We start from the raw sequence: 57,671 nt of genomic DNA on the forward strand, positions 1-57,671 counted from the left end.
GGTGGTGGTGGTGGTGGTGGTGGTGGTGGTGGTGGTGGTGGTGGTGGTGGTGGTGGTGGTGGTGGTGGTGGTGGTGGTGGCGGTGGCAGTCACGGCGGTGGCGTTGGCGGTGGCCACGGCAGCGGCGCAGGCGGCGGCCATAGCGGTTCAGGCCACTCCGGCAACGCTGACAGTAACGGTCGAGGCAACGGACTGAGCAGTGATCATGCGGGCAAGGCCGTTCGCGATCATGGTGAAAGCGGGAATCACTACGGCAGTGAACGCAACAGTGACCGCGGCCATGGCACAACGACTTCGGGCATCGCACACTCCAAAGATACTCGCGGCGTGAGCAAAGCCAGTGCTATTGCTGCCTCGACGCCAGGAGATCACAACTCCAAGGGGTTGAGCAAAGCCGGAACGCCAGTCTCTAAAAGTCGTACCAGCTATCCATAACAGCTGATGGCAAAGTACAAAAAACTGAACTCAGGCCTGACCTGGGCCTGAGTTCAGTTCGATCTTCTTCAGGTGCTTCGTAATCGGACCTCCCGAAGATCTGGTGCCTGTCTTGCCCAGCAGGTCAGGCACTACCGGAGAAAATCGGGCAAAGGTAGGGCGCCATTAGGGTGCAGAGCTCTTTTCATCTCCCGTCTTCTGATACTTGCGCACAAGTTGCAGCCGTCAGTTAGAGCACCCGGTTTGTAATCGCTTTCAGTCACTGTTCATATCCAGCATAAATTTCTCTCATGCCCAGAGTGGGAAGCGCAATCCTCGTCTAACCTTTGCCAGAGGGTTATGCACGGTCAGGGAAAAATGAACTTATTCATGTTTCCGCTAACGCAGCCGATTGCATGCTGTACATCCGACTTGCCACGACGACTAGCGGGAAATTATGCCGAACAGTTTCGCCTCTATCGACAACTCCCTCTCCAATCGCTCAAGTGTGTCGCTGGCAAGGGCCTCACTCTTCAAGTTTCTCGGGTTACTGGCTGGCGTGTTCGTGCTAGCCAGCGGCTCACTGGTTTATCTGGCCAATGACCTGGACCATACCGAACAGGTCGAAAGCTCCTTCTACACAAAAAAGGCTGTGCAATCGCTGGAAAAATCAGTGCGCGCGACCATCAAGGATTACGCGTTCTGGGGGGAAACCTACAAGCACCTGCATGTTCAGGTTAACCCTGACTGGGCCTATGTACGACAGAACCTGGGGCCTTCGCTCTATCCTGACTTTGGATTTCGGGGAGTGTTTGTCGTCAGCGATGACAATCGCACCGTCTACTCGGTGGTCGAGGGCAAGTTGAGCAGTGTTGCAGCCGCAGACTGGCTCAAACAGTCCATTGCACCGATTCTCGAGAAGGCTCGGGAAGGAGAGCAAGCAGAAACACCGATAACCGCCTTCATCGATATTGCAGGTGTACCCGCCCTGGTGGCGGCTGCAGCCATTACCCCCGGAACCGACCCGACAGTGGAGGCTGATGGCAGGCCAGCGTCGGTACTGATTTTTGTAGACTTTCTCGACAGCGCCAACCTCCAGGTGATGGGCCACGATTTCGGTGTAGAGGGCCTTCACGTAGGCATGCCTGAGGAAAGGGATGCGACGTATTTCCTGCCCCTGGGTGAGAACGGAGCAGCCGGCAGTCTGCGCTGGAGTCCTTCCCGCCCCGGGCTGCGGTTGCTGGGGGTAGGCTTGCCGTTGATTGGCATCGCCGCGCTGCTGGTGTGCCTGATGACCTGGGCCATCTTGCGCCGCACAACCGCCAGCGCGCTTGCCCTGGACGCCAGTTACACATCGCTGCATCGCAGTCAGGACGCCCTGGCCATCAGCGAAGCGCGCTTTCGAGACGTCGTTGAAGCCATCTCGGACTGGGTATGGGAAATAGATGCCCAGGGTCGTTTCACCTATTTATCCGATCGGTTTGACGATGTGACCGGGCTCTCCAGGATCGCCTGGATAGGGGCGCCAATCGATGATTTGCTAGGTACGGAACCTGGGTCATTAACTCAGTGGCTGAGCATTCCCAATCGCCGCCAGGATATCAGCCTGCAGTGCCGCTACATTGATAGCGCAGGCCGCGAACGAATCACGCGTATCTCGGCCAGGAATATGTCAGACACAGGCTTTCGAGGTACCGCAACGGATGTCACCGAGGAAGTCGAAGCCCGTCGGCGAATTGAATTTCTCTCCCAGCATGATGCCCTGACCGGACTGCCCAACAGAACACGTCTGCAGGAGTTTCTCGACGGTAAACTCAAGGCCTTGCCGACGCCGGAACAACCTCTGGTCATGCTCTGCCTGGACCTCGATCGTTTTAAACCGGTCAATGATTTGCTCGGACATGCCGCCGGGGATCTGGTACTCAATGAAGTATCGAGTCGCCTGGCCGAGTGCGTGCGTCACGGCGACCTTGTGGCCCGTGTTGGCGGGGACGAGTTTGTCCTGATACTCACAGACGTGAGTTCCCAGGATGAGGTCGAGGCACTGTGCCGTCGCCTGATCGAGTCGGTAGAACGGCCGATAGAGATTGATCAGCAGCAAGTGTTTGTCAGCGCAAGCATTGGCATCGCGATGGCGCCGAATGATGCTTGCGAGGCGGCGGAATTACTGCGCTATGCCGATATTGCACTGTACGAGGCCAAGTCGGCCGGCCGTAACACCTGGCGCTTCTATGCAGGCGATATGAACACCAGGATCATCGAGCGCCGCCGCCTAGAAAACGACCTGCGTTTCGCGATCAAGGACGGACAGCTGCGCCTGCACTTCCAGCCGCGCTACCGTATCGCTGACGGTCGCATGGTGGGTGCCGAAGCGCTGGTACGCTGGCAGCACCCTGAGCGGGGCCTGATACCTCCCGACACTTTTATCCCGATTGCCGAAGAATCCGGGCTGATACTTTCCTTGAGCAACTGGGTGATCAATACCGCCTGCGATTGCGCTTCGCGCTGGCCGCAAAACCTGTTCGTGTCGGTCAACCTGTCACCTACCGAATTCAAGCGCGGCGATCTGGTCGAGCGTATTCAAAAAGCACTGGTGGACTCGGCCATCGACCCCGCCCGGGTAGAGCTGGAAGTTACTGAAAGCGTGATGCTCGAAGACGCCACTGGCGCCCTGGAGCTGATGCGTACCCTCAAACGCCTCGGCGTACGCATCGCCATGGATGATTTCGGAACGGGATACTCCTCGTTGAGCTATCTGCGCGCTTTTCCTTTCGACGGCCTGAAAATAGACCGCAGCTTTTTGAGCCGGCTCGATCAAAGCGAGGACGACAGGGCCATCATCCAGGCTATCGTGGGCTTGGGGCGCGCCTTGGCGCTGACGGTGACGGCAGAAGGCATTGAAACGGCCGAACAACTGAGTTTGCTCAAAACGGTTTCCTGCGACGAAGGTCAGGGCTATTTCCTCAGCCGGCCGCTGGATAGCGATGCGTTCGACGCCTTGGCAGGCGTCGGCGAAATACAGAAGGCATAAACTGCGTACAACGTCAGTCAAGGGTACGAGGAAAGGTTGCCGTGAACGTTGTACCGGCTGCGAGAGAAGAGTCTACGACCACATCACCGTGGTGCGCTCTTGCGATCTCCCGAACAATGAACAGGCCCAACCCGACACTTCTGAGTTCTGCATTGTCATGACTGCCACGGATCATCGGCTCAAACAAATCCCTGAGTAATACCTTGGGTATCGGCGTGCCGAAATTGTGCACGGTGATAACCAGCGCTTGATCTTCAAAGGCAGTGGACACGGTGACTTCACTCTCGCTGGCGCCGTAGGCAAATGCGTTGGCGACCAGGTTGCCAATGAGCTGGTAAAGCCGATCACTGTCGGCAGTAAAGGCGCCTTGCCCATGGCGCAGATGGGTCAACTTATGCCCGGGAAAAGCCAGGCTCAACTCCTCCAGGCAGTCAGCCACCAATTCGTGTAAATCGACGGGTTTGGGTACGACGGCAATACCTCGGCCAACCTGCGTCAAGGTAAAATCCAGCAGGTCGGCAACCAGACGCTGAGCGCGATCGGCCGAATGGCTGATGTGCCCCAGTATTTGCACTTGCTTGGCATCCAGCTCCCGGCGACCCAACAGTTCCGTCGCCATTTTTATGGCCGACAAGGGGTTGCGCAGGTCATGGCTGACAATCCCGATGAGTTGCTCGGCGAACAGGGCTCTGTCCTCAGCCGCCGCATAGGTGATGCGCAATTTATCCTGGGTCAGATCCAGTACGCGCTGGTCCTTGAGGTGCTTGGCCAGATGTCTTTCGGCAAGCATTCGGGCATTGAGCAGCTCGCGTTCGTATCTTTGCCTGTCCGCGGCTTGAACAACGTCATCTCATGAAATATGCCTTGAGAATGCTCACACGCGATGGCGCTGAGCATCATCGCCATGGAATGTCCGTTGTAGTGGGTCAGATCGAACTTTACGTCAGCAACAACGCCCTGTATCTGCATCAGGGGCGCCCAGTACGTCTTATGAAATGTCCTTCCCTCCATGCTCATCAGGTCCTGAATGTGCCGGCCGAGCAACTCTTCTCGCCGGTAGCCTAACCAGCGGCAGAAAGTCAGGTTGACCTGGGCGATCTGGCCATTTTCTGCGGTAAGCAGCACGCCACATTCAGCTTCGTCGAAGAGAACGTCAGAACCGGGTTTCGACTCGTAATCTTCCGGCATAGGGATCACAGAACAATGGGAGGGCGATATTTCAAAATTATAGCCACCACCTGTACAAGCAGCCTTGATACTTGGCCATAACGTGCAATTGGCGTCCTTTATCCAGGCTTCACTGATGACAAATGACCTTCGGCTTTGCTACTTCCGTTGACGATTTCGCTGCTGTTTGACGTTATACATCTCGCGGTCTGCCAGCTTTGTGGCCTCGTCCACCGTCATGTTGCCCGGTATCACTGCCACGACCCCAACACTCGCGCCGGTATATTCAATATCACCAAGACCATGGCCCAGCTCATATCGCCCTATCGTCGCTTTGGACAGGCGCTCCTGTAGCAGTTCGGCGGCATGTCGCCGGTCACTTTCCAGTTCCGAGTGGTCAGCGGGTGTGCCCAGGGCGATCACGATGAATTCATCACCGCCAGTGCGTCCGATGACGTCGCTGGTTCTAAGGCCATGCTGCAGTTGGGCGGCCACACCGCGTAGTAGCTCGTCTCCTGCCAAGTGGCCGCGGGTGTCGTTGATTATCTTGAACCCATCCAGATCGATGACCCCCATCAGGATGTACTTGTTCTCCCGCTGGGCGAGGGCGAACATGCGCTCGGCATCGTTCAGAATGGCACGGCGGTTGGACAGGCCGGTGAGTGGATCTGTCAGGGCCAGCTTGGTCAACTCGGCGTTGGCCGCCTGAAGCCGCTCAACAAGCAGCCCACGTTCAAGGGAATATCCCAGCAACCCGGACAGCAGCATCAGCAAGGGTTCCACTTCAGCAGAGCGGGCCACCTGATTTGAACTGGCGGCACATACCGTCCCCAGCACTTGTCCATCCTGGGACCTGATGGGCGCGCTCACGTAAGTTCTGATGCCCAAGGCCGCGGCAGCTTCCGAGTCGCCCCAACATTCGGCAACGTTATCCGAATACATGCGATTCTCTTCCAGCGCCCGCTTGCACAGCGTATCTGTCCAGGGCACGACCAACCCTTCCGGAATCACCATGTCACCGACGTTGCGTGCGAACTCGATACGCTGCACACCCTCGTCGGTATCAATGGTCGTCAGGTACGTCGACTCCATGCCGGTGACCTGGCTGAGCAGGGTCAGCAGGGGACGCGTAAGTTGCTCCAGGGTCTGGGCTTTGGGAATGGTATCGGAGAGAAGAGAAAGAATCTGATCCATTTTGGCGTCCCCATGGGTAAGTGGTTTTTTGATTATCGTTTAATCGTTCGAATACTGAACAGGGCGAGGCTTCTCCAAGCCGAGGCGCGGCAAAGCCATTACTTGCGCACATTCTGGTACAGCATCAATCGAGAGGTTTCATGCATGGCGCGGGTCAGTTGTGACAGGCGCTTGAACTCCTCGGGGTGTTGCTCGGCGACGTTGTCCAGTGGCGTCTGGGAGGCCAGGTCATGGAGGCTTGGCGCACTGCCGTCGTGCTCCATCTGCACCATGTAGTGTTGAGTCACGCCGGCAATCAGCGGGAACGTGCCTTCACGCAACACCAATGGCACCACGCGTTCGCCTTCGGGCGCGGGCTGCTGGATATCACGGCCCATGCCGCTGTTGCGAAACTCAAGGCCGGCCATGCCTGCCACGGTCGGCAGCAAATCCACCAGGCCAACGGCTTGCTCGACCTTGCGCGTCCCGATCAGGCCGGGTGCGTGGATGATCATTGGCACCGCGTTGCTTTCCAGTCCCAATAACTCATAGGCCGGCGGCAGGAAAGGGATCTGGGCGATACGGGTGTTGTGGTCGCCAAACATCACGAAAATGGTGTTGTCGTACCAGCCGCCGGCCTTGGCGATTTCCATCAGGCGTCCGATGTTGAAGTCCAGCAGACGCACGGCATTGTATTGCTCGACACTGCGCGAGCCTGCCGCCTGGACTTGCTCCAGGGTAGGGTGCTTGACCTCGAATCCGTCATTGGTCGCTGGAATTGTGAAGGGGCGATGGTTGCCGGCTGTTTGTACATAGGCGAAAAACGGTTTGTCCTTGGGCAGCGCTTGCAGGATCTGGTCGGTTTCCTTGAACAGGTCCAGATCCGAGATCCCCCAGACGTCCACTACCGGGGATTTCCAGTCCCGCTCGTCGAACAGGCGAACGCCGTCGATGCTTTGCCGGATCAGGGCATTCATGTTGGCCCAACCGGAGTTGCCGCCAATGGTGTAGATCTTCTCGTAGCCGGTGAAGGCATTGACCAGCGTGTTTTGTCGGGTGATCAGCGGATTACGCGTCGCGGTTTCCTGTCGGGTAACGTCAGGCACTCCGCTAATGCTGGCCCAGACGGTTTTTGCGGTTCCCGTCACCGGTACGTAGAAGTGCTTGAAGAACCAGCTTTGGGTGGCCAGGCGATCGATATTGGGCGTTGGGTTGATCGGGTTGCCATAGGCGCCGACGGCGCTGGTGCCCAGCGACTCGAGCATGATGAACATCACGTTGGGTGGCCGCGATGCGGAAATTTTGTAGGGTTGCGGTCCCTGGTGGCGGACAAAGTTGAGGGTTTGCGGATCAGGCTGGTCGACACCCAGATAGTTGGCCATGACCGCGTAATGTTCGCGTACCAGTGCTTCGTCATAGCGCGACTGGCCGACCTTGACGGTGTCGTAGAGGAATATCACCGGGTTCAGGCCCAGTGCCGCGATCTGGTTATTGCCCGAGAAAAAGGCATCGCTCCAGCGCAGCGGTACCGGGTTTTCAAAGTTCAAGTGTTCGACTCGACCCAGAATACCCAGCAGCACCAGCACGACCATCAACGCACCACCCCAGGTCGCGGAGAGGGGGTGAATGGCTTTGCGGGGGCGATCCAGGGTGATGCGCTCCAGACGCACCAAGGCCAGTGTCACGATCGCGACAGTTGCCAGCCAGCCCAGGGAAATCCAGATGACCGGGTAGGTTTGCCAGACCATGTCACGGGATATTTGCGCATCCTCGATAAAGCGCAACACCGTGGCGTTGATCCTCACGCCGAGGTAGGCGTAATGGCCAAAGTCGATGATGTAGACAAGCAGCACGGCGCTGAGGATGGCGACCAGATACAGGCGGGCGACGCCGCGAAGGAGGCGGCTGCCAATCAGGTTCCAGCGGGGGATCCAGGCCAGCAACGCCACTGGCAGCATGACCAGAATGGCCAGGCGCAAGTCGAAACGAAAACCGATGCCCAGGGTTTGCAGGACGTTTTCGTCGCCCAGGGCTTTGGCGTCGAAACCGGAAAAGCCGAAAAAGAACACCACTCGCAGCAGTGCAAACAGAACAAACACGATCGCTGTTGCGCCCAGCCAGTAATGCAGACGTCTCGATTTCAGCCAACCCATCATCTTTCCCTATTAAACAGTTTCGGTGAGTTTCAAACGGATTTGGTTCTCATCGGCTCGCGCCGCGTGATCAACCTTTGATACGCCCGGCGCGCGGCCAGCATCAGCAGCGCCAGGCAGCAATACAGGCCCAGCAACGGGTCAACCAGGTAATCCCAATAGTTGTGGGAAGGTTTGACTCCGACGATGAAGGCCAGGGTCGCACAGGTCAACATCACGACGGCCAGGTAGTTGCGCAGGTAAAACAGGACAAATGTCAGCAGTGCGACGATAAACAACAGCGGGCGCGGGCTGTAACCACGCCGGTAAGGATCCAGGTCACTCAAGCCCAGGGTAGCGGGGTAGAGCACCAGGGCCATCGCCGCAAAGAGGATCAATACGCCAGTTCGATCACGCAGCACCGGTGGCAGCATCCCCAGACGACGCAAACAGCCCCATCCCATGAACACCATTGAGGTGATCGCAAGGTCATCAATGTGGCTGCGCAGGTAAGCGGCCAGCGACAACCCGCCCAGCGGTATGAAGCTGGCCGCCAGCAACGCAAGCAGCAGCGTGATGCGCCAGCCCCTGTTCAGCCCGAACGAGGGCAATAACAGGAAGATGATCATCGCGAAAGTGGCGTGGGCTTGCCATAGGTTGATCATTTGAGACGCTCGGACAGCCAGGCATCGTTAAAGGTAACGTGCTTGATGAAGGTGTTGTTCCAGGAGTAAACCAAGTGATACATCCCGTCGGGACTGCGGATGAAGTACGGGTATTCGTATTCGAATTCACACCCGTCGTTTTTACAGACTCGGTTATCGAGGTTGGCGAGGAATTGCGCCTCCAGGGGTTGGCGCAGCTTGCCGCTGGAACCGCGGAACTCAATCCCGATGATTTCCTTGTAGGCGAGGGGTGAAAACGGATCGCCCTCCGGATCGGGTGATTTGTCCAGATCGTGCAAGAAGTGCCAGTCGACCATTTTTTCGTCGGTTAGATACAGGCTCAGCTTGAAGCGGCCCTCTTGCAGGTCATTGAGCGCTACCAGCAAGCCGTGATCGGGCGTTGCCACGGCCGCCAACGAGGAATTCGGGTTCGAGGGCACGACCGGATAAGGTTCACTCCAGGTTTGTCCGGCATCCTCGGTGCGGCTCGCCAGAACTCTATGGTGGGTGTCGCCGGCGTAGCGCAGCAAGGCGATACCGCGCTGGCCATCCAGCGGAACGATCGCCGGTTGCAATGAGTTGTTGCCGTGGCTGATGCGGTATTTATCGATTACTTCACCGTCCGGGCTCAAATACAGGTACTCGGCGAATTTGCCCAGAAATTCGTGATAGACCGGCAAGCCGATGGAGCCGTCGACATGAAACACCGGTGCCGAACGTACCAGGGTGCTGATGTTCAAAAAGGGTGAGGTGATCAATTGGCGCGGCGCTGACCAATGCACACCAAAGTCGTCTGAAACCATCACATTGACCGCGCTACCCGCCCAGCCGCCCATGGATACCGAGACGAAGAACAGCCACAGGCGATTGTCCGGCGCCAATGCGACGACCGGGTTGCCAAGTTTTCGGATGTATCTACGAGTGCTTTGCTGGGTCGAATCCCGGGTCGCCATGACCTGTTCCTCCCCCCACTCGCCGGTGCTGACGTTGAAGCGGGCGGAGCGCACCTGTACATCGGCTGCGCCTTCGCGACTGCCGGCGAACCAGACCGCCATCAGGCTACCGTCAGGCATGGCCGTTACCGCCGAGGAATGGACGAAGTCCACCAGCCCGGAGGAGGCGAACCGGCTGGTATAAATGGGCTTCGCATCGGTTTCTGCCACTGTCTTTACCGGAGTGATCCGGGCAAAGGAAGAATGCCTGGGGGCAGGGTGGGTGATCCATGCGCTCGCAAAGAGGCAAGCCAAGGCAAGGTAAACGCCAAGGGCAGCAATGCCGGGGAATTTTATGCGCATAATTAAGCCTTTAGCATCTCCTAGCCCAATAAAGCGCCAACGGTAACACTCTAGTACAAGAATGCGACTCAATTGATATCAATTATCCAGGCAGTTACTTCTAGTATGCGGCGCCGCGTTATGACATGAGCCCGCGCAGCTGAGCAGGGCTCAGGCCAAGGCGTTGCCTGAAAGTGGTCGACATGTGCGCCTGGGAATTGAAACCGCAGGCGTTGGCGATCGCCACCAGGGGCATTGTCCAATCGCACATCAGTGCACGGGCCTTGGCCAGGCGTCGATCGATCAGGTAGCTGTGCGGGCTTTTACCCGTTGCGTGCTTGAATGCGCGGATGAAATAGCCTTCGGACAGTCCAAGCAGCCCCGCCATTGCCTGAATTCCCAGGGGCCCGTCCAGGCCCGCGTCAATGAAATCATCGAGCAAACGCATACGGCCAGCGGTCATGGCGTCTTGGGGCGGTGCGGACAACGCTTGGTGACTCGTCACCCGTTCAGCCAGGGCCAGCGCCCAAGCCTCCCAATCGTCCGTCACCGAGGCTTGTAGCAGCGCGCTGCGCATTCGCAGCGCGAGGGCGATTGCATGCGGGTCAATGCGATTGTTGAAGGCACGGTCCCCGGGCAAAGCGCTGACATCAGTGCGCAAGACCCGCAGGTACTCACCGCCCCTGGCGGACTCGGACAATACGTCACAACCTGCGGGAACGAATGCCAGGCCATTGGGCAAGGCGTCAAACGGCTGCACCCGGTCGCTGCCAATGGCGTGTACACCGCGCTGGCTGTCGAAGGCAAAGCCAATTGCCGATTGCGCCGCGACATATCGCGTCGCGTAGGCGGCGCCGGGCAGCAACTCGATGGCCCATGGCCCTGCCTCGATACGACGGACCGGTTCGGCGGGGAGCGGGAGCAGGGGGCGATTTTGACGGATCATGATCAGCATAGTAATGAAGAGCGAGCCTAAAAGTCAGGTCAGTTTTCTGAAAGCCGATGTGCTGTGCCTGTGTCTAGACTGGGCAAAACATTGGGAAGTCCACTGATGCAAACACTGTCTCGCGACGAAATCGAACAAGCGGCCCGCCATGTCTACCAGGTCATGCCCGCCACTGCCCAGTACGCCTGGCCACTGCTGGCCGAGCGATTAGGCTGCACCGTATGGGTCAAGCACGAAAACCATACCCCTACCGGGGCCTTCAAGGTACGCGGTGGCATTACCTTCATGCACTGGCTCAAACGCGAGCACCCGGGCGTCAAGGGCATTGTCACCGCTACCCGCGGCAACCATGGCCAGAGCCTGGCGCTGGCGGCCGGCAAGCTTGGTTTGAGGGCGTTGATCGTGGTGCCCCAGGGCAATTCGCCGGAAAAGAACAACGCCATGCGCGGTTTTGGCGGCGAAGTGGTCGAGTATGGCCGCGATTTTGACGAGGCCCGGGAAGAGGCCGCGCGCCTGGCGCAAGTACATGGCCTGTACCTGGTGCCGCCGTTCCATGTCGAAATGGTCAAAGGTGTGGCGACCTATGCGCTGGAGCTGTTCCAGGCCGCGCGGGATCTGGACACCGTCTACGTGCCGATCGGTTGTGGCTCGGGCATTTGTGCGGTGATCGCCGCGCGCGACGCGTTGGGCCTGACAACCCGGGTGGTGGGCGTGGTTTCCACAGAGGCTGCAGCGGCCAGGTTGTCGTTTGAAGCGGGGGAAATCCTCGAAACCGCGACGGCAAACACCTTCGCCGACGGCCTTGCGGTGCGTCGACCGATTCCCGAGGCCTTTGCCATCTACGGTGCGGCTGCGGCACGCATCGTTTCTGTCAGCGAAGAACAGATCGCCCAGGCCATGCGTGTGTATTACACCGACACCCACAACCTGGCTGAAGGGGCGGGTGCGGCGGCTCTGGCGGCGCTTATTCAGGAGCGTGAAGTAATGGTGGGGAAAAGGGTCGGGGTGATTCTGTCGGGTGGCAATGTTGATCGATCGGTGTATGCACGAGTGATTGAGTGAGGGGCACTATAGCACCGCTTTTCATCACCACGGGCAGGGTCTCAAGCACTGGAATCGGCGTCATCGCTTACTTCACTATGTAGACGGTTTCCTGGCTTTGGTGCCAATCGGTCACGTGGGAGGGAGATTATTTCGGATACTGATGTTGGTGGTGTCGTCGACAAGAGCGTCTTCGCGTTCCGACCTGACATTATGGGATCTTTGCGTAGGCCGAGCAGACTCGGATCCAGATCCAGTCGCAAAACTATGACTTCGCGCGTCGCGATGTGCAATCTTCAGCGATAATCTCGCCGATTTGATTTGGGATATCTCCTGTTGGTGTATATATTTATCAAACTTTAATAGTCGTTTTAAGCGTTTTTGAGCGCGTCTGCTTTTGTAAGTCAATTTTTCGTAAAGTTTAGGGGGGAGTCCACTGCTTTCTAAAGAAATTTCGGAAAATTTATGTTTTACAATACTGGCTCTTTCTATTGCGTTTTCAATGTACTTATTTAGTAGAACTCTCGGTGCAGATACATTTTCCGTTGCAGATGCAGTTAATTGGGCAAGGCCCAGTTTACTCTCTATCGAAAAAAGATTTTTTTTGATTTTTGCCCCCGGGGCGATCCCCGTTTGTTTTTTAAGCCTATTTATGAGATTGGGCGTCAGCTGAAACGGCACATGTCCCGTCGGGTCCGCCCTGTTGACAGGGTCTCCCCCGCAATACGCATACGCATTCAACCCACCGCTGCCAAACGGACTCCAACTGTCCGGGCTGTTAAATCGCATCAACACCGGGTTGAACTGCCGATAGCCATTGCCCAGGTGATAATGCCCGGTCACCGGATCCGGGCGTTCGCCGTTAAAGCCGAGCAGGCTGAGCAAGCCGTTTCCATGTGGACGATGTCCGTAGGGCGAGTAGGCAAGGGGATTGCGCTGAGTTGCGTCCAGTGCGTTCAACACCGAGTGTTGTTGATCGGTCGCCAGCAAGGTGCCGTCGACCGTGGTGCCAACATGCCGTTGTTGCCCCAACACCTGGTCATCGTGCTGGAAGAAACTGTAGGTTACCGCATCCTGGATTTCAGTCGCCAAACGGCTTTTGCAGTGAAAGCGCTGGATGTTGGGTTGTCCGCTCGCTGCCCAGTCAATCATGCGGTCCAGAGGATCGTAGCGGTAGAGGCACCGTAGGGCTTGACGAGGTGAGGCGGGCATTGGCTGAGCTCCGAACAAGGTCCATGAATCTGGACTTTGAGCATCGGTGTTTTTTCAATCTTTGCCTACTATCAGAACTGCTAGGGTACCGCCTCATGGGCAGGAGATCTCGCCCGCGCCTTCATGTAGAACGCCCGCCAGCCTGCCGTTGGACGCGGTGATGCGGACCTGGTGCGTAAGCTACAAGGTCAGCTTTCAGGAGAACCGGTCGAGTCAGGGCTGGACTCGGCAGCGAGCTTCAAGCGGTCAGCTTTACTGATGTACCTGGTCTTGCTTTGCGGTGCCAGTTTGGCGCTGGCCTTTTTGGCGTGAGCCTTTAATAGCTGGTTGATTTTTTTACGACGGTTCATGTCTTTCTACCCAGGCTGTTTATTCGTCAATCATATCAGCTTAGGCAATGGCCCAGACCCGCTGCGACCGGCGAGTAGTTTGCCTTCCAGGGTTTCGATGGAGTCGAAGACGTCGTAGATCACCTTGATCCCCATCGTGGCCTGGAAGTCGGCGAGTGTGGTTTCGCCAATGTAGTCGGACCAGTTGTAGACGCTGAGCTGTGGCTGAGCCTGGGCACCGGCGCTGAAGGGCGCGGCCAGCGCGATCGGGAAATGGATTTCAATCCATGCCTATCGAAACCTCGTGGAGTTATTGGCTTTTTCAGGTGATTTTTCGGCGTTGGGGGGGGCGTCTTCGCGAGCAAGCCCGCTCCCACAGGGAAATGCATTCCAAATGTGGGAGCGGGCTTGCTCGCGAAGGGGCCGGGTCAGTCACCATCTGTTTTGAATGGCACACCGCATTCGCGAGCAAGCCCACTCCCACAGCGGGGCGAAAACAGTCAGCATCCCAAGAAGAAGGCGAATGACGGAAAGTCCGAGAATCATCGAGAGGACGGTGGCAACAATGGGGAAGTTGCTCATGGTTCTTCCTGCCCGGGAATGTTCCGGCAAGCGTAGACCAGTGGATCGGGAAAGTTTGACCGCAGCACCGGGGCAGGCATTTGCCGTGTCGCAAAAATGACAAGGTTCCTGCGCACCTTATTTTGTCTTTTCCGAGGTGGTGCAGATGGTGTGAACCTGGAACTGAACCCCGGCCAGTGATTCCCTGATCTGATCGGCCGCATGCTGACAGGCCTCCAGATTCGTGTACTCGGCATGGTCGATTGCCGGGGCCGGCTGTGCGCCGTTTGTAGCGAGAATGACCCAGAGAATGAAGTTCATGATGTCTCCGACGCGGCAGGTGGTAATGAGTCTAGCCCGGGATTGATTTCCAGCGTGGGCAGTGTTCATGACTCTCCAACTGATGCTTCTACCATCATGATCGGCAGCGGTCATTGCGCCTGATCAAGGAACTCGAGAACCCACAGCAGCAGACAGTCGCGCTCCTCAAGGTGCCCAACCGGCTCGATGAGCGGGTAAAAACATCAACCAGCACGCACTGCATGCCGCTTACAGCGGGTTTGTCAGAAGTTTTCAAAGAATTTCAGCGCCCGACAGAACAGCACAAAGCATTTCAGAACACCCATGTAATTGGCATGCGTTACTGCTGTCACTCGGCAAAAGCGACGATTATGTCCTCCCCCCATCGTGCTCGCGCGGCACAACCTTTGCCCCTCCGGCTGCCTACCGCCCCTTCTTTGACTCCGTCACGAGGAAGTCCAGTTGAACTGTTCAACCCCAAGTCCAACCGTGCCGGTGGCCGACGATCGCCCTCGCGTTCATCGACTGGATGCAGCGGCAGTCTCACTGGTTATCCATCTGCTTGCCCTGGCCTTGCCCCTGGCATTGCTGCAGATCTACGACCGCATTCTGCCAAGCCAGTCCTACGGCACGGCGGTGTTCCTGGTGGTTGGTGTCGGTATCGCCATCATCCTCGAAGCTATCTTGCGTTACGGCCGCACGGCGCTGTTTGCGCACATCGCCGCGCAATACGAGAGCGAAACGACTACGCGCATTTTTGACAGACTGCTCAAGGCGGATATCAACGTCGTTGAGGGCATGGGCACCGCCAGCGTGATTGATGGCATACGTTCGGTCGCGCAGGTGCGCGATTTGTCTTCCGGCAATGCCGCGGTGGCGCTGTACGAAGTGCCGTTCATCGCTATTTATATAGGCCTGGTGGCGTACATCGGTGGCTGGCTGGCCTTCATTCCGCTGGGTTTGTTCGGGGTCGCCGTGGGCATGACCCTGCTGGTCAAGACTGCCACCGAACGCACCTTGAGCCGCGCCGAGGCGGCCGACATCCGTCGCCGAAACCTGTTGTGGGCGTCCTTCGCCGGGCTGCCAGAGGTCAAGTCGCGCGGCGCCGAGCCCGGGCTGAGTCGCAACTACACAGGGATCAATGCACGGTACATGGCCGCATCGGCACGCCTGGAAATGCTCATCGCCTGGGTCCGCGAGAACGCTGCGCTGTTGGGCCAGCTGTCCACCGTACTCATCGTGATTTTTGGCTCGATCGACGTGATGAATGGCGAACTGAGCACCGGCGCACTGACTGCCTGTACATTGCTCGCCGGTCGCTCCATCGGGCCGGCGATGCTCGGCTTAGGCTACTTCGCGCGCCAGGCGCAAGCACGGGAAGCGCAGGCCAAAGTCCATCGCTTGCTGGAACTGCCGGTCGGCGATGCAGCGCGTTATCGGCAGGCACCCGACCAGCCCACGGCATCGCTCATCGTGACCCAGGGGTGCATTGAACTGCTCAGGGATAGCAATCCCGATTTGACCATCAACATTGCCTCGGGCGAGCTGGTTCATCTGGATGCTGCCGACGCGGCGCTGGCGTCAAAATTGCTGGCGATGGTGGCTGGCACAGGGTTGCAACAGGGGTTGGAAGTGCGTCTGGACGGTCATTCGGTGCGTGAGTATTCGGCCGCCAACCTGCGCCAGAGTGTCAGCCTGGTACCGCGTCATCCTGCTTTGGTGGCGGGATCGATACTCAACAATCTGACCCTGTTCGACCCGCGCTACAACGAACTGGCCCGTGAATATGCCGAAGCGTTGGGCCTGTTGCCATTTCTCGGCCGTCTGCGCAGTGGCGCGTTGACGGAAATAGGTACCTTGGGCGCCGAACAGTTCGATGAAGGTTTTTACCAGCGCATTGCGCTGATCCGGGCGCTTGTGCGCCAGCCCAGGATTTTGCTGCTCGATCATGCAGGCAGCGGTCTTGATCTGGACGGACAAAAACGCCTGGCCATGCTGCTGCAAAACATGGCCGCACGCCCCACGGTTCTTGTGGCCAGCAACAAGCCGATCATGATTGGTGCCTGCGATCGCAGCATCCGCATAGGCAGGAGCGACCCGCATGCAAACTGAAAACTTCGCTTGTGACCCGATGGATACCGCCGACAGACTCGATATGTTCTGGAGTGAGCGTGCGCGCATGCAACGCATCGCCACGCTGCTGGGCGAGGCACGACTGGGTGCCTCGGCGATCGCTCGCTGCCTGCCCGCACTGCTGGTGACGCTGGACTGGTTTGGTGCGCCGCGCAATCTGGTGCCCAGCCTGCCTGCCCAAGGTGCCGGGTTTACCGTTGAAGACCTGCGCACGCTGTTGGTGGACATCGGTTTCCGTTCCGATTACCTGCCCCATGGCAAGCGCGACAACCTGATGGAAAGCCTTCCAACAGGCACTCTGGCAATTACCGATGAGCGTTGCATGCTCTATCTTGGCCGTCTGGATGACCAGGACTGGTGGCATGACGGGGAAAGCCCGGTCCATGATTGGCAGCCGTCGAGCGACAGCGAATTTTTGCTGATCCAGCGCAAAGCGGGGTTCATACCCATCGATGCACCGCAGCCCGACTGGTTTGCGGGACTGATGGCCAAGGCTCAGGGCGAACTGTTTGGTATCGGGCTGATCAGTCTGGTCACTAACGTCCTGGCATTGTCGGTGTCCTTGTTCACCATGACCGTCTACAACTCCGTAATTCCCAGTGGCGCCACCGGCACCCTGACCACACTGGGGTTGGGGGCGATCATTGCCGTCATCTGTGGTTGGGGGCTGCGCCTGGGACGCGCGACACTGCTCGCACGCATGGGTGCATGGGCCGGTGCCAGCATTGGCACCGCGGCGTTTCGCAAGACCCTCGGTTTGCCATTGGAGTATTCGTCGCGACTGGGTCTGAACAACAACCTCGCCCGCATGCGTTCGCTCGAAGGCGTGCGCCAGTACCTGAGCGGCGCTGGCGGTGTGGCGCTGGTCGACTATCCATTCGTGTTGGTGTTCATCGTGGTGATTGCCCTGTTGGGCGGTTGGATCGTGTGTGTGCCGATCATCGGTCTGCTGCTGTTCTTGCTCGCTGCGTGGTTAGTACAGCCTTATTTGCAGCGCAAAGCGGTGCACGCCGGGCGCGTCGGCAACCGGCTGCTGGAGGAGTATGCCAGCGGCATCCAGCGGCTTCGCTCCCTTCAGGGCATCAGTGGCAACCACCACTGGCTGCGACGCATGCGCGACATGTCCAGCCAGGCAGCGCAAGCCAATCGTGATCTGGCCCTGGCCCAGGCGTTGATGCAAAGCATTGGTCAGGCACTGAGCATGTTCATTGTGCTGGGCACCATGGCCGCCGGCATCGCTCTGGTCCTGGCCCAGGGCATGACGGCTGGCGGGTTGATCGCCACGATGATGCTGGTCTGGCACGTCACCACCCCGGCCCAGCAATTCTTTTCGCTGAGTCTGCGCATGAGTCAGATCAAGGAATCGCGCTTGCAGCTGGACCGGCTCATGCAGTCCGCTGGCGAGGCGCAGCACCCGCAGATGTATTCGCCGATCGAGCCGCTGGCGCCTCGCATCGCCGTGGACCATTTGTTTTATCGCTATAGCGTGGAGCAGGAGCCTGCGCTTAACGGCGTCAGCTTCGAGTTGCAGCCGGGCCAGCGTGTGGTGGTGGTCGGGCCCAACGGCGCTGGCAAGAGCACTTTATTGCAGTGTCTGTCCGGGGTGCGCATGCCTCAAAGTGGCCGCGTGGTGCTCGATGGACGTGATATCCGCCAGTTCGACCCGGCGGATTACCGGGTCTGGGTCGGCTTTCATGCACAGACCCTGCAGAACCTGCCGTTGTCAGTGCGTGACTTCCTCCAGTTGTCTCATCCAGCTGCCTGTGATGCGCGGATCGTGGCCTGCTTCGCCCGGGTTGCGGGCGAAACCTGGTGGCGTTTGCTCGGCTGCACCGGCGAGCAAGAGGCACTGAACATGCAGCTTGATCCCTGGCGCGAAGACCCCGATGCCCTGCGTATACGCCACGTGGTGGGCATGGTCGAAGCCGTGCTGGGCGATCCGCCCCTGCTGTTGCTGGATGACCCGCTGCGTGACGGCGATCCCGTGCTCGATGACATGTTCAAGCGTCTGCTCGACGACTTGCGCGGCACCAGCACCGTGGTAATCGCTACCCACCGTGCGGACCTGATCGAAACCGCGGACCTGATCGTGATTCTCGAACAGGGCAAATTGATTCATGTCGGACCAGTCGCCCTTCAGAACCCCAAAGGTGTGGCGCAAGACAGCTTAAAAGGACCGGTTCATGTTTAAGATCGATTCACTGCCCAAGATCATTGCCATCACCGGGGCCGACGACCGTGCCGGTGCCAACATAGCCAACCTGCTCAACGATGGCCGCAGTTCCCGGCATTTGCGGCGCATGCTGCTGGCCATTGTTGCCCTTGTGTTGCTGTTCCTGCTCTGGACGCTGGTCGCACAGGTGGATGAGCTGGCCAAGGCGCGCGGGGAGGTTCAACCGGTGTCGCGCATTCAACTGCTGCAATCGAAGGAAGGCGGCATTCTTACCGAGTTGCTGGTCGAGTCGGGCGAGCAGGTCAAGGCCGGGCAGGTCATCGCCCGGTTTGCCACCACCGATGTGCAGAAGGATCACGCCCAGGCCAGTGTGCGTCGCGCCGCCTTGCAGATCGATCTTGAACTGTGGGGGGCTGTCATTGAGGCACGTCAGCCGAAATTTTCAGGTTTCGCCGATCAGCAGGGTCTGGTGGATGAGGCGATCAAGCGTTACGCCAACGAACTGGCACTCAACACCTCGCTCGCCGATGCCAAACGAACAGTCTTCGAACAGCAGAAGGCGGCACTGCTTGGCGCACAGAGCGAGTTGCCTGCGATGCGCAATCAATTGGACCTGGCTCTAAACGTCCAGGCCCGCTACGAGGATGGCTACGCCAGGGGGGCTATTTCTGCTGTGCGCATGGCCGAGGCGCAGGGGCATGCGGCGGAGCTCGAGCGCAACCTGGCGCAATTGCGATCGCGTATCTCCGAGCTGAACAAGACCATCGCTGTTGCCCAGGCGGAACATCAGCAGGTGCTGGACGAGATCAAACAGAAGGCTGGGGCCAAGCGCAGCGAAATGATCGAGAAGATTCATGAGCTGGATGCCGAGTTGGTTGCGCTGGAAGACCGCCAAGGGCGTACCGAAGTGGTGGCGCCGGTGGCCGGGTTCATCAAGCAACTGCCCGATACCCGCGCCGGCGCTGTGATTGCACCCGGCGGTACGGTGGCGGAGCTGGTGCCAAGCGAAGGTGGTGTGGTGATGGAAGTCCTGGTCTCACCGCGCGATATCGGGTTCGTGCGTATTGGGCAAACCACACTGGTAAAGGTCGATGCTTTTGATTTCAGCCGGTTCGGCTCAGTGACGGGCGAGGTCAAACGCATCTCCCCGTCGGCTTTTCGCCAGGAGCAGAACGGCGCGACTTACTACAAGGTGGATATCCAGCTCGATCAGGACCATGTCGGCAAAGACACAGACCGGCGACTGATCCCCGGTATGACGGGCGAGGCGGATATCGTCACGGGGCGAAAGTCGGTGTTCCAGTACCTTGCCAAGCCCGTATTCATCGGTGCCGACATGGCATTCCACGAACGCTAGGCCCAGGTGCACAGGTAATCGACCATGACCATTAATAATGAAGGTTCGACGTTGGGCGCACATCCGCGGATGAGCCCGGACGAAGCCGCCAGGCGCCTGGGTGCGCGTGAGCAGCCACTGGGCACGCAGTCTCAGGTTGACCAACGCAACCCCCTGGGCTGGACCGAAGACAAGCAAGGGCAAGCACTGCCTGGCCAACAGCCCACCGCTGGTGGCGCCCCCGGGCCACAGCATGCCGGTGTGCCGGCCAGTCAAGAGGCCGTTGTCGAGCAGACGTGGCCCGTTCCTGACCTGGTGCCGGTACCCCATGCGCCTGCAGCCAGCCAGACTGGCGCCACTGCTGATGCCGGTGACTATGGGTCGTTGCCGGGCAACGACAAGCCTGCCGGGATTTTTGTGGCAGCAGATCATGGCTCTGCAGCGCTGCCGGCTGCCACCCTGGTGCCAGTCGCTGACGGTGCCAGGGCTCTGCGCGGCGGTGGGTCGTCGGGATTGGCGGCTGGCGACGCAGTTGCCGGCAGCGTCCAAGTGCCGCCATTGCTGCCCGCCGAAGAGGTCGCGGGCAATGATGGATCGGTGCCTTTTTTCGCTGTTGGCGATCTGGCCGGCAATGTGATCGAGGACTACGAACAGCAGATCAGCGGCCAGCTCAGTGCAAGCGGTGGTGAGAGGGGCGTGGTCACCCTGTGGCACGCGATGGCGCCGGACGGCGTTTATGGGACATTGCAGGTTGCGCCCGATGGCAGCTGGCATTACATCCCGAACACCAACAGCGCGGCGTTTCAGGGGCTTAACGACGGTCAGCATGTCATCGAGGAGTTTGTGGTGCGCGCCAGTTCGGGCGCTATGGCGCCCGTCGATCTGCTGATCAGGATTGACTTGCGAGGTACGAACGACCGCCCCGAAATTACCCAAGGCTCGGTACTCACCGGCAGCAATCGCGAAGACTTGCAAACGTTTGCCAGTGGCCAGCTCGAGGCCCGGGACGCGGACCTGGACGCCCGGCTGCATTGGCAGGTCGACACCGTACACGGCCAATACGGTGAGTTGACGCTCGATGCTGCCACCGGCCAGTGGCAGTATCAACTCGACAACGACCGCGCGTCGACTCAGGCGCTCGCCGAGGGCCAGGTGGCCAGCGAGTATTTCCTCGCCAGCGTGGTCGACGAACACGGTGCGACCTCCACCGCGCGCCTGACCATCACCATCGTCGGGCTCAATGATGCCCCGGTCATCGCACGCATCGACGCGCTTCAGGCGACGCAAGATGGTGAGATTGTGCACGGGAAAATCCCCGCGACCGATGTCGACACGCTCGACCACCTCACTTTCAGTACCACTGCCAATGTGCCGGGCTTCACCCTGGCAGCGGATGGCAGCTATCGTTTCGACCCCAGCAATGCCGCCTATCGCTCCCTCGCAGAAGGTGCCACGCAGCAACTGATCATCCCGGTGACGGTCAGCGACGGCCATGGAGGCGTCGCCACGCAGAATTTGTTGATTAACCTCACCGGCAGAAATGACCTGCCAGTACTCGACACTCTTGTTACCCGCGCAGCCAGTGAAGGTGGCGCGCCGTTGACCGGCCGCCTCAGCGCAACTGATGTGGATGCCGGCCACACGCTGACCTACGGCACCACAGCCCACGTCGACGGTTTCACCATCGACGCGGACGGCAATTACCGCTTTGACCCGGGCCACAGCACTTATCAGTCGTTGCCCGCCGGTGTTCAGCAAACGCTGGTTATCCCACTGACTGTCACCGACGAACACGGTGGTTCGGCCACGCAAGATCTGCGCATCATTTTGACCGGGACCAACCAGGGCGCCGTCATCAGCGGCGTGATCAGCGGCACCGTCACCGAGGACAACACCAGCGGCGGCACGCACCTGCTTGAAACGGGTGGTCAACTGACGATCAGTGATCCGGACCTCGGCGAAAACCGTTTCTCACCCCACGGTGGTGGCGATGCCCTGAGCGGTGAATACGGCGTGCTGACCATTGACGCGAGCGGTGCCTGGCATTACGTGGCAGATCCCGACCTGACAGTGATCCGGCAACTGGGGCAAGGCGACACGCTGACCGAACACTTCACGATTACCAGCATCGACGGCACCCGGCAGAGCATCGATATCACCCTGACCGGCTCCAACGATGCGCCGCAGATCGGTAACGACTCGATCACCAGCGGCGCAATTTCAGAGGACGACTCGGCGAACACCCTGGTCGGTGTGCTGAGCGCCAGTGACGTCGATTCAGGTAGCCGGCTCAACTGGAGCCTGGCGCCAACCGAGGGTACCTATGGTTCGTTGGCCATCGACCCGCTCAGCGGGCAATGGACTTACACCCTGGACAACAGTCGTCTCGCCACCCAGAACCTGGCAGAGGGGCAGCAGGTCACTGAACACTTCATTGCGCTGCTCACCGACGAGCATGGCGCAGTGGTGCAACAGCCAATCGATATCAGTGTGCGCGGCACCAATGACGCCCCTGTACTGCTGCAGGTCCCGGCGCAGAGCCTCACCGAAGGTGACGCCGTCGTGCACGGCCAGCTTATTGCTACCGACATCGACACCGCCGACACCCACACCTACAGCACCAGCGCCCAGGTCGCCGGTTTCATCCTCAACCCGGACGGCAGCTACAGCATGGATCCGGGGCATGCTGCCTACCAGCACCTCTCCGAGGGCGCACAGCAAACCCTCACAATTGCGGTCACCGTAACCGACAACCATGGCGCCACGGCCATCGAGCAACTGGTGTTCAGCCTGACCGGCACCAATCAGGTCGCGGTGATCACCGGCATCGACAGCGGACTCGTTACCGAGGACGGCGTCAGCGCCGGCACACACCTGCTGGAGACCGGTGGCCAACTGGTCGTCGTCGATCCGGACCAGAACGAAGCTTACTTTGTGAGCCATGCAGACACAGCGGCGTTAACCGGCAACTACGGCAGTCTGACTATCGATGCCAGTGGTGCCTGGCACTACAGCGCAGACAACGCTCAGGCGGCGGTGCAGCAATTGGGGCAGGGGGCGTCCCTGACCGAACACTTCATCGTTACCACCGTCGAGGGCACCACGCACCAGATCAGCGTGACGTTGATGGGTACCAACGATGTGCCGCTATTGAGCGCCATCGCCGAACAAAGTACTGACGAGGATGGTGCGAAGGTCTTCGGGCAGCTTGTCGGCACCGACGTGGATATCGGCGACACGCTCAGCTACGGCACGTCCTCGACAGTCGCAGGTTTCAGCCTCAATGCCGACGGCAGCTACAGCTTTGACCCCGGCGATGCGGCTTACCAGCACTTGGCCGAAGGGGCACGACAGATTCTCTCGATCCCGGTGACGGTGACCGACTCCCATGGCGCCGCGGCCACGCAAAACCTGGTGATTACGATTACCGGCAGCAACGACTTGCCGGTGATGAGTCTGCTTACCCCATGCACAGCCATCGAAGGCGGCGGCGCGATCACCAAGCAGATTGTCGCCACCGACATCGACACCGGTGACGTGCTGACTTACAGCACTGGGGTCACAGTCGACGGTTTCAGCATCGACCCGGACGGCACCTACCATTTCGACCCGAGTCACGCAGCCTATCAAAGCCTCAATGCCGGTCAGACGCAGATTCTGAGCATCCCGTTGACGGTGACCGACAACCACGGCGGCACGGCGACGCAAATCCTCACCATCACCCTGACCGGTACCGATCAGAGTGCGCTCATCGCTGGTGTGGATGTCGGTGGCGTTACTGAAGACCAGGGTAGCGGTGACTCTCAACTGCTGGAAACCGCAGGGCAGTTGAGCATCACCGATCCGGATCACGGCGAGGCCTGCTTCGTCGCCCACAGTGGCGACGAAGGGATCAATGGTGCCTATGGCGTGCTGACGATTGATGCTTCAGGCGCCTGGCATTACGCGGCGGACAACAACCAGGTGGCGGTCCAGCAGATGGGGCAGGGCGACACGCTGACCGATCACTTCACCATTACCAGCGTCGACGGCACCCGGCACAGCATCGACATCACCTTGAACGGTACCAACGATGCGCCGGTGATCAGCCAGAGTTCGATCACTGGCGGTGCGATCAGCGAAGACGCCACATCGAACACACTGGGCGGTGTACTGATCGCCAGTGACATCGATATCGGCAGCCGGCTAAGCTGGAGTCTGGAGGCGGGGTCTGGCACCTACGGCACCTTGTCCCTCGACGGGGTCAGCGGCCAGTGGATTTACACTCTGGACAACAGCCGTGCGGCCACCCAGGCCCTGGCGCAGGGACAACAGGCCAGCGAGCGCTTCAGCGTGCTGGTCACCGACGAGCATGGCGCGTCCGCTCGCCAGGATGTCGTCATCAGCGTGCAGGGTACCAACGACAATCCACTGCTGCAGAATGTCCCGCCACGGAACGTGATGGAAGGCGGTGCGGTGGAACACGGCCAGCTCGATGCCCGTGATGTCGACAGCAGCGATACCCTCGGTTTCAGCACTTTGGCGCAGGTCCCGGGGTTCACCCTGAACGCGGATGGCGCCTATTCGTTCGACCCGGCGAACGCCGCGTACCAGCACTTGAATGCCGGTGAGACACAGACCCTGAACATCCCGGTGACGGTCACCGACGGCCACGGCGGCACGGCGACGCAGATACTGACTTTCACCCTGACCGGCACCAATCAGGGCGCCATCATTGCCGGCGTGGACAGCGGTGGCGTCACCGAAGACCAGGTATCTCCCGGCACCCAGCTGTTGGAGGCTGTCGGCCAGTTGACCCTCAGTGATCCGGACAGCGACCAGGCGGTATTTACCGAGCAATCCGGCGCCACGGCACTGACCGGCAGCTACGGCAGCTTGAGTATCGACGCCAGCGGCGCCTGGCACTACAGCGCCGACACCGGACAGCAGGCGTTGCAGCAATTGGGGCAGGGCGCCACGCTGACCGAGCACTTCACCATTAGCAGCGTCGACGGCACCACGCATAGCGTAACGATCACGTTGAACGGTACCAACGATGCACCGGTGCTCAACGCAATCAGTGCGCGAAACGCGGTGGAAGACGGTGCCAAGGTGACGGGGCAACTGACGGCGAGTGATATCGACAGCGGCGATACCCTGAGCTACAGCGCAACCTCTGTCCCTGCGGGCTTCACGCTCAATGCCAACGGCAGTTACAGCTTCAATCCCGGCGATGCGGCTTACCAGCAACTGGCCGAAGGTGCACAGCGGGTCCTGACTATCCCGGTGACGGTCACCGATAACCACGGCGCCACGGCCACGCAGAACCTGGTGATTACCATTACCGGCACCAACGACCTGCCGGTGATGAGCGTGCCGGTCGCGCGCGTGGCCACCGAAGGCGGCGCCGCGATCAACGGCAAGGTGTTTGCCACCGACATCGACACTGGCGATACGCTCACCTATGGCACGTCAGCGACGGTTGACGGTTTCAGCATCGAACCGGATGGCAGCTACCGTTTCGACCCGTCCCACGCGACCTATCAAAGCCTGAACGCCGGTGCGCAGCAGGTGCTGAACATTGCAGTGACGGTGACCGACAACCACGGCGGCACGGCGACGAAAATCCTGTCCATTACCCTGACGGGCACCAACCAGGGCGCGGTAATCGCCGGGGTGGACAGCGGCAGCGTCACTGAAGATCAGGGCACCGCCGGCAGGCTGGAAACCGGTGGTCAGCTCACCATCAGCGACGTGGACAATGGCGAGGCGGTGTTCACGCCGCGCAGTGGCGCCGGCGCCCTCGTGGGCACCTATGGCAGCCTGACGATCGATGCCAGCGGCGCCTGGCACTACAGCGCCAACAACAATCAGGCGGCAATCCAGAAACTGAGCGAAGGCGCGACGGCAACGGACACTTTCTCCGTGCGCAGCGTTGATGGCACGGCGCACCAGGTCACGATCACCTTGCTGGGCACCAACGATGCGCCGCAGATCGGCGGAAGTTCCGTTATTACAGGTGCGGTCACTGAAGATGCCGCCGTATCCAGCGCCACCGGGCGCCTGGTGGCCAGTGATGTCGACACCGACGCACAGCTGTCCTGGAGCCTGGCGTCGACCGCAGGTAACTACGGCACCTTGGCGCTCGATGCGTTAACCGGCAACTGGGTCTACACCCTGGACAATAGCCGCACGGCAACCCAAGCCCTGGCGGCCGGTCAGAAGGTGCATGACAGCTTCGTTGCCACCGTCACCGACAACCACGGCGCCATCTCGCAGCAGACCGTGGACATTGTCATCACCGGGGCCAATGACCTGCCAGTGATCAGTGGCAGCAGCGCCGCAGCGGTCACCGAAGATGACACTCAGAGCGTGGTTGGCGGCACCCTGACCCATGCCGACGCGGATACCGGTGATACCTTCAGCTGGTCACTGGTCGATGGTAACGGGACCTACGGCGCCTTGACGTTCGACACTTCGACCGGCATCTGGAACTACAGCCTCGACAACTCACGCGCCGCGACCCAGGCCTTGGCAGCTGGCGAGCGACACACCGAGACCTTTACCGTGCGCGGCGTCGATGGGGCTGGCAAGCCGGTCAATCAGGTGATCTCGATCGAGGTCAACGGCAGCAACGATAATCCGGGCATCAGCGGCGCCCACCAGGGTAGCGTGGTCGAAGACAGGACCATGAGCGCCAGCGGTGCGCTGTCATTCAGCGACATCGACACGGGCGACAAGCTGGGGGCTTGGCAGGTGCTCACCCCGCAAGGCATCTATGGCGCGCTAAGCATCGACCAGAGCGGGCGTTGGACCTACCGCCTTGATGAAGCGCGTTCTCAGTCGATCAAGGCCGGCGACTCGCCACAAGACAGTTTCATTGTGCGCGTCAGCGACAACCACGGTGGTTATGCCGATCAACAGGTCACAATTCAGGTCACCGGCACCAATGACGGCCCGGCCATCGACCCCAATTCACCAGCGCTCACAGGGGACGTGACCGAAGACCAGATCGGCGCGACCACAGCCCAAGGGACCATTGCCAGTGGGGACACGGACATTGGCGACCCCCTGTCCTGGTCGATCGACGGTTTTATCGGACAGAGCGTGGGCAGCTACGGCACGCTGACGCTCGATCAGAGCGGGCATTGGACCTATACGCTCGATCACACCAAAGCAGACAGGCTGGCCCAGGGCGCGACAGTCGTCGAGCGCTTCGTCGTCAATATCACTGATGCCGCTGGCGAGCGCAGTTCCGCCACTATCCAGGTGCAGGTACACGGCACCAATGACGGCCCGCACATCGGCGGGACCAGCAGCGGCGAAGTGACCGAGGACATCGCCACCCGTGTCAGTGGGCAGTTGCTGCCAGGGGATGTGGACAGCGGCGATACCGCGAACTGGGCAGTGGTTGGCGACCCCCATGGACAGCTCGGTACGCTGATCCTCGACGCGCAGGGCGTCTGGACTTATCAGCTCGACGCGGGCTCGGCCACTGTCGATGCCTTGGGTGAGGGCGCCAGCGCAACCGAGACGTTCCGCGTCCAGGTCACTGACTCGCATGGTTTGACTGACTTCAAGGACATCACCATCACGGTTCGCGGCCACAATGATGCTCCGGTTATCAGTGGCGTCGACAGCGCCGACATCACTGAAGACCAGATGGACAGCGTCACCGGGAGCCTCATTGCCCGGGATGTGGACAGCGGCGACCAGACGAGCTTCGAGGAGAACCAGTACGCCGGCGCCTACGGTCAGTTCTCGCTGAATACCGATGGGCAGTGGATCTACCAGCTGTACAACTCCCAGGCGTACGTTCAGGCCCTGGCCCAGGGACAGACAGCCACTGAAACCTTCACTATCGCGGCGCTCGACCAGAACGGCGGTGTCACTTACCGGCCGGTTACGGTCACGGTGCATGGTACCAACGATGCGCCGCTCATCAGTGGCGTCGCCACCGGCGTGGTGTTCGAGTTCATCTCGCAAACCGCATCCGGACGGCTGGTCGGCCAAGACCCGGACCAGATCGACAGCACCACCTGGAGCCTCAGTGAGGGGCACGGTGTGTACGGTACGCTGACACTCGATGATTACGGTCGCTGGACCTACACGCTCGACATCAACGACGCCGACACCAAGGCGTTGCAGCCTGGAGAGCAGAGGATTGACAGCTTTCGTGTGCAACTGACCGACAACCACGGCGCCAGCGCAGAGTGCTTCGTCAATGTCACCGTGGTCGGCACCCAGCCCGCCAACGCGCCGCCCGATCCAGACACAGGCGCTGGCGGCGGTGGTGGCGGTACGCCGCCGCTGACCCTGCCGTCGGTCAGTGTCAGTGTGACCGAAGATGTTTCCATCGTACGTTCTGGCCAATTGGTCGGCGCATCGCCCGAAGGCAGCCCGGTCACCTGGCAAGTGACGCCCGTCAACGGCACCTTCGGCGTCCTTACCCTGGGGCCCGACGGATCGTGGGTCTATAACCTGCATAACGACGCGCTGCAGGTTCAGGCGCTCAATCTCGGACAGTCCGTCCAGGAGTATTTCAACGTCCACGGCGTCGACGCCAGTGGCAACAAGGTGCAGACACAGTTCACTGTGACGATCAACGGCACCAACGACACGCCACACATCGTTGGAGTGGATACGGGCACGACGATCGAGGACCAGCAACTCACCGCCGTTGGCAGTCTCGCGGCGCGAGACCTCAATACCGGCGACAGTGCGACCTGGAGCGTTCAGCAGGGCACAGGCCTGCTCGGCGACTTCAGCATCGACGACAAAGGCGACTGGACCTACCACCTCGACAATGCCAAGGCGCAATACCTCAATGCCGGCGAGTCCGTCGTCGAGCGTTTTCTGGTCAATGCCACCGACGGTCAAGGCGCGACAGTGTCCCATGAAGTCCTCGTTAAGGTGCATGGCACGGCCGATGGCCCGATGGTCCCCAGTGTCATTGAAGGCATCGCCCAGCCCGGTGCCAAGGAAGTGCTGAGCGGCAAGATATCGATCGACGATCCGGATATTGGCGATACCTTCAGCTTCAGCATGGTGTCGAGCGCGCACGGCCAGGCCGGCACGTTGTCGATCGAAGCGGACGGCAGCTGGCACTACCAGCTGGACCAGGCCGCTGCCAACACCGCACTGAAAAGCCTCGCTGCGGGCCAGCAGCTCACAGACACCTTCACCGTGCAGGTCAGAGACAGTAACGGCCATATCGCCCTGGAGCGGATCCATCTGGTGGTGAGCGGGGTTAACGATGCGCCGGTGATCAACGGCGCTATCAGTGGTTCCGTTACCGATCGCAGCCAAGTGCAGGCCACTGGCAAGCTGATCGCGAGCGATCCGGATGCCGGCGATGTCGCGACGATCGAACCGCAGGCTGTGGACAGCGCACTCGGCCATTTCGAGATCGCAAGCGATGGCCGCTGGGTCTACACACTCGATGGGCTCAATCCAACCGTCAAGGCACTCAATGCCGGTGCCAGCCTCACCGAGACCTTCCATGTCACGGCAATCGACGGCAGCGGCGTCTCGGTGGGCAAAGATGTGGTCATTACCATCTACGGAAGTAACGACCTGCCCGTGGTGGCCGGCGACGTGCGTGGCAGCACCACGGAAGACACCACCGTCGAAGCCCATGGCCAATTGACCACCACCGACGTGGATAGCGGTGACACCACGCAGTGGACCGGCATGAACACCGCTGGCGCCTATGGCCGTTTTACGATGTCCGCCAATGGCACCTGGAGCTACGTGCTCAATGGCAACTCGCCCCAGGTGCAGGCGCTCCAGGAGGGGCAAGTCGTTAGTGAGACTTTCACCGCTCACGGCAGGGACCAACACGGTGGCGAAGTCACGCAGGTCATTACTATCGACGTCCACGGCACCAACGATGCCGCCATCATCAGCGGACAACGCACTGGCGACCTCACCGAGGACCAGAATGTCAGCGCAGGCCAACTGGTGGTTTCCGGGCAGATCCGCCTGACCGACGTCGACACCGGCGAAGGCATTCTCACCGCGCAGACCGTACAGGGTGCCTATGGCACCCTGGAGCTGAACAGTGACGGCACCTGGCGCTACTCGGCGGACAATGCCCAGCAAGCCATTCAACAACTGGGCCAGGGCGCGACCCTGACCGATCATGTCAGCTTGACTAGCGCCGACGGTACGCCGTACCAGATCAGCGTGACGGTGCACGGCACCAACGATGTACCGGTGCTGAGCGCGCTCACCGCGCAGAACGCGGTGGAAGACGGAGCCAAGGTGACTGGCCAGTTGCTCGGCAGCGATCCCGACACGGGCGACACGCGGCTCTACAGCAGCACCTCGAGCGTCGCAGGTTTTACCTTGAACGCCGATGGCAGTTACAGCTTCGACCCGTCCGATGCGGCCTGGCAGCACCTCGCCGAAGGCGCGACCCAGGTACTGATCATTCCGATGACCGTCACCGACAGCCAGGGCGCGAAAGCGACGCAGAATCTGGTCATCACGCTGACCGGCAGTAACGACCTGCCGGTGATGAGTGTGCTCGTGGGCGAGACCGCTGCCGAAGGCGACGCAGCCATCACCGGCCATGCCAGGGCGACGGACCTGGATACCGGCGATACGTTGACCTACAGCAGCGATGCCACGGTCGACGGTTTCAGCATCAGCCCCGATGGCACCTACCATTTCGATCCGGGCCACCCGACGTACCAAAGGCTGGTGGCGGGGGAGACGCAAACCCTGAGTATCGCGCTGACCGTCACTGACAACCATGGCGGCAGCGCCACGCAGACGCTGACCATCACCCTGACCGGCACCAACCAGGAGGCAGTGATTGCCGGGGTGGACAGTGGCAGCGTCACCGAGGATCAGAGTGCGAGCGGCCAACTGGAAACCGCAGGGCAGCTCACCATCAGCGACCCCGACAACAACGAAGCGTCGTTCGTAGCGCATACCGGTGTGGACGCGTTGGTGGGTGCTTACGGTTCGCTGACCATCGACGCCAGTGGCGCCTGGCACTACAGCGCCGACAATAACCAGGTTGCCGTGCAGCAATTGGCCGAAGGCGAACAACTGACCGAGTCCTTCACGGTCAGTAGTGCCGATGGCACCACGCACAATGTGACTATCACCCTGAACGGCGTCGACGCTGTACCCGACCCGGGCATCCTGAGTGCGGCCGATGGCGACGATACAACAAGCATGGAGGTCCCTCTGGCCAATTTGGCTGTCGCGCCCTCGGCATACGCACTCGACGCCAAGGCAGCGGAGCCAACTACGGACGTGACGGTACAGCAAACAAGCGCTGGTGATTTGGCGAACGCTACAACGACCCAGCCATCGCCGCTGGATCACTACCTGCAATTTGCCCATACCGAGACTGATTCTTTGGCGGCTGGGGGCGAGGTGCCTGGCGACAGCAAATTGGCCGAATATGCAGGTGCCCCGGTATTACCGACAGTCGAGGTGTATCTGCAACTTGGCGGTGTGGATTCGGCGCACCTCAGCACTCCGGAACCGGCGCAATCGCCACATGACCAGCCGCCACCGGACAGCCCCTTGTACCCAGGTACTGCAACGCCCGAGCCGACTGACTTCGGGTACCACGATGCGGGTCTGGCGGATGCGCCGATCATGTCGACACCGGATCCCGCTGTGCAGCCTCACGGATGAACACATCAGGCACAAGCATGATGCTGAACTTGCAACCCCATGAAATGACAATGAATTTCATTGTCATTTCACGGTTGTTCACCAGTGTTCATCGAATCAATTCGACTGAATCAGGTTTTTTCACAGCACCGATTAAGGCATGGCGTTTTACTAAGCACACAAGCATCCGGCGTGGGTCGGGCTACCCCCCGCAGGAGAGGCTATGAGCCTGGAACGTCTGAGCAAACTCATATCAGTGGGGTTGGGCATTGCATTGATTGCCTGCCTGTTTACCTCGCTACTGGACGAGTACTACGCCAAGCAAGCTGCGCAAGTCACCGACCGACGCCACCAGACGATCGTCGGCGTTGCCCGAATGGCTACTCTGAACCGTGAATTGACGCAACTGGCTCGTCTGTATATGAGCACAGGTGAACAGCTGGTCCTGCGCCAATACAACCAGAAATGGCAAGAAGGCAGCATCTTCCACCAGGCCACGATGGATTTTCGAGCGATTGGCCTGAACGACGCGGAGGTAAGATTGCTGGCCACTGTCGAGGCCATGGATCGCAAGCAGACAGCTATGGAACGCTCCGCAATGGAGCAGTACAGACCTACAGGTATGTCATCACTGCTTGCAGGTGCTACTTACATCAACTCCGAGTGGAATTTTGCACAAGCGCTTAATGAGCTGAGAGGCACAATCAGTCATCGTTTGAATAGCGACTTCGAGTCGGCTCGCAATAAAGCCGAGCTGTCCGGCCACATCAATCTTTTTATGCAGTTGATGACATTAGGTGCAGGCCTGCTGGTGTTCCTGGTCATCCTGCGTCGCCAATTGGTTACTCCTTTGCTGAGCCTTGCCGATCGTCTTCGCCGCCTGCGTGCAGGTGAAGCCCTTGGGCAGCCGGAGCAACGAAAGGGACTCGCCGAAGTCGTGACCCTGGCCGAGGCGCTTGATGCCTATGTCGACGTCCATGATGAGCTGCGCCGACAGCACTGGGTCAAGGGGCGCCTGGGCGAGCTGGTGCAAGCGTTGCAATTGTCTGCCAGCCGGGAGGCTTTTGCGGCAACGCTGCAGGACAAACTGGGTGAATGCCTGGGTTGCCGGGCGGTGTTGCTATTCGACGTGCAACCCACCGTCGTACGTACCGGCCATGTGCACTACAGTTTGCCACTGCTGCAGGAGGGGCAACAGCTGGCCAGCCTTGAACTCGATTTCGCGCAACGACCTGATGCAGCCCAGCTGAAGCTGCTCGACAGACTGCCCAACCGCCTCGGCACGCTCCTGAGTTTGTTGGAACAACGTACGCACAATCAGAAATTATTGCACCAAGCCCGCCTGCAGGCCCGGCAACTGGAAAGCCAGACGTTGATACTCAATCAGCGCCAGCAGTCTCTGGAAGTCACCGAGAGCTGGTATCGCAGCATCGTCGAGTTTGCCCCCAAAGCGCTGCTGGTGTTCGACGAACAGGGCGTGATCCTGGCCAACCAGCAGAGCGAAGCGACCTTTGGTTATGCCCCCGGCAGTCTGCTTGGCCTGAGTTACCGGGCACTGGTGCCGGACAGCCAGCTCCAAGCCATTGATCACATACTCGAACGGGGGCGGATGAACAAAGCGTTCGACACCGTCGAGCTGATTGCCCGCCGCGCTGACGGTAGCGAGTTCCCGGCCGAATTGCGCCTGTGTCTGCTGCCGGCGCGACAGGATCGGGGACAATGTCTGTGCGTTGCGTTTCGCGACCTCAGCCAACGCCAGGCCGAAGAACGCAGCTTGCGTGAAGCACACGAACAACAGGAGGCCATCGTTACCTCGGCGCCCTATGGGATTGCCCTGGTGCGCGGCGGTGTGATCGTACAGAGCAACTCGCGGTTGGACGAGTTGCTCGGTTATGCGCCTGGCGAGCAATTGCAACGCTCCCCGTTTACCTGGCTGGATCGGGACGCTTGGGCGCAGACTATCCAGGAGCTTGAAACGCAAATCAGACAGACATTGGATCGCGGCGAAATCTTTCAGCAGCAGATGCAGCTTTACCGCAAGGACGCCAAAAGTTTCTGGGCAAGCGTGAGTGCACGCGCGGTTTCGCCGGGAAACCTGTCGGCGGGTGGTTCGATCTGGATCATCGAAGATATTTCCGCCCGGCAAGCGGCTGCGCAAGAGATGCAGCAGGCTCGGCAACTGGCCGAGGAAAGCGCACAGGTCAAAGCCGAATTCCTGGCCAACATGAGCCACGAGATTCGCACGCCGATGAACGCCATCATCGGCATGACCTACCTGACCCTGAAAACGCAGCTGAGCGAGCGTCAGCGCGACTACCTGAACAAGGTGCAAAGCTCCAGCCGGCATTTGCTGGGGGTACTTGACGATATTCTGGACTTTTCCAAGATCGAGGCGGGCAAGCTGCAGCTGGAGGTCCGTGACTTCAGCCTGGCGCAGTTGCTGGAAGAAGCGCTCGATCAGATGCGTGCGCGAATCGCCGATAAAGGCCTGGGCATAAGGCTCAATGTCGGCGCGGATGTGCCGGAACAGTTACGTGGTGACCCGCTGCGACTGCGACAGGTACTGCTCAACTACCTGAGTAATGCGGTGAAATTCACCGAGCGCGGCCAGATTCAGGTTGAGGTGCGCCTGCTTCAGGCCGACGCGGATAGCGTTTTGCTTTACTTCAGTGTCGTCGACAGCGGCATAGGACTCTCTCCTGAGCAGCTGCAACGCATGTTCCAGAGTTTCCAGCAGGCTGATGCCTCCACCACTCGGCGCTTTGGCGGCACGGGCCTGGGGCTGGCAATCGCCAGGCAACTGGCCGAGTTGATGGAGGGCCAGGTGGGAGCAAAGAGCGTGCAAGGTGAAGGCAGCACTTTCTGGTTCGAGGTTCGTCTGCAGTTGGCCCACAGCAACGTCATCGAGGGCCTGTGTGCCGGGGAGCATTTCGATGACTGGAGAGCGACAGAGGGGACACGTGTTCTGCTGGTCGAAGACAACGAGTTGAACCAGCAGGTGGCCGCCGAAATCCTGCAGGCGGCAGGGTGTCGGGTAGATATCGCGGCTGATGGCACTCAGGCGTTGAACCGGTTGGCCGGCGAGTGCTATGACTTGGTGTTCATGGATATGCAGATGCCGGTGCTCGATGGGCTGGCTGCTACCCGCCAGCTGCGCCAGATGCCCGGCTTGAGCAAGCTGCCCGTGATCGCGATGACCGCCAATGCCAGCCAGAGTGATCATGACGCTTGTCTGGCCGCTGGCATGAATGATTTTATCAGCAAGCCCTTCGAGCCACAGACGCTCTTCGCGGCGGTGCGTCGCTGGCAGACTGTCAAGTCGGCACAGCACAAGTGCGCTGTGGCGACGCAGTTGCCGCAGCAGGTGAGTTGCGCCAACGCGGGACTGGAGCTAGACGGCGTGGACATGGTTGCCGGACTCCGCCGGGCGGGGGGGGCGGCACAGCCTGTACACGGACATGCTGCGCAGCTACATGGCCAGTCAGCCCCCCTTGTTGAAGGAGTTGAGCGCCGCGGTGGCGGCAGGCGATCTGGATAAAGCCGAGTTACTGGCCCATAGCTGCAAAGGCGTGTCAGCGACCATCGGTGCCGACGCGGTCACGCAGTCGGCCAATCTATTGGAGCAGGCACTGCGCGCCAAGCGACCGGAGAATGAACTGCAAATCGGTCTGCAGGGGTTGTCTGAGCCCTTGAGAGCCCTGCTGGGGGACATGCAGGAGAAGCTTCCCGGTGAAGTGAAGACTGCGCCGATAGAGGTCGACCTGATCGAGTTGCAACAGGTCTGCCGGGACCTCGACACACTGCTCGGAAACTTTGATGCACGGGCAGTGCAATGTTTCTCCTCACATGCCGGCTTGCTGCGAAGCGCATTCGAGACGCACTTCCGGGCATTGCAAAGCGCGGTGCAGTGTTTCGATTTCGAGCAAGCGCAGGTCTGTCTGCGGCAGGCCATGCAGGCCGTGGAACAGCGGCAATGACAGGATAAAACGTAAGGACAGCCTATATTTCATGGCGCTAACCATCGCCAATCAGAAGTTTTAAACGTTTTTCATGGAACGGCTACTACGCGCCATTCCATTTCAGAGCAGGGTTATCGCGGGCATGCGTTACTGCAGGCATTGGGTAGAAAGTCGGAATATGGGTCTGACTGGATTCGTCACCACAGGAGTTTCGATGATCACCGCCGATACCGTTTTTCGCGTCGATAGTGCTGAGCCCTGTGCAACACTTCCACTTGCCAAAACAAGCCATAGTCCGACCCTGCTGGTGGTCGACGACACCCCAGACAACCTGAATCTGATCGCAGGGCTGTTCATGCTGGACTACCAGGTCCGGGTTGCCAGGGATGGTCGTAATGCGTTGGCCATTTGCACTTCGAAATCCCCACCTGACTTGCTCCTGCTCGATGTCATGATGCCGGATATGGACGGTTTCGAGCTGGCCAGGCACTGCGCCGTCATCCCGCAGCCAGCCGGATCCCCGTGATTTTCATCACAGCGATGACCGACGCCTCTGCGCGTCGGCAGGGATTGGAACTGGGCGCAGTCGCCTTTGTAACCAAGCCGATCGAACCTGAACTACTGCAGTTAAAGGTTAAAAACCAGCTTCGTCAGCTCGAGCAGCATAAAGAGTTGCAGTCCGACTACGACAACCTGTTGGCCCTGGTTCATCTACGCGAGGAGATCGAACAGATCGCCCGAGATGACCTGACGGGGCCACTGTCCTCTATTCTAGGGCTGGTTCGAGCAGTGATTGAGGACGGTAATCTGTTGATCGGGCAACGGGGACTATTGCGCCTGCTGGAGCAAAACAGCCAGCAACTACTGGACATGCTCACGCTATCAGGTGAGGTCTGTGGACCTGAGACCAAACACTCCAAATTACAACCGTCAGAAGTGCAGGTTGTGCAGTTGCTTCGACGCCTGGTTGAGATTACCCGGGTAACGTTCGAGGTCAAGGAAGTTGCGCAGGCGCCGCAAGGGATTGATGTCGTAGACGCCGGGCAGGCTGATGATCGGCAAGAGACTGTTGTGAGCATCCCGCACCTCGACAATCCTCGGAAAACTACATGGGCGCAAGCGGCAGTCGGGTCGCGCGTATGCATTGCAGTTTAGTTCGCGTGAAATTGCGCAATGTTATTGAGTACAGAGTGAAGACTCCGCACGAAGCAAAATATGACTGCTTGACTCCAGAGCTCGCCAATCAACGGCGCCTGACTCGGCTGCCATCAGCGCATGGAGGAACGCCATGGGCCAGGTGCTGATTGATGGAAACCTGGTGTTCGACGAAGACAACTTTCTCTTGTTTCGAATGGACAATTCAGAGGAGGAGCCGTTGCGCTTGGGCGCAATTGCCAGCCGGTGTCTGGCCATGCTTTTGAGGTCGGGTGGCACCGTGGTGCGCAAGCGCGAATTGATGGCCGAGGCGTGGGGGCAGTTTGGTCTGGAAGTGACTGACAACAGTCTGGCCCAAGTGGTGCGACAGTTGCGTCTGGCGTTGGAAAAACTGCAACCTGATCGCGAGTTCATCCAGACTTGGCCCCGCATCGGTTACAAACTCTGCGAAAATGTACACGTCGAGGAATTGCCAGCCGTTGCGAAACAGGCCTCTGCTGCCTGTGTCGCGATCCCGAGCAGTGAGATGCCAGCCCCTGTTGTTGAACCCATGCCGACCATGGTCGACACGGCGGACGACGGTGTTGAGCCTCTCACTATGCCGGCAATCGAAACGGCTTCAGGGTCGCAGCCAACGGCAACCCCGCTAAAACGCTGGGGATTTTGGGTTGCATTGCCGCTGTGGGGCGCACTTGCATTCCTGCTCGGAAGAAACGTGTTGGTGGTGACACCTGAGGTAATACCGCAAGTGTTTGCAGCCCCCGTTATGATGAATGAGGTGCATGTCCATCTGCCTGTTCAAGACTTGCAGACCATGACGTCGTCATACTTGCAACCGATGGTGGTGCATAGTCAAAAACTGGCGAAACTCGAGGGCCTTTCGCTCGATAACCTGCATCTTTATCTGTTGCCCGCGCGTCGCGGGCTGGATCAGATTCTGTGTGACGGCGAGCTGGAAACGCTCAGCAACCGCTGCATTGGTGTACAACAACATGACTAGAAGAACGGTCGGGTATCTGGTCTTTGTGTTTGTTGGCCTGTTGTGCGCGGGGTTAGGGTATCTGTCGGGCGGGCACAATCGCGACCTGGATTTCTGGTGCGAAGGAGAAAGTGCGCATCAAACGCGATCCGAAGTACGGCCCGCCTGGATGACGACTCGTTACAGGTTGGATCTGCGGCCCTCCGGGCTCAGTCATATGCGCATGGTGGCCCGACTGATCAATGCTGATTCAGGGAATGAAATGGGGACCATGCACCGTAATAGCGCCTTTCAAGTACAGCAGGCAGGACATCGCTTGCAGGTCAACGTTGTGCGTGCAGCAACGGGCGAAGCGGACAGTACGAGTCCTGAACTGTTGACGACGTTGGGCCTGTTTATTTTCCGGCCGAACAGTAACTTGAGCTTTTGGATTCGATCGCTGGCTGAATCACGCTACCTGATCGATGATGGTAATGACATGTTCATCCTGTGTAGCAGGCGGTGACATCACCGAGGCGCAATTGCCGGCTTGGCGGTATCAGGATCGCCGAGGTTTGACCCGCTCCGCGCCCGCTGACAGCTCATTAAACCCGTATCAAGTAGAAAGAGCCGGCTATAGCGGTTCTGTCCTTGCCTTGAACAATCGGTCTTGAAGCTCGGTGGGTACCGCTCGTGCGGTGGGCCGGGTCGCATAAATTTGAAATAAACGGCATTGCTCGACACAATCGCCCCCGATCCGGCCAACGCTGGCGGACGTTCGCGTTGAAAAGGGGCAGCAGTTGAACGAACAGACATTGTCCATGCGCCTGGAGCGCGTGGCCGCGCATGTGCCGGCGGGGGCGCGCCTGGCCGATATCGGCTCGGATCACGGTTACCTGCCGGTGGCGTTGTTGCGTCGTGGCGCCATCGTGTCTGCGGTGGCCGGCGAGGTGGCATTGACGCCATTCAGCGCGGCGCAGCGCACCGTGCGCGAGAACGGCCTGGAGAAGCACATCACCGTGCGCCTGGCCAATGGGCTGGCGGCGATCGAACCGTCAGACGGGGTCACCGCGATCAGCATCTGTGGCATGGGCGGCGAGACCATCCGCGACATACTCGACAGTGGCAAGTCACACCTGAGCGGCCTGGAGCGCCTGGTCCTGCAGCCCAACGGCGGCGAGGAGCCACTGCGCCAATGGTTGATGGAAAACGGCTTCTGCATCCTCTGCGAGGAAGTACTGCAGGAAAATCGTTTCTACTACGAAATCATCGTTGCCGAACGTACCGGCCCGGTGGTGTACAGCGCTCAGCAGTTGTATTTCGGCCCTCTGCAGATGCAGGCACGCAGCCCGGCGTTCCTTGCCAAGTGGCAGCGCATGCTGCGCGTGAAGCAACGGACCCTGACGCACTTTGCCCGGGCGCGGCAGGCCGTGCCCGAGGACAAGGTGCAAGAGATCGCCCGGCAGGCCATGTGGATCACCGAGCTGTTGGAATAATTGTGCGGCGATTGCAGAAGGCCGGCGCCGTCAACACGGGGCCTACCCACCAGCAGACAGGCGCCGACAAGCCGCCTGTTCAGCCTTGAGGATCGCTGCGCCCATCGCCGAATACAACGCGTCATCGATGATATCGGCGGCGCACAACCCCCAGGCGAAGCCTTGGGCGGTTGAAACGTGGGGCGGTTGAAATGTCGGAGCACAGGTGCTCAAAGCCGGGTTTATGCAAAACCGATAAATGACAGGATAAACAGCACAATCACTACTGCACCGACGATGTAGATAATATTGTTCATGGCATCACCTCTCCGTTTCGATTGGCTTGCGACACAGGGGTGTCTTAATACAGCTGACACCAGCGCGCGCAATTGCGTTCCGCAATCCATTGCACGGATGAGTGTGTTGCCACGCAGGCAAGCGTCAGCGCTGCTGCGACTCGTTCAACGCAAAGGTCCCAATGGAGGAGGCAGGCGGTGGATATGCCGTGGCCGATAGATGCCTGTTGCCCGACTGGGCAACAGGCGTTGATGGCTAGCGGTTAAAGCGTTCAGCGAGGCTGTGCAGGTACTCGGCCATGGCTTCCAGATCCTGGCTGATGGCGGCGCCTTGCTTGGCCTGTGCGGCGCTGTCGTCACACAGTTGCGCAATTCGCGTGATCTGTTGATTGATATCTTCAGTCACGTGGCTTTGCTCTTCGGAAGCCGACGCCATTTGCTGGCTCATGTCGGTGATGCGGCTCACGGCCTGGCTGATTCCCACCAGGGCTGACTGCACCGCCTCGACACGCTGCATGCTGTCGCGGGAAATCTGCTCACCCCGGCTGGCGGTGGTGACTGCCCGTTCGGCACCGACATGCAGCGAGGCGATGATGCCGTGGATCTGCTCGGTGGATGTGCGCGTGCGTTGTGCCAGTGAGCGTACCTCATCGGCAACCACGGCAAATCCCCGACCTTGCTCGCCTGCCCGGGCCGCCTCGATCGCCGCGTTGAGCGCCAGCAGGTTGGTTTGTTCGGCAATCGAGGTGATGACGTCCACGACACTGCCGATCGACTGCGTCTCGCTGGCCAATGCGTTGACCGCCTCGCCGATTTCGTTGACCGCCTCTTTCATCGTTGCCATGGCGTGCAGACTTTGCCGGGCCAGTTCACTGCCGTCGCGAGTCAACTGGTCGGCTTCGGACGCGGCATGGGCAGTACTGACCACGTTCTGCGTGACTTGCTGGTTCGTTGCCGCCATCTGCGAGATGGCAGCGGCAGACTGATCCGTCTCACTGCGCTGGCGATCAAGGGCCTGGGCTTGGGAACCTGAGAGTTCCGATGACTGTGCGGCCTTGGCCTTTACATTGATCCCGGCATCGACAAGTCGGCTCAAGGCGGTCTGCAAGCGAGCTTCCTCACTGAGCATGGCCATATCCAGTCGCCCCTGGGGACCGTGGTTGTCGCTATAAGTGAGCGCGACCAACGGGTCGGAAAACGCTTTCGGATGTTCGGCCAGAGTACGCTCGATGGCTCTGCGTTGCCGGGACTCGATCAAATACCAGGCGATAAACAGACTCGCCACCATGGCGCCCTGGGCCGCTGTTTTTGGCAGCCACTGATAGGCCGACAGAGAAATACTGGCTGCCATCAGTAATGGCCAGCCGTGTTGCAACGGGCGAAGAATGCGCGCGCTCAGCGAAACGATCGGCTTACCGGCGCGCATCCTTGCATAAAGTGCTGCTGCGCGACGCACCTGGTCGCGGCTGGGTACCGAGCGAACCGACTCGTAACCACTCATGCGACCGTTTTCATAGATGGGCGTGACGTAGGCACTGACCCAATAGAAGTCACCATTTTTCGCGCGATTTTTGACAATGCCCATCCAGGGTTTGCCTTGCTTGATGGTGTGCCACATGTGAATGAAGACCCCCGGTGGCATATCGGGGTGGCGAACCATGTTATGGGGCTGGCCGATCAATTCGTCGTAGGTGAAACCGCTGATGGCAACAAAGGCATCATTGCAATAAGTGATGCGGCTATCGAGGTCAGTGGTGGAGATCAATCGTTGGTCGGCGGGAAATATTCTTTCATGCTCGGTTACGGGCAAATTCACACGCATAGAGTGCGATTCCTCTTGGAATTATTAGTATGAGTCAGAGCATGTAATTCGGAACCATGGCGCAAGGCATCCAACAAGTACGCTGTGCTACAGCCTCCCCATGTACTTGTATGACACCGTGGCTCGCGCCAATCGGCTGGTCACCGACACTGCTGGCGATCGTTTCTACGCGAAAAATATGGCAGATGGCCATGCATTCAGCGACAAATACTTTTCAATCCATGACAACAACGGGGTGTTAAACGCAGATTATTCCAGGCGTGCAGCCGGGCAGATGTTCTGTGGGGGGCGGGAGTGGGGCGGGTAGGGGGATCGACCGAAGTCAGAGGTGGATCGACTGGCCGCACAAGTACGAATCCTCCCTGCCCGTTGGCCAGGAAAGGGAGGTTCGCAATGGACTGGCGTCCATGGTGCAGAATTGTGGCTGCGTACGCATCCATTCAGATGAAGCGCAGCCGGTTTACAAGGCTGGCGTTACAGCAACGAAATCGGGTAGCTGACGAAAATCCGGTTTTCATCGAATTCATTGGTGCTGAAGTCCCGACGAATGCTGGAGTTGCGCCACTTCACACTCAGGTTCTTCAAGGCGCCGGACTGAACGACATAGGCCAACTCCGATTCGCGACCCCATTCCTTGCCATCGGTGATTGCACCGATATGCACGTTATCGCCACTCAAGTAGCGGTTCATCATCGTCAGCCCGGGAACACCGACGGTTGCGAAGTTGAAGTCGTGACGAACCTGCCAGGACTGTTCCTGCGCGTTATCGAAACTGGAGTTGTAACTGTCGTTGGCCAAGGTCCCGCCGCTGGCACCGTTGACGCGCATCCACGCGGTATCTCCGGTGAGCTTTTGCAAGCCGACATAAAACGTGTTGCCGCCCAGTTTTGCAGAGAACAGACCGAAAGCGGTCTTGTTGTCCATGTCACCGGCCAGGCTGGCACCGTCTTCCTTGCCAATGAAGTAGCCCATGTTGGCGCCGAGCGTCCAGTCACCTACAGGCTGGCTGTGGCTGAGGCTGAAGTACTGTTGCTGGTAGATGTCCTGGAGCTCGTCGTACCAGAGCCCGACCGTAGTGCGCTTCTCGTTGAAGGTGTACTCACCGCCGCCGTAGTTGAATCGGTCGGAAGTGAACGCCGCTTTGCCGTTCATGGACATGTCTTCCATGCTGGCGTCATTGCGTGGGCTGTTCTGCCTGATCTGACCGCCATACAAGGTCAGCCCGCCGATTTCCTGGGAGGTAATCTGCGCACCACTGAAGGTCTGTGGCAACGAACGACCGTCGTCGGAGCGCAGAATCGGCAGTGCACTGACGAATTCGCCTACCTTTACCACGGTTTTTGAAACCTTGGCCTTGGCGGCAACCCCCAGCCGACCAAAATCATCAGCCGGACGCCCATCATCATGGACCGGCAACAGCTGGGTGCCACGGGTGCCTTTGCCACCGTCGAGCTTTTGCGAATAAAGCCCCAGTACATCGACGCCAAAACCTACCGGCCCCTGGGTATAGCCGGAGCGGGCATCGAGGATAAAGTTTTGCGTCCATTCCTCTGCTTTGTTCTGCGGTGCAGCGCTGGTCGGGTAGACGGGGTTGACGAAGTTGCGATTGATGTAGGCGTTGCGCAGATTGAGGGTGGCAGTAGCGCCCTCGATGAAACCGCTGTTTTCGTCGGCATGGACAACAGTCGTCGAGCCGGCACCGAGTGCCAGGGCCAGGCCGATCAATGAGTATTGTGCGGGCACGTTACGGCGAAAAGGGGTGTGGCGCATGTTGGTTTCTCGCAGTGAATTATTATTTTTTCAGCAGTGTTTTGCAGCCGGCGACGCAATTTCAGGTGCAGGCGGCCCTGGCAACAATTTGCCGAGAGACCGCCGTGCAAGCGTCTGGAGAAGAGGTAGATCAGTTGTTGGCTGACTGACGACGCAACAGGTCATCAATGGCCCGGATTGCCAGGGGATACCCATCGGCTCCCATGCCGCAGATCACCGCATTGACCGCGCCGGACATGATCGAGTGGCGATGCAGTTCATCGCGGGCATGGATGTTCGACAGGTGCAGTTCAATCAGCGGTGTACTGAGCAACTTCAGGGCATCGAGTACCGGAATCGAGTGAAACGAAAAGCCGGCCGGGTTGATGATCAGTGCCGCGCCTTGTTCGAAAGCCTCTTGAATCCAGTCGACCATCACGCCTTCGTGGTTGGTCTGGCGAAAGTCGCATACCAGGTCAAGTTCCTCGGCCAGCCTTTCACTTTGCTGGCGAATCTGGTCGAGTGTGGTGTGCCCGTAAATGTGCGGCTCACGACGACCCAGCAGGTTCAGATTAGGGCCGTTGAGGATGAAGACGGTGCGGTTCATGGTCGTCCTGCTGCGTTATTTGGAAAGAATGGCTGAAGCGCGAGTGTCGACCGCGTCGTCTTTGGCGACAGCGTTCAGGTCGATGCCGCGGGTTTCCGGACCGATGACGATCATTGCCAGCGAGATCAGGTTGATCACCGCGCACAGGGTCACCAGAGGCCACGGCGAGTTGTTCGACTGGCTCATCAGGTACACAGCGATCATTGGCATAGGGCCGCCGATGACCAGGTTCGCACCGGTGTAGGCCAGCGCCGAGCCCGAGTAACGGACCTGGGTCGGGAAGGCTTCGGCGAATGCCACCGGCTGAATGCCGCTCTGGAACTGGGTGAAGCCCAGGAACAGCCCCATGATCGCCATGATGGCAGGGACGTTCATCGTGTTGAGGATCGGGAAGTAGACGAACAGGATCAGCAAGGTCATGCACGAACCAAACGCCAGCGCCTTTTTACGGCCCCAACGGTCGGACAGATAACCACCGGCCAGCGCACCGAAAATCGCACACATGTTCGCCACCATCAGCGACATGAAGCCCGTCGACTGGCTGAAGCCCAGGTGCTTGGTCAGGTAGCTGAGGGAGAAAATCACGATCAGATAGAACAGTGCTGCGGGCGAGCAGAAGAAAAACATCAGGCGCAGGATGGTTTTGTAGTGGCCACCGACTGCGGATTTGAGTGGGCTTTTTTCCTGCTTGACCGGGGTCTTTTTCAAGGCGACGAAGGCCGGGGTTTCATCGACTTTCAGGCGAATGAAGATCGCGACAATCACCAGCACAAAGCTCATGAGGAACGGAATTCGCCAGCCGAAGCTTTCGAACTGCTCGCTTGAGAGTGTCGCTGCCAGGCCCATCAACACGCCGTTGGCCAATATCTGACTCAGTGGTGAGCACAAGCCGAGCATGCCCGAATAACGCCCGCGACGATCTGGGGTTGCGTGCTCCAGCGCCATCAGTTGCGCACCGGTGGACTCACCACCCAGAGCAAAGCCCTGGATGATGCGCAGCAGTACCAGAAGAATCGGTGCCAGGATGCCAACCTGAGCATAGGTAGGCAACAAGCCCATCAATACCGACGCCAGGCCCATCATGCTCACGGTGGCCAGCATCAGGTTGCGGCGCCCGAGTTTATCGCCAAGGTAACCGCAGGTAATGGCGCCCAAAGGCCGTGCCGCAAGGCCCACGCCGAAGGTCGCCAGGGAAGCGAGCAGGCCGGCAGTCGGTTCCATCGCCGGGAAAAACAGCTTGGGCAGAATGGTCGCCGACACGGCGCCATACAGGGTGAAGTCAAACCATTCCAGGGCGGTGCCAATGGTCGCGGCGGTCACCGCTTTGCGAGGCATGCGCAAATCAGGAGTCTCGTGACTGGTTGTGCTCATTGAGGTGCTCGTCATGTTTTTTATGGTTATGGGGTGCCCCTACGATCCAGTCCGGGCTAGGGCGCCAGCAGGAAACGTCGAAGTGAGTAGACGTTAACCGATACTGCCTGCAGAATAATTATCGAAATCCAGACAAATAGATAAGCCAGCCTTATGGGTGGATGAATATGGAACTGCGTCACCTGAAAGCCTTTGTGGTAGCCGCCGACCTGCAGCACTTCAGCCGCGCCGCTGAGCAACTGGGCATTGCGCAGCCGGCGCTGAGCCAATTGATGCGCACGCTCGAATCCGAGTTGGGGCTGGCGCTGTTCCGGCGGGAAAACCGTGGAGTTGCGTTGACCGCTGCCGGCGAGGCGTTCCTGCCCCATGCGCGGCAGTCCATCGAGTCCAGCGAGCTGGCAACCGCCGCCGCGCGGCGTGCCCGGCGCGGGGAAGTCGGCGAAATCAACATCGGCTATCACTCGGCGTTGTTCGAGGCCAATTTGCCGCAATTACTCCGGCATTACTTCAGCACCTTTCCCGAAGTCAAAGTGACGCTGGTGGATGCCGGTATTCGTGCGCAGTTCGACATGCTGCTCGACCACAAGCTCGATCTGGCCTTCGCACGGGTATTCAAGGATCACCTGCCAGACCGTTTGCGCACCCATCATTTCAGTCAATCCAATCTTGTGCTGCTCATGCCGGACAACCATGAACTGGCCGAGACTTTTGCCGGAGAATTGGCGATGTTGCGCCACGAGAAGTTCGTTTTCCTGCAGGACACCTCGGGTATCGGGCTGACCTCGCACACGCTTCAGGCCTGTCGCCAGAATCAATTGCATCCGAAGAACATCATGTACGTGCCGTCGCTGATGAGTATTCCCGGATTGGTTGCAGCGGGCATTGGCCTGAGCATCGTGCCTGAAACGATGACACGCCTGAGCATGCCGGGCATACGCATTGTACCCCTGGCTCAACCGGAGATGGTCAGTGAGTTGTCGCTGATTTCCAGGATCGACGAGCGTTCAAGCGCGGTGCTGCACTTTATCGAAGAGGCTCACGGGTGGGGATGAAGACTGTGAAGGACAGAGTGATGTAGCAGGGCGCTGGCATCGGCCGCCATCACTCGTCCGATGCCCAGCCAGGCGGGAGGTACTAGCGTTTGATCAGGGAAATTTTCGTCCCTTCGATGCTGACCCCGGCCATTAACCCTTGCTGGTCGAAGATGAAGGCGTACGCATCTTCTTTGAGAGTCGAGCTGGAGAGATTCTTCGACACCCCTTCATCGACTACAACAACCGTTGGCCCGACACCGATTTCCCAGCCCTTGGTTTCAGCTACGTATTTCACGGCTTTGTCGGACATCAGAAAAACCGCATAGCCATACGACTGGGCGCCAGCCTGCAGACCCCAGGATCCGCTGACGGAGTTGTAATAATCGACAACCTGGGTGCCTTTCATCAGTACGCCTTCACCATAGCTGCCGCCGAATACCAGGCCCGCCTTGATGATTTTCGGGAAGACGAGCACTGCCTTGGCCTGGCGTGCGATGTTTTCAGCAGCTGGATTGGCTTTGAAGAGACCTTGCAAGGCTTGTTTGGAGTCAGCATTCAGATCTTCGGCCGTGGCCGCGCCGGCGGTATTGAGGAGGCTGGCCGATGCCAATGTTGCGGCGGCGAGGAAGAACGACAGGAAGTAGCGCATTGATTGATTCATTTCCGTACTCCGATAGGGGAGCAGTGGATGGGATCAGCAGGCAGTACCTGAGTGAGGCAGGAACCGAGCCTGATGAAGTTATCCGGCGCACCCTGAAATTGAGGATTGCAAGCATCGCACTTGAGTGAAACTGGCCCAATGCCATTGAACAGGCGCGATGCCATCACCTGTTGTGACCACTGGGCAAGGGCAGGGTTCGTTGCCCGGACGTGGATCGAAAGAATAAATCGATTATCGTGCGCCGCGCTGTCTTCTCCATTATCTGGCCTGATCCTGACCTTTGTAAGGTAACCCAACCCGCGCCACCAATCCTCCACCCTTGCGATTGTGCAAAACCAGGTTCCCGCCCAGTTCACAAACGATCCCCCGCGCTGCCGAGAGCCCAAGCCCGACCCCGGTGGTGTCACGGTTGTGTGGTGACTCGAGGCGAAAGAACGGATCGAACACCCGTTGCAGTGCCGCTTCGGGAATACCCGGCCCCTCGTCGCTGACTTCGATGCAGACCCCATGCTCGTCACAACTGAGCGTGGTATGGGGATGCTTTCCATACTTCACGGCGTTTTCCAGCAGGTTGACGATCACGCGTTTGATGCCCAGGGGGCGGCCGTCATACACCAGCTGTGGGGGACCGGTGAAATCGATGACGATGTCCTGCTCTGCGTAGTCATCGATGATGATTTGCAGCAACTGCGACAAATCGAATGCAGTGGATTGCTCGCGCTGAAAGTCGTCGCGAAAAAAAGCCAGGGCGCCGTTGATCATCGATTGCATCTCCTGGACGTCGCTGATCAGTTTGCGCTGCTGGTCTGGATCCTCAATAAATTCGCAGCGCAGGCGCAATCGGGTCAAAGGCGCACGCAAGTCATGGGAGATGGCCGCGAGCATGTGCGTGCGTTGCGCGATGTAATGCTGGGTCTGCGCCTGCATGGCGTTGAACGCCATGATTGCCTGGCGTATCTCCAGTGGGCCCTCCATTGCGACTGGTGGTGCGCTGAAGTCTGCGCCGAAGCGCCTTGCGGCACTGGCAAGACCCTGCAATGGTCTGGCCAGTTGGCGCGTGGCAACCCAGGCGACCAGCAAGGCGGCGATCAACCCCGGGGTGATCACCCGGGCAGCCGCTGCTATCTGGTCCAGCAGGCCAGCAGGCTCGATGGATGGACGAGCCCAGGTGCCGGTCACCTGAACGAATAGCGCATTGAGCAGCAGCGATATCAGCATTGCCACGACGATGGTCAGGGCAATCCGTCGCCTGAGGGAGTCACGCCCCAACATCCGGCTGATCACGAATGGGTAACCCTGGCGGTGAACATATAGCCTCCATTGCGCACGGTACGTATCAGGTCCGGGCGCTTGCTGTCCGGTTCGATCTTGCGCCGCAGCCGGCTGACCTGCACGTCGATGCTGCGATCGTAGGCATCGTGGTCCCGGCCGTGGGTCAGGTCGATCAGTTGTTCGCGGGTGAGGATGCGCTGGGGGTGTTCGAGAAAGACCACCAGCAAGTCGAACTCTCCTGCGGACAGCGCAATCATTACCTGTTCGGGTGAGCGCAACTCACGGCAGGTAATGTCCAGGTGCCAACCTGCAAAGGCGATGACAGGCCGAGTCAATTCTCCGCCTTGGCTTTTCTGTTCACCGGCGCGACGTTGAACGGCGCGCAAACGCGCGAGCAGCTCTCTGGGGGCGAATGGCTTGGTCAGGTAATCGTCCGCACCCATTTCCAGGCCGACAACGCGATCGCTCAGCTCGGCCATGGCGCTCAGCATGATGATGGGGATCGCTGTTCTTGCCCGTACTTTCTGGCAGAGGCTCAGGCCGCCTTCACCGGGCATCATCAGGTCGAGGATGATGGTGTCCGGACGATCTTGCGCGATTGCCGCCCACATGGCCTCGCCATGAGGGGCTACTTGCACCTCATAGCCGTGCTGAACGAAGAATTTTTTCAGCAGGGACAGGATTTCCACATCGTCGTCGACGATCAGCAGTTTGCTCACGTCTGCACCAGTGATAAAGCGCAAGGAGGGGAGGGATGATCAGATCTTGCATCGAGCAACCGGCACGGCCGCTCGATGCAAGTGGGGCTTAGAAGAGAATATAAGCAGAGGCAGTTGTCTGATTCAGGTCGATGTCGCCGACCTCCAGCACTTCGTATTCCGCACGGATGCCGATGTTGCGAAACACATCAAATTCAACGCCCGCACCGTAGGTCAGATCCACGCCGGTGTCGTCATCGTTGGCATTGCCATCGCTATCCCAGGCGTGTGCACCGACGCTGCCAAAGAGTCGCACCCGATCTCCCAGGGGAAAGCCGAGATGGGCCGCGGCCTGGACGGACTTGCCATCAAAGTCCAGGTCCTTGTCTTCGAACTGGCCCAGATCAACGTAGGCGCCTTCGAACGCCAGATAGCTGTTGAGACGATAGCCGGCAAAAACCTTATAGCTGTTGTCTTCATCACTGAGCTGGGATTCGTCGGTTTCAATGCTGGTAACACCGGCGCCAAGATACAGGCCTCTGTCATCTGCAATCGCTTGAAAAGACAGTAACGAAAGCAGTGAAACGAAGCCAAGGTTTCTTAATAGCATTTGAGGCAGGGTCCTTCTACGGGTTGTCGATTGTTAGGGGTGTTTGCCAAGAATTTGAGTGAACGCCAGGACTGATAAAAATCATTGATTGATATTTTTGATTCACTTCATTCAGCGTAAGGATTGACGTTCATGGGGGGCTGAAAATGCCGCCTGGCCAATGCCTGCACAGAAAGCTCTTTGGAAAACAGCCACCCTTGAGCCAGTAGCACACCCTCTGAAGCCAGGTGCGGCAGTTGCTGCCTGGTTTCAACGCCCTCGGCGACGACCTTGAGCTTCAGCGCCTGAGCAATTTTGGCAATGTGGCGCCACAGGGCATCCTTGCCAGCGATCTTCTCGTGCGCGATGAATGAGCGGTCTATTTTCAGTATGTCGACAGGCACTGATTCGATGAGCGAGAGACTCGAATAGCCAGTACCAAAATCGTCGATGGCAATGCGATGCCCGCACGCTCGAAGCCTGTGCAATTGAATCGCTGCGCTTTTCTGGTCCAGCAAGGCTCGTTCGGTGACTTCAAAGACGATGGCTGAGGCCGGCATGTTGTACGTGGCGATGATGCTGGCGACAAAGTCCGCAAAGGTTTGATCTTGAATGTCTTGGGCGGAAATATTGACCGTGACGTAGAAGTTCTTGCACGCCCAGAGATAGGTGCTGTAATCCTCCGCAACCTGGCGTATGACCGAGCGCGTAAGTTCGCGGATCAAGTCGGACTGCTCCGCCGCCACGATGAAGACATCCGCCGGGACGCTGACGCCTTTAAAGCGCCAACGCGACAGCGCTTCGGCGCCGACCAGGTCACCGGTGCACAAATTGACGATAGGTTGGTAGTGAACCGCCAGTTGGTTCGCCCTTATGGCCTTGCGCAGTCGAACGGCGGTGGAGGTGTAATACCTTCGGGTCTTCCAGGTGATGAAGAGCAGTGCCCCGAACATGAGGACCAGGCCAATGAATAGCTTCCATCTGAGCGCTGTCAGGTCGCTCAGAGGCATTGAAATGACAGAGGTCAGTTCATCGCGATTACCCGCAAAGGCCACATAGACCTTGTCCGGTGAAGTACCGAGTTTGCCCACGGGAGGCAGCGCTTGCAGATTCAGGGGCCCTCGGCCCACTGGAGTAACGGAACTCACACCATCTGGACCGCGCAACTCCAATTGCACACCTTGCGGGATGTTCAAGTTGTCCAGAAGGATTTTCCTGTTGATCCAGACGTAGGTTGACTGCTCCGATACGATGATGAAGTCCTGATCTGCGGTGACGTCCTGGCCGGAACTGACTTCGTAGGATCGGCCTTGAATCGAGGTCCGGCTGCTAGGGCTGCCTATTGATACCGATGAAATTTCACGTCCGTAGGATGAACAGATCTTGCCATTGTCGAGCTGGACTGCAGCCTGGTAGATAAACCTGTAGTTTTTCACCAGATCGGCAATGTGTGCATATTGCCCGGCGGAGCATTGCTCGCCTGAACGATCGAAACTACCCAGCGAGCGCATAACTTTATCTATTTGCGTATTGGGTTCGACTTGAGCTGCGCGCAACTCCTCATGGATGGTAGTCAGGCGCTGTTCAATACGATATTTGGCGAGACTCCCGGCACAAAACCATGCGAAGGTACCGACCGCAGCACTTGCACATAAAGCGAGCGCGTACCTTTTGATCAAGGCTTTATACGCTGCAATCATAAGTAGCTCCGAAAACAGATTGACTCACCGGGCGGGGCGGTCCTGAGGAAAACAGGGCGGGGTCAGTAGTAGTCAATCAACCAGGCCAATGCAACGCCAAATAAATAGGCTGCAAGACAAAAGATGACTTTCTGTTTGAGCGGCAGTGAATTCAATCGGTAGCGCATGCTTGGTCCCTTGATCAAGAAATGGCCAATCCTGGCAATTGAGCTTGGCGGACGGAAATCATTGATTGTCATTTTCGCGCCTTGCGCCGCTTGAAGGCCTGTCAAATGCGGCGCGTGCGATCCTGCCCAGGCAGCGGGCCTGGTGGGTATTACGCTTTATTGCCGATGACGACGCTTCGCCATATCAAGATTCAACGTCGCGGCAATGCCGGTTTTGCAGAGCTGCGCCGGGCCGTTTCCGAAGGTATCTCTCCATAAGCATCCTGATAGGCCTTGGAGAACCGGCTCAGATGCTGGAAGTTCCAGTACATCGCCGTTTCGGTCACCGTTGGCCAGGTGTTGCGGATCAAGTCCCGACGCACATTGGCGAGCCTGAGATTTCGAATATACGCAATCGGCGATATTCCGAATGTCTCGACGAAACCGTGGTGCAAGGTGCGCGTCGAGGTTTCCAGGTGTTTTACCAGCGCCTTCATGCAAAGCGCCTTTTTAATATTCTTGTGGATGAACTCGATGGCCTCTATCGCAACCTTTCTTCTCGTCGGCACTTTAAGCGCAGAGCGGCCAACAGGTTTCAGTGCCCTGAGTAGCGCAATCAGCAGCGCGCTTTCCAGCGCTAAAACTTGCTCACTGCTGCGCGATTCTGCTGAAGGGGTTTTGGCGTCGACGGAGTAGGCGCTGATGGCCTGAATGGCAGATTGCATCAAACCGAAGTTAGCAGACTGAAAACGATGTTCCTTTCGATGTGCCAGTATATCGAAGGTCGAGTGGTTCTCGAGGCACTGTTGGTAATGTTCTAAAGTGGTAGTCAGGGTAAAAAGCGTTTCATTTGGCTCGCAGGTGTAGTGCACCGGCTCGTCGCTATACAGCACGATGATTTCGTTGGGACGCAACTCATGATTGTTTACGGTAGGACGGCCCACGGTAGCCTGGGAGATGGCAACGGTCACGCAGCCATGGGGAACCGAGCTGATCAGGGTGACAGCAGAGTCGAACTCCAGTCGACTGCACTGGATCCTGGGGCTATGGATCAGTTTATGTTGTCGAATGCTTGCTTCTTGCTCTGATGGCGTGAGGCTGACTTCCCACCGGCCAATTTTTCTATTGGCGTTTTGCTCGGGAGTAGAAGTTATATGAAAGACTTCGTCAGGGATGCTCATGGAGTTGAACGCTCTTCAGCTAAATGGTAAGTGCCAGGCAATGTCTGTCAAAGGCGGAGAAGTTGCTTGTGAATGCAGGAATCGATTAAGACGCAACGGTCCCTGAGTTGGCCTCGACACTGGTGTTGTTTTTCTCAGGGGTGGAAATGGAAGACTCCGGCGTCAGCTCCAGCTCAGCTGAAAAAACATAGGCATCGTTCAAGGGTATATCCAACAGGCTTTCAAGCTTGCTCGGTGCGATACGCGAGCCAAAGATGGCCGACTGTTGTGAACCCAAAGCAGCAGCATTAAAGGCGGCAAGATCATTGGCACGATAGTCAGTGCAAATTTTATAGCTCTTCTGTTCGTCGCTCAGGGTCTTTTTGCTACTTGCAATACGGGTCTGTTCGACATTACAAGGCTCTTTGTCATAGGCCATCGCCTTGACCGAAAGCAATACACCAAAGGTTGCGGTTGCGATATTTTTCAGCTGCATGACGTGCTTTCCTTATTAATGATTTATCAGTCAGAGCAAAGTGTCGGCCGCTTTGCTGTCACGGCCTGGTTCGAAGATGTTCTCGCTCCCACGATGCGTATAGAAGTCAAAAAGTCATATTTTCGAAAATCAAATGGGCAATCTGTTGGCAGGTCACGCAAGGAGTAGTTTCGCCCTGGATGACAACGCAGGCTGCCAGGCAAAAATCATCATCAAAGTGCAATGAATGAAAAGTCGTTTTCGTCGGCAGTATTCTGTGGTGGCAAAGGGAGGTCGTCATCAACGACCCCTTCGTCGTCATGGAGTTCGTTTTCGGAGTAGATTTTCAGGTGCGACATCTTCAGCTTTTCATTCGGACTCAATTCTATTTCGTAGAATTCGATTTCCGTGCTGCCGATCGAGTGTTCGTTATGCGCCATCGAATGAAACGGCAGCACCGCGAGCGTTAACGCTGCCAGGACTCTGCACATCATAGGCATGATGGCTCGCAAATTTGTGTTTTCACCTGACCCCCCAGGAGATGCTGTCTCGGATGAACCATGAAGCTCAAAATGGCGTCAACAGGCATCATGATTGTTGAAAGCGTGGAGCCGGCCTCGTACCGATTGACGGCAGCGCGGCTCCGAAAGCTATAGGGGGGCGACTTTGGAAGGCGGGGGCGTCTGATTCAAATTAGTAATTATTATTTTCTTGTCGAATCGGCATCAGGGAGGCGGCGCTCGTCGACTCCTGGGGCCTCGATCAGGCTGGGCGTGACGTCATCGGCCAGCGAAGGCTCAATGGTTCATGCAGCGCAAGCGACCCAATTCGTGGACATAAAAACATACTGCGTTTTTATTGTTGGTTGGAATCAGTTCATAGTTCAGAACAGCGCCTTCCTGCAGAACGTACTGGCGTCTGAAAAAGAGGTCGGGTGTCTTTTCTATGGCGAACAGCTCGTTATCCTGGCTCAGCCTGACGTTACTGATTTTTATCTGAACGTGATGATTGCTTTCCCGGATCACATCCGCGGAAATAGTCGCGTTACGGATTTTTCCGTTCAGGCTTTCCAGCGTCGTTTGTGTCAGTCGGCCATGTCCGATGGTCAAATATTCTTCAGTGTTGAGCTGATTCAAATCTTCGAGCCACTGCCGGGTGATTGTCTGGTAGCTCGTATTTTCCATGTAATAGGATGGCGAATAGATCAATGAAAAAATACAGGCAGCGTTGATAATGCCCAGCACTACCCAGTGAGCCATTGAAGGTATGCCTGGCTTCATATCGTTGCTTCCATACATTGGCGAATCATCAAGGCAAGGTCTTTTTGATCGCTATTCAATTGCAGGTTTGCGGTGCTCATGTCCGGGCGAATGCAAGAAACGGAATAGTTTGATTTAAACAGATTCAGCCAGACTTCGCCTTTTAGATTGGGTGAGGACTGTTGCACCTGTTGCGCCGTAAGATCACGCAGTGATTCAGCCTCAGTCACGCTGTGTGCGACCGCATGGATGACCAGTTCGTTTTGTTTAAGGCTGGCAATTTCGATTTTCGGTGTATCGAAGCCTGAGTGGAAACCGGTGAAGGCGCACACGCCCAGGGTCAAGACATAGCCCAGGGACTGAATCTTTGTAATGTAAGTTGACTTCGCGGGCTTTTCTTCAGGCAACAAGACATCGTCGGTAGCGGTGGGTACAACTTCCTCGACGACGGGCGCAACCGGTTGTTCCGTTTTATCCGTAGGCATCGGCAAGTCAGTTGGTGTATCCACAACGTAGTGACGATTGAAGCAATAGCCTCTACGAGGAACCGTCATCAGAATCTCGTGATCCCGGCTGTCATTGAGTATGTTTCTAAGGGAGAAGACGGCCTGGTTCAAACTTCCGGAGGCGACGACGCGGTCATTCCAGGTGTAGTCGATGATCTCCTCACGGCTTTTGGTCTGGCCGGGCTCCATGAGCAGCAGGTCCAATAGACGCGATTCAGCTCGGCCTATCGTGGAGCTTTGTACATCGCCATGGGGTGACGTGATGGAAAGCAAAGCGGTGTCTGGGTCGAAAAGGGCCATGGCACCATTTTTCAACTTGAAGGCGTAGCGCATGGGAGTCCTCCGTTCAGGTGTTTCTGGCTGAGTGTCGAGACGATGCGATGGGCTGGAGTTACCGCTATGCATTCTGGTCGGCGGAGATGAATAGCCGTGTGCGGGCAAGTGCGCAAGGTGCAGAAGGAGCCATTAGATGATGCTGGGACAGCCCATCAAAAATCTCACTGGAATCAAGCAAGGGTAATCCACGGGGTTTCAATCGGGGGCAGTAATGATGCCCGCTAAGCGTGATTTGCGCTATCCGAAAAGTGCGAGCAAGGGCGCCGGGGCGCATGAGACAGGGCCGCAAGCGCGGCTGCCGGCAGAACTGATTCGTATTTGCCGAGCTACTGGCCGTGGCCAGTCTAGTCGCGTTCGAGGCTCGAAGGCGTGAAGGTTAAGACAGGCGTCGATGTTGCCTTCACGGTGCCAAAAAGCGGCGGGCTCAAGGCAGAACGTTATAGCCGCGCTGTTGCAGGCAACTGCTGTAAACGGAGTTGTTGGCGGTGATGTTTTGCTCGGTGGCGCCCATGTTCTCTCTGCGCTCCTGACGTTGTCTTGAAGCACCGACAACCGTGCCGGCCGCCGCGGCACTGTGCGCACGGTTCTGGCGATAGTCTTGCTTGATATCGTCGTCGACCTGGTCATAGACATTGTCATGTTGACGGCCCCGGGACTCAGCGGCAACGGCCCCGGCGACGGCGGCCGTGGTAGCGCCTTTGACCCGGCCGCCCGTTGGCGCTGGTGTCTGAATCGGGAACTGAGCATTGGCCTGTGATTGGCAGGCGCTGGTGTCTTGCTGGATCGTCTGGGAACTCTGGTTTTTGAGTGGAACGACGGTGACCGCCAACGCACTGGTGCTTGCGAGCACTAGCACGGCCGGTAAGGTAAAGGTCAGTATTTTCATCTAGTCGGACTCCCGTCAGGCGCAATTGCGTGGCATGACGATTTGATCAGGCAGGTGTAGCAAAATAGCCATTGTGAAACCCCATGCCCCGTATGCCCGTGATGCCATCCCATGACAATGGATGACAGGCAATTGAACGGTTGTGATGGGGTATCCTGCAGTTGTTACTGTTTGTTAAGCATCGCCTGCATATCTTTGCTCATGCCGTTGAGTGCGGCCTTGAAATCATTGGCAGCGATTGGCTGGCTGGCATTTTTCAATGTCTCGCCGAAGACCTTGCGTACCACCTTGGCTACCGGCAGACCGGTTTTCGCATCGAGCAGGTCGGCTTCGATATACAACTCGGCAGTCTGATCGCGATGACCGGTGGCAGCCTGGGTGGCACCGACGATAGCGGCGATGGGTACCGCCTCATACCAATGCATGCCTTCGTTGTTGGCGCCGACTTCGGTGATTGCCGCGTTCAGGATCAATGTCCGTGAATGGGCCGGTGCTTGCTGGGCATTCGGGACGATCTTGTAGGAGGGGGCAACGGCGTTTTTGACACTGTTGCTGGCCATGGTCTGCACATCTTGCAGGGTTTTGAGGTTAACGCGTTCGGTCGCTTTCGGCGCCGGGTACAGGTCTACCTGGTTGAACACGACAGTGGAGTAGGCTTTGGGATCAAACCCCGGGGCTACCCAGCGCAGCACCTTCTGTTCAGACGGGGTGGTTTGCTCTTCCAGGCCCTGGTAGTTGGCCAGGAAGCCGGAATACTGTTCTTGTTCCGTTACCTTCGATACACAACCGACCTGAAACACGCAGCTCAGGGCAATACCCGCAATCCATTTATTCGACATGGTCATGTGTTCTGTTCTCTAGTTATGAAAGTTGTCATTCAGGTTCCAACCTGGCCCCGGTACCGACCCGAGCTACGCAAAACTTGCGCTTGCACGTCGGTCATATGCGGGGCGGATGCTCGCCGCAGCGGCTGGAGAATCCGAATCAAAAACCCTCAATAACTATTAAACAAAAGCGTAAATGCCTATCAGGGCAGATGACTTACAAGCTTCACACGCTTGGGGTATCCCGATCATCCAGGTGCAGATCAGGCACTGGCATCGTCTTCATGCTCATCGGCGAACGCCATGAGTACCTTCAGATCAAGCACATCCAGCTTGATCCGGGAGATGAAGGCAGAGAAGGCCAGATTGGCGGCCAGACGCCGCAGGTCAGAGGCCCAGGCCGGCTGATAGACCGGACCCTTGAGCCATCCGGAGTCGAAAAGCGGAGCCAGGCGTACGGTGTCCCCAAGGCTCAGGCGCCCGGCAAACAGATGGCTTACCAGTTCCGGGCGGTTGTCGCGGATGGCGATACGCAGCAGGGTATGCACGCCGAGCAATCCTGTCAGGTAGGCGGCGTCCTTGGTGAACGCCGAGCCTCCATGCAGGGACGCACCGCGGAAAATCCTTTGGCTCGAGCGGAAGGACTCCTCCTGTGACTGACCGGCGGCCAGGAAACCTTCAAAGACCTCGATGAAATCGGCGCCATCGAGCGCCTGTTTTACCGCGACCACGCGCAGGGCCAGGCGCCGCAGGCGGTTGATGTCCATGCTGGCGGTAAACAACTCGGCCAGGGTGGCAATGCCTTCCTGGGTCTGGGTGGTGCGTGGCGCCCCCAGGCCGAGGCTTTTAAGATTGGGTTGCAGAGCTCCGTTTTGTGCAGTGGCGACGTGCACAAAGGCCTCATGCTGCAAGAGCTGGTTTTTGTCCAGTTCGCAAAACAGGGCGTTGGCACGCAAACGGATGCGGCTCGACCCGGCGATGGCTTTGGCGGCCAGGGTCGTATCAAGCACCACAGTTACCTGACCGGGGCCAAAGAAAGCGTCCAGTTCCGGCTGCATCCAGGCCGCGAAGTCCTGAGCCGGAATGTCGGCCGGGCTCGGTGGAATCCGCGCACCGCCCAGGAGTGCGTCGGTGGTCTTGAGGAAAAATTCTGCCGCGTCGAGCATGCTCAGATTGAGGCTCGGGTAAATGAAATCCGGGCGTCGGTACAAGGCTTGGGAATATTGA

The 57,671-nt window shown here is 58.5% G+C and carries 40 protein-coding genes and 4 pseudogenes (1 of these 44 running past the window's edge); 15 read left to right on the forward strand and 29 right to left on the reverse strand.

Translation table 11 applies throughout. The features are described from left to right. A partial coding sequence (locus AC07OG_RS07200; protein WP_495066579.1) for a hypothetical protein occupies positions 1–435 on the forward strand: 435 nt, incomplete at its 5' end. Positions 436–871: 436 nt separating this feature from the next. After that, positions 872–3,445 (forward strand): bifunctional diguanylate cyclase/phosphodiesterase, encoded by a 2,574-nt coding sequence (locus AC07OG_RS07205; protein ID WP_495066580.1) that lies wholly within the window; start codon positions 872–874, stop codon positions 3,443–3,445. 13 nt (positions 3,446–3,458) lie between these two features. Here the strand turns inward: AC07OG_RS07205 and AC07OG_RS07210 are convergent. The 6 genes and pseudogenes from AC07OG_RS07210 to AC07OG_RS07235 all read right to left on the reverse strand — a co-directional run bounded on the left by AC07OG_RS07210 (position 3,459) and on the right by AC07OG_RS07235 (position 10,811). After that, positions 3,459–4,633, reverse strand: a pseudogene (locus tag AC07OG_RS07210) (PAS domain-containing sensor histidine kinase). Between the two features lie 138 nt (positions 4,634–4,771). Further along, entirely contained in the window at positions 4,772–5,806 is a 1,035-nt protein-coding gene (locus AC07OG_RS07215) for a sensor domain-containing diguanylate cyclase (protein WP_060542206.1), read from the reverse strand. A gap of 98 nt (positions 5,807–5,904) precedes the next feature. Then, positions 5,905–7,938: an LTA synthase family protein gene (locus tag AC07OG_RS07220; protein ID WP_495066581.1), complete on the reverse strand. Its 2,034-nt coding sequence runs from the start codon at positions 7,936–7,938 to the stop codon at positions 5,905–5,907. 32 nt (positions 7,939–7,970) lie between these two features. Continuing rightward, positions 7,971–8,582, reverse strand: coding sequence for a hypothetical protein (locus AC07OG_RS07225; protein ID WP_495066582.1), 612 nt, complete (start codon positions 8,580–8,582; stop codon positions 7,971–7,973). Then, the gene (locus AC07OG_RS07230) at positions 8,579–9,877 is read right to left on the reverse strand and encodes a sialidase family protein (RefSeq protein ID WP_495066583.1); all 1,299 of its coding nucleotides are present in this window, start codon (positions 9,875–9,877) and stop codon (positions 8,579–8,581) included. Before AC07OG_RS07230 ends, AC07OG_RS07225 begins: the two co-directional genes overlap by 4 nt. Positions 9,878–9,995: 118 nt before the next feature. Further along, positions 9,996–10,811 carry a helix-turn-helix transcriptional regulator gene (locus AC07OG_RS07235; RefSeq protein ID WP_495066584.1) on the reverse strand — a complete coding sequence of 272 codons (816 nt, stop codon included), beginning with the start codon at positions 10,809–10,811 and terminating at the stop codon, positions 9,996–9,998. Positions 10,812–10,907: 96 nt separating this feature from the next. Between AC07OG_RS07235 and AC07OG_RS07240 the strand changes: the two genes are divergently transcribed. Beyond that, complete coding sequence (locus AC07OG_RS07240) at positions 10,908–11,864, forward strand: threonine dehydratase (RefSeq protein WP_495066585.1); 957 nt, start codon at positions 10,908–10,910, stop codon at positions 11,862–11,864. Between the two features lie 111 nt (positions 11,865–11,975). Here AC07OG_RS07240 and AC07OG_RS07245 read toward each other — a convergent pair whose 3' ends face one another. The 4 genes and pseudogenes from AC07OG_RS07245 to AC07OG_RS07260 all read right to left on the reverse strand — a co-directional run bounded on the left by AC07OG_RS07245 (position 11,976) and on the right by AC07OG_RS07260 (position 14,266). After that, positions 11,976–13,055: an RHS repeat-associated core domain-containing protein gene (locus AC07OG_RS07245; RefSeq protein WP_495066586.1), complete on the reverse strand. Its 1,080-nt coding sequence runs from the start codon at positions 13,053–13,055 to the stop codon at positions 11,976–11,978. 188 nt (positions 13,056–13,243) lie between these two features. Further along, positions 13,244–13,405 carry a DUF2986 domain-containing protein gene (locus tag AC07OG_RS07250; RefSeq protein ID WP_495066587.1) on the reverse strand — a complete coding sequence of 54 codons (162 nt, stop codon included), beginning with the start codon at positions 13,403–13,405 and terminating at the stop codon, positions 13,244–13,246. A gap of 57 nt (positions 13,406–13,462) precedes the next feature. Next, positions 13,463–13,669 (reverse strand): annotated as a pseudogene (locus AC07OG_RS07255) (polyamine ABC transporter substrate-binding protein); the annotation flags it as partial. A 414-nt stretch (positions 13,670–14,083) separates the two neighbouring features. Beyond that, on the reverse strand, positions 14,084–14,266 hold the full coding sequence (locus AC07OG_RS07260) for a hypothetical protein (protein WP_060542200.1): 183 nt from the start codon (positions 14,264–14,266) through the stop codon (positions 14,084–14,086). Between the two features lie 441 nt (positions 14,267–14,707). Between AC07OG_RS07260 and AC07OG_RS07265 the strand changes: the two genes are divergently transcribed. The 11 genes from AC07OG_RS07265 (at position 14,708) to AC07OG_RS07315 (ending at position 39,074) form a co-directional block, all read left to right on the forward strand. After that, entirely contained in the window at positions 14,708–16,357 is a 1,650-nt protein-coding gene (locus tag AC07OG_RS07265) for an ABC transporter transmembrane domain-containing protein (protein ID WP_495066588.1), read from the forward strand. Beyond that, positions 16,347–18,569, forward strand: a complete 2,223-nt coding sequence (locus AC07OG_RS07270) for an ATP-binding cassette domain-containing protein (RefSeq protein ID WP_495066589.1) — start codon at positions 16,347–16,349, stop codon at positions 18,567–18,569. The genes AC07OG_RS07265 and AC07OG_RS07270 overlap by 11 nt, the downstream gene beginning before the upstream one ends. After that, entirely contained in the window at positions 18,562–19,908 is a 1,347-nt protein-coding gene (locus AC07OG_RS07275; RefSeq protein WP_495066590.1) for an HlyD family type I secretion periplasmic adaptor subunit, read from the forward strand. The genes AC07OG_RS07270 and AC07OG_RS07275 overlap by 8 nt, the downstream gene beginning before the upstream one ends. 24 nt (positions 19,909–19,932) lie before the next feature. After that, positions 19,933–31,527: a VCBS domain-containing protein gene (locus tag AC07OG_RS07280; protein ID WP_495066591.1), complete on the forward strand. Its 11,595-nt coding sequence runs from the start codon at positions 19,933–19,935 to the stop codon at positions 31,525–31,527. A 202-nt stretch (positions 31,528–31,729) separates the two neighbouring features. Then, positions 31,730–35,044: a response regulator gene (locus tag AC07OG_RS07285; protein WP_495066592.1), complete on the forward strand. Its 3,315-nt coding sequence runs from the start codon at positions 31,730–31,732 to the stop codon at positions 35,042–35,044. After that, positions 34,965–35,483 (forward strand): Hpt domain-containing protein, encoded by a 519-nt coding sequence (locus tag AC07OG_RS07290; RefSeq protein ID WP_495066593.1) that lies wholly within the window; start codon positions 34,965–34,967, stop codon positions 35,481–35,483. Before AC07OG_RS07285 ends, AC07OG_RS07290 begins: the two co-directional genes overlap by 80 nt. 196 nt (positions 35,484–35,679) lie before the next feature. Beyond that, positions 35,680–35,991: a response regulator gene (locus tag AC07OG_RS07295; protein ID WP_495066594.1), complete on the forward strand. Its 312-nt coding sequence runs from the start codon at positions 35,680–35,682 to the stop codon at positions 35,989–35,991. Next, positions 35,988–36,620 carry an ATP-binding response regulator gene (locus AC07OG_RS07300; RefSeq protein WP_495066595.1) on the forward strand — a complete coding sequence of 211 codons (633 nt, stop codon included), beginning with the start codon at positions 35,988–35,990 and terminating at the stop codon, positions 36,618–36,620. Before AC07OG_RS07295 ends, AC07OG_RS07300 begins: the two co-directional genes overlap by 4 nt. A 133-nt stretch (positions 36,621–36,753) precedes the next feature. Further along, entirely contained in the window at positions 36,754–37,620 is an 867-nt protein-coding gene (locus tag AC07OG_RS07305) for a winged helix-turn-helix domain-containing protein (protein ID WP_495066596.1), read from the forward strand. Then, positions 37,613–38,104 carry a hypothetical protein gene (locus AC07OG_RS07310; RefSeq protein ID WP_495066597.1) on the forward strand — a complete coding sequence of 164 codons (492 nt, stop codon included), beginning with the start codon at positions 37,613–37,615 and terminating at the stop codon, positions 38,102–38,104. The genes AC07OG_RS07305 and AC07OG_RS07310 overlap by 8 nt, the downstream gene beginning before the upstream one ends. Positions 38,105–38,378: 274 nt before the next feature. Then, positions 38,379–39,074: a tRNA (adenine(22)-N(1))-methyltransferase gene (locus AC07OG_RS07315; protein ID WP_495066598.1), complete on the forward strand. Its 696-nt coding sequence runs from the start codon at positions 38,379–38,381 to the stop codon at positions 39,072–39,074. 531 nt (positions 39,075–39,605) lie between these two features. Here AC07OG_RS07315 and AC07OG_RS07320 read toward each other — a convergent pair. The 5 genes and pseudogenes from AC07OG_RS07320 to AC07OG_RS07340 form a co-directional block, all read right to left on the reverse strand. Beyond that, positions 39,606–40,580: pseudogene (locus tag AC07OG_RS07320) on the reverse strand (methyl-accepting chemotaxis protein); the annotation flags it as partial. 279 nt (positions 40,581–40,859) lie between these two features. Continuing rightward, a pseudogene (locus AC07OG_RS07325) lies at positions 40,860–41,171 on the reverse strand (PAS domain-containing protein); the annotation flags it as partial. Between the two features lie 474 nt (positions 41,172–41,645). After that, positions 41,646–42,941, reverse strand: coding sequence for an OprD family porin (locus tag AC07OG_RS07330; protein WP_495066599.1), 1,296 nt, complete (start codon positions 42,939–42,941; stop codon positions 41,646–41,648). 130 nt (positions 42,942–43,071) lie between these two features. Beyond that, positions 43,072–43,527: a type II 3-dehydroquinate dehydratase gene (locus AC07OG_RS07335; RefSeq protein ID WP_060542180.1), complete on the reverse strand. Its 456-nt coding sequence runs from the start codon at positions 43,525–43,527 to the stop codon at positions 43,072–43,074. Positions 43,528–43,542: 15 nt separating this feature from the next. Continuing rightward, a complete protein-coding gene (locus AC07OG_RS07340; RefSeq protein ID WP_495066600.1) occupies positions 43,543–44,898 on the reverse strand; it encodes an MFS transporter in 1,356 nt (451 codons plus the stop codon). A 167-nt stretch (positions 44,899–45,065) separates the two neighbouring features. Between AC07OG_RS07340 and AC07OG_RS07345 the strand changes: the two genes are divergently transcribed. Further along, positions 45,066–45,950 (forward strand): LysR family transcriptional regulator, encoded by an 885-nt coding sequence (locus AC07OG_RS07345; RefSeq protein ID WP_060542178.1) that lies wholly within the window; start codon positions 45,066–45,068, stop codon positions 45,948–45,950. An 82-nt stretch (positions 45,951–46,032) separates the two neighbouring features. On the opposite strand, the gene AC07OG_RS07350 is transcribed toward AC07OG_RS07345, so the two are convergent. The 14 genes from AC07OG_RS07350 to AC07OG_RS07415 all read right to left on the reverse strand — a co-directional run. Next, entirely contained in the window at positions 46,033–46,593 is a 561-nt protein-coding gene (locus AC07OG_RS07350) for a lipid-binding SYLF domain-containing protein (protein WP_060542177.1), read from the reverse strand. Positions 46,594–46,851: 258 nt separating this feature from the next. Next, positions 46,852–47,877 (reverse strand): ATP-binding protein, encoded by a 1,026-nt coding sequence (locus tag AC07OG_RS07355; RefSeq protein ID WP_495066601.1) that lies wholly within the window; start codon positions 47,875–47,877, stop codon positions 46,852–46,854. Next, complete coding sequence (locus AC07OG_RS07360; protein ID WP_495066602.1) at positions 47,874–48,584, reverse strand: response regulator; 711 nt, start codon at positions 48,582–48,584, stop codon at positions 47,874–47,876. Before AC07OG_RS07360 ends, AC07OG_RS07355 begins: the two co-directional genes overlap by 4 nt. 88 nt (positions 48,585–48,672) lie before the next feature. Continuing rightward, on the reverse strand, positions 48,673–49,173 hold the full coding sequence (locus AC07OG_RS07365; RefSeq protein WP_060542174.1) for an outer membrane beta-barrel protein: 501 nt from the start codon (positions 49,171–49,173) through the stop codon (positions 48,673–48,675). A 107-nt stretch (positions 49,174–49,280) separates the two neighbouring features. Next, complete coding sequence (locus AC07OG_RS07370; RefSeq protein ID WP_495066603.1) at positions 49,281–50,852, reverse strand: EAL domain-containing protein; 1,572 nt, start codon at positions 50,850–50,852, stop codon at positions 49,281–49,283. A gap of 62 nt (positions 50,853–50,914) precedes the next feature. After that, positions 50,915–51,091, reverse strand: coding sequence for a hypothetical protein (locus AC07OG_RS07375; RefSeq protein ID WP_156465511.1), 177 nt, complete (start codon positions 51,089–51,091; stop codon positions 50,915–50,917). 119 nt (positions 51,092–51,210) lie between these two features. After that, complete coding sequence (locus AC07OG_RS07380; protein ID WP_060542172.1) at positions 51,211–52,179, reverse strand: helix-turn-helix domain-containing protein; 969 nt, start codon at positions 52,177–52,179, stop codon at positions 51,211–51,213. Positions 52,180–52,264: 85 nt separating this feature from the next. Then, entirely contained in the window at positions 52,265–52,654 is a 390-nt protein-coding gene (locus tag AC07OG_RS07385) for a hypothetical protein (RefSeq protein ID WP_495066604.1), read from the reverse strand. Between the two features lie 212 nt (positions 52,655–52,866). Then, positions 52,867–53,133, reverse strand: coding sequence for a hypothetical protein (locus tag AC07OG_RS07390; RefSeq protein ID WP_495066605.1), 267 nt, complete (start codon positions 53,131–53,133; stop codon positions 52,867–52,869). 297 nt (positions 53,134–53,430) lie between these two features. Continuing rightward, positions 53,431–53,913, reverse strand: a complete 483-nt coding sequence (locus AC07OG_RS07395) for a hypothetical protein (protein WP_060542169.1) — start codon at positions 53,911–53,913, stop codon at positions 53,431–53,433. After that, a complete protein-coding gene (locus tag AC07OG_RS07400) occupies positions 53,910–54,731 on the reverse strand; it encodes a winged helix-turn-helix domain-containing protein (protein ID WP_495066606.1) in 822 nt (273 codons plus the stop codon). The genes AC07OG_RS07395 and AC07OG_RS07400 overlap by 4 nt, the downstream gene beginning before the upstream one ends. Before the next feature lie 427 nt (positions 54,732–55,158). Beyond that, a complete protein-coding gene (locus AC07OG_RS07405; protein ID WP_495066607.1) occupies positions 55,159–55,620 on the reverse strand; it encodes a hypothetical protein in 462 nt (153 codons plus the stop codon). Positions 55,621–55,784: 164 nt separating this feature from the next. Continuing rightward, positions 55,785–56,465 (reverse strand): DUF3313 domain-containing protein, encoded by a 681-nt coding sequence (locus AC07OG_RS07410; RefSeq protein WP_495066608.1) that lies wholly within the window; start codon positions 56,463–56,465, stop codon positions 55,785–55,787. A gap of 242 nt (positions 56,466–56,707) precedes the next feature. Continuing rightward, positions 56,708–57,671: the 3' portion of a peptidase MATCAP family protein gene (locus tag AC07OG_RS07415; protein ID WP_218423089.1), read on the reverse strand. The gene runs 311 nt beyond the window's last position; only the last 964 of its 1,275 coding nucleotides appear in the window; its start codon lies off the right edge, out of view — the gene reads right to left on this strand; the stop codon is at positions 56,708–56,710.

The organism is Pseudomonas sp. GW821-FHT09H03, assembly GCF_059415945.1.

Excerpts from the sequence above, each read along its gene's own strand:
- AC07OG_RS07370 (WP_495066603.1), bottom strand. The coding sequence starts at position 50,852 with ATGATTGCAGCGTATAAAGCCTTGATCAAAAGGTACGCGCTCGCTTTA.
- AC07OG_RS07295 (WP_495066594.1), top strand. The coding sequence starts at position 35,680 with ATGATCACCGCCGATACCGTTTTTCGCGTCGATAGTGCTGAGCCCTGT.
- AC07OG_RS07305 (WP_495066596.1), top strand. The coding sequence starts at position 36,754 with ATGGGCCAGGTGCTGATTGATGGAAACCTGGTGTTCGACGAAGACAAC.
- AC07OG_RS07335 (WP_060542180.1), bottom strand. The coding sequence starts at position 43,527 with ATGAACCGCACCGTCTTCATCCTCAACGGCCCTAATCTGAACCTGCTG.
- AC07OG_RS07230 (WP_495066583.1), bottom strand. The coding sequence starts at position 9,877 with ATGCGCATAAAATTCCCCGGCATTGCTGCCCTTGGCGTTTACCTTGCC.
- AC07OG_RS07365 (WP_060542174.1), bottom strand. The coding sequence starts at position 49,173 with ATGCTATTAAGAAACCTTGGCTTCGTTTCACTGCTTTCGTTACTGTCT.
- AC07OG_RS07405 (WP_495066607.1), bottom strand. The coding sequence starts at position 55,620 with ATGAAAATACTGACCTTTACCTTACCGGCCGTGCTAGTGCTCGCAAGC.
- AC07OG_RS07340 (WP_495066600.1), bottom strand. The coding sequence starts at position 44,898 with ATGAGCACAACCAGTCACGAGACTCCTGATTTGCGCATGCCTCGCAAA.
- AC07OG_RS07225 (WP_495066582.1), bottom strand. The coding sequence starts at position 8,582 with ATGATCAACCTATGGCAAGCCCACGCCACTTTCGCGATGATCATCTTC.
- AC07OG_RS07275 (WP_495066590.1), top strand. The coding sequence starts at position 18,562 with ATGTTTAAGATCGATTCACTGCCCAAGATCATTGCCATCACCGGGGCC.
- AC07OG_RS07400 (WP_495066606.1), bottom strand. The coding sequence starts at position 54,731 with ATGCGCTACGCCTTCAAGTTGAAAAATGGTGCCATGGCCCTTTTCGAC.
- AC07OG_RS07260 (WP_060542200.1), bottom strand. The coding sequence starts at position 14,266 with ATGAACTTCATTCTCTGGGTCATTCTCGCTACAAACGGCGCACAGCCG.
- AC07OG_RS07345 (WP_060542178.1), top strand. The coding sequence starts at position 45,066 with ATGGAACTGCGTCACCTGAAAGCCTTTGTGGTAGCCGCCGACCTGCAG.
- AC07OG_RS07385 (WP_495066604.1), bottom strand. The coding sequence starts at position 52,654 with ATGCAGCTGAAAAATATCGCAACCGCAACCTTTGGTGTATTGCTTTCG.
- AC07OG_RS07380 (WP_060542172.1), bottom strand. The coding sequence starts at position 52,179 with ATGAGCATCCCTGACGAAGTCTTTCATATAACTTCTACTCCCGAGCAA.
- AC07OG_RS07395 (WP_060542169.1), bottom strand. The coding sequence starts at position 53,913 with ATGAAGCCAGGCATACCTTCAATGGCTCACTGGGTAGTGCTGGGCATT.
- AC07OG_RS07280 (WP_495066591.1), top strand. The coding sequence starts at position 19,933 with ATGACCATTAATAATGAAGGTTCGACGTTGGGCGCACATCCGCGGATG.
- AC07OG_RS07290 (WP_495066593.1), top strand. The coding sequence starts at position 34,965 with ATGCTGCGCAGCTACATGGCCAGTCAGCCCCCCTTGTTGAAGGAGTTG.
- AC07OG_RS07310 (WP_495066597.1), top strand. The coding sequence starts at position 37,613 with ATGACTAGAAGAACGGTCGGGTATCTGGTCTTTGTGTTTGTTGGCCTG.
- AC07OG_RS07235 (WP_495066584.1), bottom strand. The coding sequence starts at position 10,811 with ATGCTGATCATGATCCGTCAAAATCGCCCCCTGCTCCCGCTCCCCGCC.
- AC07OG_RS07270 (WP_495066589.1), top strand. The coding sequence starts at position 16,347 with ATGCAAACTGAAAACTTCGCTTGTGACCCGATGGATACCGCCGACAGA.
- AC07OG_RS07245 (WP_495066586.1), bottom strand. The coding sequence starts at position 13,055 with ATGCCCGCCTCACCTCGTCAAGCCCTACGGTGCCTCTACCGCTACGAT.
- AC07OG_RS07285 (WP_495066592.1), top strand. The coding sequence starts at position 31,730 with ATGAGCCTGGAACGTCTGAGCAAACTCATATCAGTGGGGTTGGGCATT.
- AC07OG_RS07330 (WP_495066599.1), bottom strand. The coding sequence starts at position 42,941 with ATGCGCCACACCCCTTTTCGCCGTAACGTGCCCGCACAATACTCATTG.
- AC07OG_RS07205 (WP_495066580.1), top strand. The coding sequence starts at position 872 with ATGCCGAACAGTTTCGCCTCTATCGACAACTCCCTCTCCAATCGCTCA.
- AC07OG_RS07375 (WP_156465511.1), bottom strand. The coding sequence starts at position 51,091 with ATGACAATCAATGATTTCCGTCCGCCAAGCTCAATTGCCAGGATTGGC.
- AC07OG_RS07220 (WP_495066581.1), bottom strand. The coding sequence starts at position 7,938 with ATGGGTTGGCTGAAATCGAGACGTCTGCATTACTGGCTGGGCGCAACA.
- AC07OG_RS07350 (WP_060542177.1), bottom strand. The coding sequence starts at position 46,593 with ATGAATCAATCAATGCGCTACTTCCTGTCGTTCTTCCTCGCCGCCGCA.
- AC07OG_RS07215 (WP_060542206.1), bottom strand. The coding sequence starts at position 5,806 with ATGGATCAGATTCTTTCTCTTCTCTCCGATACCATTCCCAAAGCCCAG.
- AC07OG_RS07240 (WP_495066585.1), top strand. The coding sequence starts at position 10,908 with ATGCAAACACTGTCTCGCGACGAAATCGAACAAGCGGCCCGCCATGTC.
- AC07OG_RS07250 (WP_495066587.1), bottom strand. The coding sequence starts at position 13,405 with ATGAACCGTCGTAAAAAAATCAACCAGCTATTAAAGGCTCACGCCAAA.
- AC07OG_RS07390 (WP_495066605.1), bottom strand. The coding sequence starts at position 53,133 with ATGCCTATGATGTGCAGAGTCCTGGCAGCGTTAACGCTCGCGGTGCTG.
- AC07OG_RS07410 (WP_495066608.1), bottom strand. The coding sequence starts at position 56,465 with ATGACCATGTCGAATAAATGGATTGCGGGTATTGCCCTGAGCTGCGTG.